Annotated in this window: 41 protein-coding genes and 11 pseudogenes (2 of these 52 cut by a window edge); 21 read left to right on the top strand and 31 right to left on the bottom strand. The window is 64.7% G+C overall.

Going from position 1 to position 57,671, the window contains the following annotated elements:
* The 3 genes from ACVBD7_RS26655 to ACVBD7_RS26645 all read right to left on the bottom strand — a co-directional run.
* Window positions 1–1,671, bottom strand: partial view of a glycosyltransferase gene (locus ACVBD7_RS26655; protein ID WP_458098526.1) — the 5' end (the start) only. Its footprint begins 2,049 nt before the window's first position; the window shows 1,671 of its 3,720 coding nt (coding positions 1–1,671); it begins with the start codon at window positions 1,669–1,671; its stop codon lies beyond the left edge, outside the window.
* 14 nt (window positions 1,672–1,685) lie between these two features.
* Window positions 1,686–3,566 (bottom strand): FkbM family methyltransferase, encoded by a 1,881-nt coding sequence (locus tag ACVBD7_RS26650; protein ID WP_458098525.1) that lies wholly within the window; start codon window positions 3,564–3,566, stop codon window positions 1,686–1,688.
* Between the two features lie 1,018 nt (window positions 3,567–4,584).
* Window positions 4,585–5,103, bottom strand: a complete 519-nt coding sequence (locus tag ACVBD7_RS26645; protein ID WP_458098524.1) for a hypothetical protein — start codon at window positions 5,101–5,103, stop codon at window positions 4,585–4,587.
* A 480-nt stretch (window positions 5,104–5,583) separates the two neighbouring features.
* Between ACVBD7_RS26645 and gmd the strand changes: the two genes are divergently transcribed.
* The 4 genes from gmd to ACVBD7_RS26625 all read left to right on the top strand — a co-directional run bounded on the left by gmd (window position 5,584) and on the right by ACVBD7_RS26625 (window position 12,696).
* A complete protein-coding gene (gmd, locus tag ACVBD7_RS26640; protein WP_458095435.1) occupies window positions 5,584–6,567 on the top strand; it encodes a GDP-mannose 4,6-dehydratase in 984 nt (327 codons plus the stop codon).
* 10 nt (window positions 6,568–6,577) lie between these two features.
* On the top strand, window positions 6,578–7,549 hold the full coding sequence (locus ACVBD7_RS26635) for a GDP-mannose 4,6-dehydratase (RefSeq protein WP_458098523.1): 972 nt from the start codon (window positions 6,578–6,580) through the stop codon (window positions 7,547–7,549).
* 130 nt (window positions 7,550–7,679) lie between these two features.
* Window positions 7,680–7,877, top strand: a complete 198-nt coding sequence (locus ACVBD7_RS26630; RefSeq protein ID WP_458098557.1) for a hypothetical protein — start codon at window positions 7,680–7,682, stop codon at window positions 7,875–7,877.
* 1,045 nt (window positions 7,878–8,922) lie between these two features.
* A complete protein-coding gene (locus ACVBD7_RS26625) occupies window positions 8,923–12,696 on the top strand; it encodes a methyltransferase domain-containing protein (protein WP_458098522.1) in 3,774 nt (1,257 codons plus the stop codon).
* Window positions 12,697–12,952: 256 nt separating this feature from the next.
* Here ACVBD7_RS26625 and ACVBD7_RS26620 read toward each other — a convergent pair whose 3' ends face one another.
* From ACVBD7_RS26620 to ACVBD7_RS26610, 3 genes are all read right to left on the bottom strand, one after another.
* Window positions 12,953–13,081 carry a hypothetical protein gene (locus ACVBD7_RS26620; protein WP_458098521.1) on the bottom strand — a complete coding sequence of 43 codons (129 nt, stop codon included), beginning with the start codon at window positions 13,079–13,081 and terminating at the stop codon, window positions 12,953–12,955.
* Window positions 13,082–13,237: 156 nt separating this feature from the next.
* On the bottom strand, window positions 13,238–13,390 hold the full coding sequence (locus tag ACVBD7_RS26615) for a hypothetical protein (protein ID WP_458098520.1): 153 nt from the start codon (window positions 13,388–13,390) through the stop codon (window positions 13,238–13,240).
* A gap of 452 nt (window positions 13,391–13,842) precedes the next feature.
* Window positions 13,843–14,880 carry an IS110 family RNA-guided transposase gene (locus tag ACVBD7_RS26610; protein WP_458098519.1) on the bottom strand — a complete coding sequence of 346 codons (1,038 nt, stop codon included), beginning with the start codon at window positions 14,878–14,880 and terminating at the stop codon, window positions 13,843–13,845.
* A 129-nt stretch (window positions 14,881–15,009) separates the two neighbouring features.
* Between ACVBD7_RS26610 and ACVBD7_RS26605 the strand changes: the two are divergent.
* A pseudogene (locus ACVBD7_RS26605) lies at window positions 15,010–15,828 on the top strand (IS5 family transposase); the annotation flags it as partial.
* A gap of 504 nt (window positions 15,829–16,332) precedes the next feature.
* Window positions 16,333–18,108 (top strand): DUF4214 domain-containing protein, encoded by a 1,776-nt coding sequence (locus tag ACVBD7_RS26600; protein ID WP_458098518.1) that lies wholly within the window; start codon window positions 16,333–16,335, stop codon window positions 18,106–18,108.
* A 63-nt stretch (window positions 18,109–18,171) separates the two neighbouring features.
* On the opposite strand, the gene ACVBD7_RS26595 is transcribed toward ACVBD7_RS26600, so the two are convergent.
* Window positions 18,172–18,375 (bottom strand): hypothetical protein, encoded by a 204-nt coding sequence (locus tag ACVBD7_RS26595; RefSeq protein WP_458098517.1) that lies wholly within the window; start codon window positions 18,373–18,375, stop codon window positions 18,172–18,174.
* Between the two features lie 210 nt (window positions 18,376–18,585).
* Between ACVBD7_RS26595 and ACVBD7_RS26590 the strand changes: the two are divergent.
* From ACVBD7_RS26590 to ACVBD7_RS26570, 5 genes and pseudogenes are all read left to right on the top strand, one after another.
* Window positions 18,586–19,493, top strand: a pseudogene (locus ACVBD7_RS26590) (IS5 family transposase).
* A gap of 181 nt (window positions 19,494–19,674) precedes the next feature.
* Window positions 19,675–21,234, top strand: coding sequence for an aldolase catalytic domain-containing protein (locus tag ACVBD7_RS26585; RefSeq protein ID WP_458098516.1), 1,560 nt, complete (start codon window positions 19,675–19,677; stop codon window positions 21,232–21,234).
* A gap of 26 nt (window positions 21,235–21,260) precedes the next feature.
* Window positions 21,261–21,947, top strand: coding sequence for an HAD family hydrolase (locus ACVBD7_RS26580; protein WP_458098515.1), 687 nt, complete (start codon window positions 21,261–21,263; stop codon window positions 21,945–21,947).
* 653 nt (window positions 21,948–22,600) lie between these two features.
* The gene (locus ACVBD7_RS26575) at window positions 22,601–23,308 is read left to right on the top strand and encodes an IS6 family transposase (RefSeq protein WP_458098508.1); all 708 of its coding nucleotides are present in this window, start codon (window positions 22,601–22,603) and stop codon (window positions 23,306–23,308) included.
* Window positions 23,309–23,734: 426 nt separating this feature from the next.
* A complete protein-coding gene (locus tag ACVBD7_RS26570) occupies window positions 23,735–25,174 on the top strand; it encodes a hypothetical protein (protein WP_458098514.1) in 1,440 nt (479 codons plus the stop codon).
* A 344-nt stretch (window positions 25,175–25,518) separates the two neighbouring features.
* Here ACVBD7_RS26570 and ACVBD7_RS26565 read toward each other — a convergent pair whose 3' ends face one another.
* Window positions 25,519–25,962 carry a CatB-related O-acetyltransferase gene (locus tag ACVBD7_RS26565; protein ID WP_458098513.1) on the bottom strand — a complete coding sequence of 148 codons (444 nt, stop codon included), beginning with the start codon at window positions 25,960–25,962 and terminating at the stop codon, window positions 25,519–25,521.
* Window positions 25,963–26,786: 824 nt separating this feature from the next.
* On the bottom strand, window positions 26,787–27,989 hold the full coding sequence (locus ACVBD7_RS26560; RefSeq protein WP_458098512.1) for a sialidase family protein: 1,203 nt from the start codon (window positions 27,987–27,989) through the stop codon (window positions 26,787–26,789).
* A gap of 334 nt (window positions 27,990–28,323) precedes the next feature.
* On the opposite strand from ACVBD7_RS26560, the gene ACVBD7_RS26555 reads away from it, so the two are divergent.
* Window positions 28,324–28,503: a hypothetical protein gene (locus ACVBD7_RS26555; RefSeq protein WP_458098511.1), complete on the top strand. Its 180-nt coding sequence runs from the start codon at window positions 28,324–28,326 to the stop codon at window positions 28,501–28,503.
* On the opposite strand, the gene ACVBD7_RS26550 is transcribed toward ACVBD7_RS26555, so the two are convergent.
* From ACVBD7_RS26550 to ACVBD7_RS26520, 7 genes and pseudogenes are all read right to left on the bottom strand, one after another.
* Window positions 28,500–28,775, bottom strand: coding sequence for a hypothetical protein (locus tag ACVBD7_RS26550; RefSeq protein WP_458098510.1), 276 nt, complete (start codon window positions 28,773–28,775; stop codon window positions 28,500–28,502). The two genes, ACVBD7_RS26555 and ACVBD7_RS26550, sit on opposite strands and share 4 nt — an antisense overlap.
* Window positions 28,776–28,847: 72 nt before the next feature.
* A pseudogene (locus ACVBD7_RS26545) lies at window positions 28,848–29,937 on the bottom strand (IS3 family transposase).
* Window positions 29,938–30,005: 68 nt separating this feature from the next.
* A complete protein-coding gene (locus ACVBD7_RS26540) occupies window positions 30,006–30,188 on the bottom strand; it encodes a transposase (protein WP_458098509.1) in 183 nt (60 codons plus the stop codon).
* A 71-nt stretch (window positions 30,189–30,259) separates the two neighbouring features.
* Window positions 30,260–30,386, bottom strand: a pseudogene (locus tag ACVBD7_RS26535) (CatB-related O-acetyltransferase); the annotation flags it as partial.
* Window positions 30,387–30,902: 516 nt separating this feature from the next.
* A pseudogene (locus ACVBD7_RS26530) lies at window positions 30,903–31,001 on the bottom strand (IS110 family transposase); the annotation flags it as partial.
* Between the two features lie 68 nt (window positions 31,002–31,069).
* Window positions 31,070–31,332 (bottom strand): annotated as a pseudogene (locus ACVBD7_RS26525) (IS5/IS1182 family transposase); the annotation flags it as partial.
* Between the two features lie 390 nt (window positions 31,333–31,722).
* Window positions 31,723–32,430 (bottom strand): IS6 family transposase, encoded by a 708-nt coding sequence (locus ACVBD7_RS26520; RefSeq protein WP_458098508.1) that lies wholly within the window; start codon window positions 32,428–32,430, stop codon window positions 31,723–31,725.
* Window positions 32,431–32,456: 26 nt separating this feature from the next.
* Here ACVBD7_RS26520 and ACVBD7_RS26515 point away from each other — a divergent pair.
* Window positions 32,457–32,990 (top strand): annotated as a pseudogene (locus tag ACVBD7_RS26515) (transposase); the annotation flags it as partial.
* Window positions 32,991–33,380: 390 nt separating this feature from the next.
* On the opposite strand, the gene ACVBD7_RS26510 reads toward ACVBD7_RS26515, so the two are convergent.
* Together ACVBD7_RS26510 and ACVBD7_RS26505 are read right to left on the bottom strand one after the other, a co-directional pair.
* Window positions 33,381–33,704, bottom strand: a complete 324-nt coding sequence (locus tag ACVBD7_RS26510; RefSeq protein ID WP_458098507.1) for a hypothetical protein — start codon at window positions 33,702–33,704, stop codon at window positions 33,381–33,383.
* Between the two features lie 110 nt (window positions 33,705–33,814).
* Window positions 33,815–34,768, bottom strand: a complete 954-nt coding sequence (locus ACVBD7_RS26505; RefSeq protein WP_458098506.1) for an IS5 family transposase — start codon at window positions 34,766–34,768, stop codon at window positions 33,815–33,817.
* A 281-nt stretch (window positions 34,769–35,049) separates the two neighbouring features.
* On the opposite strand from ACVBD7_RS26505, the gene ACVBD7_RS26500 reads away from it, so the two are divergent.
* The gene (locus tag ACVBD7_RS26500; RefSeq protein ID WP_458098505.1) at window positions 35,050–39,666 is read left to right on the top strand and encodes a calcium-binding protein; all 4,617 of its coding nucleotides are present in this window, start codon (window positions 35,050–35,052) and stop codon (window positions 39,664–39,666) included.
* Between the two features lie 266 nt (window positions 39,667–39,932).
* Here the strand turns inward: ACVBD7_RS26500 and ACVBD7_RS26495 are convergent, their stop codons facing one another.
* On the bottom strand, window positions 39,933–40,082 hold the full coding sequence (locus ACVBD7_RS26495; protein WP_458098504.1) for a hypothetical protein: 150 nt from the start codon (window positions 40,080–40,082) through the stop codon (window positions 39,933–39,935).
* A 57-nt stretch (window positions 40,083–40,139) separates the two neighbouring features.
* Window positions 40,140–40,850: pseudogene (locus tag ACVBD7_RS26490) on the bottom strand (IS6 family transposase).
* Here ACVBD7_RS26490 and ACVBD7_RS26485 point away from each other — a divergent pair.
* Entirely contained in the window at window positions 40,831–41,133 is a 303-nt protein-coding gene (locus tag ACVBD7_RS26485; RefSeq protein ID WP_458098556.1) for a thermonuclease family protein, read from the top strand. The pseudogene ACVBD7_RS26490 and the gene ACVBD7_RS26485 sit on opposite strands and share 20 nt — an antisense overlap.
* A gap of 37 nt (window positions 41,134–41,170) precedes the next feature.
* A pseudogene (locus ACVBD7_RS26480) lies at window positions 41,171–42,136 on the top strand (IS5 family transposase).
* Window positions 42,137–42,242: 106 nt separating this feature from the next.
* Here the strand turns inward: ACVBD7_RS26480 and ACVBD7_RS26475 are convergent.
* From ACVBD7_RS26475 to ACVBD7_RS26465, 3 genes are all read right to left on the bottom strand, one after another.
* Window positions 42,243–43,325: an Ldh family oxidoreductase gene (locus ACVBD7_RS26475; protein WP_458098503.1), complete on the bottom strand. Its 1,083-nt coding sequence runs from the start codon at window positions 43,323–43,325 to the stop codon at window positions 42,243–42,245.
* A gap of 172 nt (window positions 43,326–43,497) precedes the next feature.
* A complete protein-coding gene (locus ACVBD7_RS26470) occupies window positions 43,498–44,307 on the bottom strand; it encodes an enoyl-CoA hydratase-related protein (RefSeq protein WP_458098502.1) in 810 nt (269 codons plus the stop codon).
* Window positions 44,308–44,315: 8 nt separating this feature from the next.
* A complete protein-coding gene (locus tag ACVBD7_RS26465; protein ID WP_458098501.1) occupies window positions 44,316–45,488 on the bottom strand; it encodes an enolase C-terminal domain-like protein in 1,173 nt (390 codons plus the stop codon).
* A gap of 121 nt (window positions 45,489–45,609) precedes the next feature.
* On the opposite strand from ACVBD7_RS26465, the gene ACVBD7_RS26460 reads away from it, so the two are divergent.
* Window positions 45,610–46,605, top strand: a complete 996-nt coding sequence (locus ACVBD7_RS26460) for a tripartite tricarboxylate transporter substrate binding protein (protein ID WP_458098500.1) — start codon at window positions 45,610–45,612, stop codon at window positions 46,603–46,605.
* Window positions 46,606–46,614: 9 nt separating this feature from the next.
* The gene (locus ACVBD7_RS26455) at window positions 46,615–47,769 is read left to right on the top strand and encodes a mandelate racemase/muconate lactonizing enzyme family protein (RefSeq protein ID WP_458098499.1); all 1,155 of its coding nucleotides are present in this window, start codon (window positions 46,615–46,617) and stop codon (window positions 47,767–47,769) included.
* On the opposite strand, the gene ACVBD7_RS26450 is transcribed toward ACVBD7_RS26455, so the two are convergent.
* The 6 genes from ACVBD7_RS26450 to ACVBD7_RS26425 all read right to left on the bottom strand — a co-directional run bounded on the left by ACVBD7_RS26450 (window position 47,766) and on the right by ACVBD7_RS26425 (window position 53,981).
* Window positions 47,766–48,542 (bottom strand): FadR/GntR family transcriptional regulator, encoded by a 777-nt coding sequence (locus ACVBD7_RS26450; protein WP_458098498.1) that lies wholly within the window; start codon window positions 48,540–48,542, stop codon window positions 47,766–47,768. The two genes, ACVBD7_RS26455 and ACVBD7_RS26450, sit on opposite strands and share 4 nt — an antisense overlap.
* A gap of 52 nt (window positions 48,543–48,594) precedes the next feature.
* Window positions 48,595–49,596 (bottom strand): tripartite tricarboxylate transporter substrate binding protein, encoded by a 1,002-nt coding sequence (locus ACVBD7_RS26445; protein ID WP_458098497.1) that lies wholly within the window; start codon window positions 49,594–49,596, stop codon window positions 48,595–48,597.
* Window positions 49,597–49,641: 45 nt separating this feature from the next.
* Window positions 49,642–50,691 carry a malate/lactate/ureidoglycolate dehydrogenase gene (locus ACVBD7_RS26440; RefSeq protein WP_458098496.1) on the bottom strand — a complete coding sequence of 350 codons (1,050 nt, stop codon included), beginning with the start codon at window positions 50,689–50,691 and terminating at the stop codon, window positions 49,642–49,644.
* 41 nt (window positions 50,692–50,732) lie between these two features.
* A complete protein-coding gene (locus tag ACVBD7_RS26435; RefSeq protein WP_458098495.1) occupies window positions 50,733–51,686 on the bottom strand; it encodes a 2-hydroxyacid dehydrogenase in 954 nt (317 codons plus the stop codon).
* Window positions 51,687–51,774: 88 nt separating this feature from the next.
* The gene (locus ACVBD7_RS26430; RefSeq protein ID WP_458098494.1) at window positions 51,775–52,977 is read right to left on the bottom strand and encodes a mandelate racemase/muconate lactonizing enzyme family protein; all 1,203 of its coding nucleotides are present in this window, start codon (window positions 52,975–52,977) and stop codon (window positions 51,775–51,777) included.
* A gap of 11 nt (window positions 52,978–52,988) precedes the next feature.
* A complete protein-coding gene (locus ACVBD7_RS26425) occupies window positions 52,989–53,981 on the bottom strand; it encodes a Bug family tripartite tricarboxylate transporter substrate binding protein (protein ID WP_458098493.1) in 993 nt (330 codons plus the stop codon).
* A 137-nt stretch (window positions 53,982–54,118) separates the two neighbouring features.
* Between ACVBD7_RS26425 and ACVBD7_RS26420 the strand changes: the two genes are divergently transcribed.
* Window positions 54,119–54,796 (top strand): FadR/GntR family transcriptional regulator, encoded by a 678-nt coding sequence (locus tag ACVBD7_RS26420; RefSeq protein ID WP_458098492.1) that lies wholly within the window; start codon window positions 54,119–54,121, stop codon window positions 54,794–54,796.
* Window positions 54,797–55,025: 229 nt separating this feature from the next.
* Here ACVBD7_RS26420 and ACVBD7_RS26415 read toward each other — a convergent pair.
* Window positions 55,026–55,427 (bottom strand): annotated as a pseudogene (locus ACVBD7_RS26415) (transposase); the annotation flags it as partial.
* A 56-nt stretch (window positions 55,428–55,483) separates the two neighbouring features.
* Window positions 55,484–56,449, bottom strand: a pseudogene (locus ACVBD7_RS26410) (IS5 family transposase).
* Window positions 56,450–56,672: 223 nt separating this feature from the next.
* Between ACVBD7_RS26410 and ACVBD7_RS26405 the strand changes: the two are divergent.
* Window positions 56,673–56,930, top strand: coding sequence for a hypothetical protein (locus tag ACVBD7_RS26405; RefSeq protein WP_458098491.1), 258 nt, complete (start codon window positions 56,673–56,675; stop codon window positions 56,928–56,930).
* Between the two features lie 488 nt (window positions 56,931–57,418).
* Window positions 57,419–57,671: the start of an MFS transporter gene (locus ACVBD7_RS26400; protein ID WP_458098490.1), read on the top strand. It continues 962 nt past the right edge of the window; 253 of the gene's 1,215 nt are visible here — the first part of the coding sequence; it begins with the start codon at window positions 57,419–57,421; its stop codon lies off the right edge, out of view.

Genomic DNA, 57,671 nt, shown 5'->3' with positions numbered 1-57,671 from the left:
ATGCTCAGCGTCATAACGCAGAGCTGGATAGCTGTGGGAGCGAAGCAGCGCCGCACGGAAAGTGTCGGGATTTCCTTCCTCATGAGCTCTCCAATTCATATAATCTGAGAGAAAAGCATCGTGCATCACCACTAAACCCGGGATGCTCGGCAGCAGATTCTCTATTTGGAAACGATGAAAGTGTGAGTTCCCTACTTGATAAAGAACGCGATCAAATCGTTGAGACTGCTGTAGGAACTCATCCGGATTCAGAGTCGGAAAACTCGCATGCAGTCTAAGATCGTTTGTCTCCTCGGTGTTGACCAAGGTAATATCGTAGTGGCGGGCTAGGCTCGGCAGAAGGTCGCGGCTGTAATCAGCGATTCCGCTCTCTTGCGGTGGCAGCGGTGAGACGTAGGCCAAGCTTAGACGCGGACGGAGAACCTGAACGCTGCGCGCTTGTTTTCGTTCCTGCCGCGCCGCCAGGATCGCTTCTAAACCATCCCAAGCACTCGTCGCGCTCGACGCCCAGGTGAATTGACGAGCTTGCATTGGACCGTAGTGTGCCAACTCGTCGCGGAACTCCGAATCCTCAAGCACGCGCTGCATCGTAGCAGCGATTGAAGAGGGGTCCTCGGGATCGAAAGTTGCATCATCCCGCCCCAACACTTCTGGCAAGCTGGTTGTGTTGCTGGCGATGGTAGGGGCGCCACAGGCCATCGCCTCCGCCACCGGCAACCCGAAACCCTCATGTTTTGACGGGAAAACAAAAACACCACATGAGGAGTAAAGTCCGTTTAGATCATCCTCTGGTACGAACGGAATGATGACAAAGTTCTCTACTGGAACGTTCAGTTCTGCCGCTCTGTGCCGAAGAGCTATTGGGTCCATTTTGCCAACAATGACCAACTGATGCTTTTGGCGCATAGCTGTAGGCAGTCGCGCATAGGCCGCGATCAATCCCGCTTCATTCTTTCGAATGTCGCCAGCACCAAGGAAGAGAATGAAGTTATCTCGCAGCCCGTAACGTCGTAGCAGGACAGTGCGATTTGCGATAGAAAGATTTGCTGGATGGAAGCTCTCGCTAATCCCGGCTTGAATGTTGAAGATGCGCTCGGCCGGAAAGGAAAGGTGGTCGATCGCCTCGCGGCGGCTCGACTCCGAAATGGCAAGCAGACCCTCGCAAAGGAAGAATTCTTGGAGGCAACGGTAGTACCAGCGCGCGGTGACAGACCGTGTGTCAGCGCCCTCGAAATACTGCTTGTGCCGGATATGAGGAATGAGATCGTAGCATGTTCCCACTACTGGAAGACGTTCCAGTCCAGCTGGTTGCAGCGGCACGACATCGTCGCCCAGCCCCTCGAACATACTAGTGACATGCACCAAATCCGGTTTCAGCGATGCAAGGAACTGCGCGCGCAATGTCTCAGCAAAGTCTCGGATCGGGGTGTTGGGCGGAGCAGAAAAGCCGGGCGGTAGATGCCAGCAACGAATTTGGTCGCGCGGAAGTATTTCGGAAAAACGATAAGTTAGTTCCGCTGCAGTTTCGGGGAACGCGGCATTGAGCGCGACAATGACCTCGTGCCCGCGCGCCTCCCGCGCCATGGCGAGTGCCAATTCTCGAGAGTACCTGCCGATCCCGCGGGCGTGACTACTGCCCTGTGCACCCTGTAGGTCGATGACTAAACGCATGCTGACCGAGACCTTCAGTGAGTCGTGGAAGAGTTACGAGCGAGAGTTAACGCTTGACGATACAGGCGCGCTTCTTCGAGACTCATGTCAGGCGGTTCAGGCACCTGTAACGCCGCCTCAGGTTCCTGCACTTGCCTTTCATTCGGCTCAACTCCAAGTGGGGCAGCGAGCTGAGGGAGGATTGAAGGCTCCGCCCCGCCTTCTTCCACTACCGTATGGGGACCGAGCAGCTGGACCTTGCGCCCCTCATAAAAGCGGTAGCGTACTGCCAGCCAGTTCAATGGTGAGGGTACAAAGCGGTGAATAAGGCGTACACCGCTCCGCACTCCTGGTAGACTAAGGAGTGTGCGCACGCCGAGACGAAACGTCCTTCTCGCCAAATCTTTGCCGACCGGTTCCTTCACTACTGATGGCATGTGCCTAACTTGAAGTGCTCGCCGGGCACTACGAAGCGGACCGGTGACGCGCCACGACTTGCTTGTGAGGAGCTGCTGCCGAGCTCGTTGCATGCTCAGTAGAGAAGCGTTCGCGGCTGCCAGGTCACGGCTCCGGCACTCCCAGTCATGCAGGAGCCGATCGGTTAGAGGCTGGTCTGCATTGGAGGTTGAACCGAGAGTACGATCTACGAGCCGCTCCAGGTCATTCCAACGTGATAAGGCCTGTTCTAGCTGACTTTGCGTCTTTGATTTTGCCAGCTGCTCCTGCTCGATTGTGAGCCTCTGCTCCTCAATAACTGAGCGCTGCTGCGCAAGTCGTGTTTGTAAGTTCCGACGAGACCTTATTTCCCGCTGTAGCGAAGCACGCTCATCAAACACCTCTGTTTGCAACGCCGTCCTGGCGGCGACTTCGCGCGCCAATTCCACTTCATGACCGGCAATCTGGGCTTCTAAACCAGCAATCCGCGCCGCCCGTGCCTCAACTTCGGACTCCAATCTTTCCTGCGTCCCACGCATCCAGGCCAAAGCTTCCTCTGCCGATGCTCCATGCGTTCTAGCGTCGGACAAAGCCGTTTCGAGCGATGCATTCGCCGCTTCTAAATCGACAATCCGAGACGCTCGCGCTGCAGCTTCGGATTCCAGATGTTCTTGCGTTTCACGCATCCAGGCCAACGCTTCTTCGGCGGAACTCCCATGTGCTTGAGCGTCGGACAAGGCCGTCTCGAGCGATGCAATCGTCGATGCCAGATCGTCGATGTGCTTCGATGCGTTGACTAGTGCGGCAGTTTGGTAGTTGTCCAGCGCATTGGGCGGGATCGCCAGCCGCTCTTTCAACTCACGATGTTCTTCAGCAACGAAATACAAATTTACGCCATCGAAATATGCCTGCTCGTAATTGGCCTTCAGGAGAAGGTCGCGCCAGGGCGCATCACTTCTCTCCCTGCTGTTGGGCAGCGTAGCCTCGATAACGACAATCCAAGGGCGAAAGCGTTTGAAGTCGGCGCCTTCAAGTACGGCCTGCTCGTCGCCTTCAACGTCGATTTTAAGGAAATGGATCTGTTTTTCTTCAGAAGAGGAGAGTATCTCAGCTAACGACAGCGCTGGAACGATATTCTCTGTTACGGCGTAACCGCGCGATTTAGCGATCTCTGCATTCCGCTGAACTGTCGTGGATAACCCAGTCCCGGCTACATCGAGGAAGCGAACTACTCCGGCCTTCGCAGCAACCGCGATGTTGAGGTTTAGATCGCGCGGTCGTTCTGAAACGCACCGATCGAAATAAGCCTTAGCCGGCTCCACGTTGATGCCGCTCCATCCACGATCATAAAACATCTTCGTTACGGAAAGTTCGGTTGGGTCACATGAGCCGATATCGACATAGAAGCCCACACCTACGTGCTGCAGCGCCCGCCACAACACAACATCCTCTCCGTTTTGCGCGTAGGAAATAATGGGCATTGGCATCCTTCTAACGTTACCTAACGTAAATTCTCGATTGAAGGAAGGGGGAGTGGAGAGCGCCGACTTCGCAGGGGCATGGCATTTTGCTTGCGCATCTTAGCTCCGTGCGCCGGCCTGTGTGAGCAACAGTGCTCGGGCCTGGGTCCAAATGCTGCCACAAGTAGCAGCGTAGGCCGCTAGCTTGGTTGGGCTCGCCAAGGAAAGTAGCGTCCTCGTAGATGTGACATCCTATGTTGCCAGCGGGGCATCTATGCAAGGTGCTGATGCGGATGCAAATCCTAGCGGTTATAGGCATAGCGCCGAAGGCCTGTGCATACGCCCCGTGCCTGACATCCCGACGCGCGTTGAAGTCCGTACCGGCCGCGAGCATCGTTGTCACGACGCGTGGCAGAAGTTCCGGCTAGTCGAGGAGACTGTATGGCGAGGGATGACGTTCTCGGATGTAGCCCGTCTGAATTGTGCCTGCTCGGGGCTGTTGATCGGATGGTGGCGGCACACAAGTCTCAGCGGCGTAGCCACGACCTAATATGCCATTTGGAGAGGCGGTACCTGCTGCCATAGGTTCTCCACCTTCCCGAGAGGCGGAGCAGCCACGGTAGGCAGGACGCCGGCGGCACTTAGGGTGGCGATGCCGCGGAGGACGCCACGGCGGCTGGCACGGCTCATGTGCCAGTCCTCCCCGTCAAGTCGTCGGCGAGGGAGACGGCCAGCCACTCCTGCGGGACGTGGAAGCGGCTGCATAGGTCCATGCTCCCCTGTAGCGTCCACCACCTTGCGGCCTCTGCCTTGGCGCGTAGACCTTCAGCAGTGCGGGCGCGGATTGCGCAGGCTTGGACGATCAAAGCGGCGCCGGGGTCCGGGGCAGTATGTTCTGCGAAGATAACGGGGAAACCAGAAGCGTGCCGCGTTCTCAGGTCCGCGCAATGCTGTTCGAACGATCTCCTGGCCTCAGCTAACAGCGCGATCAGCTCTGCGTCCAGATTGACCGCCCGGCGGCCAGTCGGTGCGCGGCGGGTCATGCCACGAGCTCCCCGACCACCTCGGGCAGCAGCCCGCCCGCAATTAGGCGGCCGGTCATGGCGACCTGGGCCATCACTGCCTCTTCAAACTCGGCTCGGGTCAGCACCAGCCGCGCGAAGTCGATCGCCCTGTTGTCCCTCCACGCGTGAACGGCGCCTTGTCTCGCTTCGCAGCGGTAAAGGGAGAGATGCCCCGCCGCGAACGACAGCAGGTAAAGACCCTCGCAGTGGTAGGCCGAGACCGGCACCGCGATCAGGATGTCATTGCGCTGCACGCTGGGCGCCATCGCATCCCCGACCATCCGGAAGATCCGTGGCGTGTGGCCGCGGGGGTTCGGGTTGGGCTGCACGATCTCCGGGAGGCCAATGGCGGCTTCGGGCGGCAGGATCGGTAGGGGCGCGAGAGCCTTGGACGGCTTGCGCCGCGGCGGACGCCCGGGTGCGGGCTTATCAGGGAAGCGCGGGGGGATTGCCGGGGGCTGTTGGCCTGGCTCAAGGAACGGGCGCGGGTTCATGCGAACGCCCTCCCCAACAGGCCGCGCAGATTGACGGGGATGGGATCGCCGCTGCGGCGATAGGCTTGCCGCATCTGGCGACGGGTCGGGCGGTTCATCTGAACGGGGCGCACCCACTCCGGGGCCAGGGTGACGGGCTGAGCGGAGGCTTTGCCAGAGCTCCGCCGCAATGCCCGCACTGCCGCAAGTGGATCAGCGCACCATCTCAACCAAGACTGCCAAAGTAGCGCTAGCCGCGCCGAGAACGTGGCCTCCTACAGACGTTTGTCACGTCGCGGACGCCGTCCTCGTAGTTTACATAGTTATCCAGCACTGCTTGCTTCCTCATGCAGTCGACCGAGCCCACTAGACTGTGCAACATTAGCAGGTTGTCGAGGGCGCTGGGGAGGGCGGCCAGGCCCGTTTGGTCATCCCGCTCTAGCGACGGCGCAACAAGGCCGCTAAACGCACCCGGCCTGAACACCAGCGAAACTGGATCCAATGCCGCGCGCGCTCATCACCGGTGTGACCGGACAGGACGGGGCCTACCTGTCCCAACTCCTTCTCGAGAAGGGCTACGAGGTTTTCGGGCTGCTGCGCCGATCCTCCTCGGGCGACGTCATCGACGAGCGGCTGCGCTGGCTCGGCATCGCCGGCCGGGTGACGATGATGGACGGCAACCTCATCGACCTGTCCTCGCTCCTGCGCATCCTGCAGGAGGTCCAGCCGGACGAGGTGTACAACCTCGGCGCCCAGTCCTTCGTGAAGACCTCCTGGAACCAGCCGCTGCTGACCGGCCAGGTCACCGCGCTGGGTGCCGGCAACATGCTGGAGGCGGTGCGCCTCGCCGCGCCCAAGGCCCGCTTCTACCAGGCCTCGTCGAGCGAAATGTACGGCCTGATCCAGGAGCCCGTGCAGAGCGAGGCGACGCCCTTCTACCCGCGCTCTCCCTATGCGGTCGCCAAGCTCTACGCCCACTGGATGACGGTGAACTACCGCGAGAGCTTTGGCCTGCACGCCAGCAGCGGCATCCTGTTCAACCATGAGAGCCCGCTGCGCGGCATCGAGTTCGTGACCCGCAAGGTCACGGACGGCGCCGCCCGCATCAAGCTCGGCCTGGCTTCCGAGCTGCTGATGGGCAACATGGACGCCAAGCGCGACTGGGGCCATGCGCGGGACTACGTGAAGGCCATGTGGCTGATGCTGCAGCAGGAGGTGCCGGACGACTACGTCGTGGCCACCGGCCGCACCGTCACCGTGCGCGACATGGCCCGCATTGCCTTCGCCCATGTCGGGCTGGACTACGAGGAATTCGTGAAGGTGGATCCCGCCTTCATGCGCCCCGCCGAGGTGGACGTGCTGCTGGGCGACCCGGCCAAGGCGAAGGCCAAGCTCGGCTGGGCCGCCGAGACGAGCCTCGAGGACATGATCAAGGAGATGGTCGAGGCCGACCTCGCCCGTCACCGCGCGCGCCAGCTCCGCTAGGCCCGCCAACATGCGGCCGGCGCGCATCCTGCTGACGGGAGCCGGCGGTTTCGTCGGCTGCCATCTGCTGCCCGCGCTGCGCGCCGCCTTTCCGGATGCCGTCCTCGTCGCCGCGACGCGCAGTGCCGGGGAAGATCGGTCTGCCGGTGCGGACGAGGCGCTGGCCTTCGACCTCGACGACGCCGCCTCGATCCCGGATGCCGTCTCGGCAGCCCGACCCGATGCGGTGGTCCATCTGGCCGCCCGCGCCAATGTCGGTGCTTCCTTCCGCGACCCGATGGGGGCCTGGCGCACCAACCTCACGGGCACCGTGGCCCTGGCCGAGGCGGTGTTGCGGGTGGCGCCCGCCGCATCCTTCCTCCTCGCCTCCTCCGGCGAGGTCTACGGGCTTGCCTTCCGCAGCGGCCTGCCTGTGGCGGAGGACACCGCGCCCACCCCGGCCAACCCTTATGCCGCCAGCAAGGCGGCGGCCGATCTCGCGGTCGGGGAGATCGCGCTGCGGGGCCTGCGCGCCATTCGCCTCCGCCCCTTCACCCATACCGGCGCCGGCCAGACGGACGGCTTCGTCGTGGCCGCCTTCGCCCATCAGATCGCCCGTATCGAGGCCGGCCGGCAACCGCCTGTCCTGCGCACCGGCGCGCTGGACCGGTGGCGCGACTTCCTGGACGTGCGGGACGTCTGCGCAGCCTATGTCGCGGCCCTGGCCAGGGCGGAGACCTTGGCCCCGGGCATCGCCCTGAACATCTGCTCCGGCACCCCCCGCCGCATCGGCGACCTGCTGGACAGCCTTCTCCGCCTGGCCGGGGTCGAAGCGCGGGTGGAGCAGGAGGCGGCCCGGCTGCGCCCGACCGACGTGACCCAGGTGCTGGGCGACGGCACCCGCGCCCGCATGGCCCTGGGATGGGCGCCAAGGATCCACTGGGAGGAGACGCTGGCGAGCGTGCTCGCCGACTGGCGCGCCCGGGTCGCGGCCGGCGAGTAGTCAGATCGCCGGTGCCGGAGCGATTATGTCGATTGGCGCGCTCGGGGCGGTCATCCTCTCCGCCGCAGGAAGCGGGCCGCGCGACGTGGCGGGAGTGTTTGCTTGACGCTGGCAGGTTGGCGCGAGGTTTATGCGGGTCCTCACCGGGTTTGATCTTGGTGCTTCGACTACCTGGACCAGCGACCGTTTTGCCGATGTCACGGCGTTGGACGGCGCCCCCGTACCGCTGCTGGATGGTGCGCTTTCCTTTGCCTTTGCCAAGCTGAAGGCGTTGCTTCGTAAGGCCGCAGCCCGCGCCAGAAAGACCTTCTGGAGCACCATCGGCTGATTGCTGCAAACTTTCACCCCAGACGGGTTCAGGAACTACCTCGTCAAATCTGACGATGCGTTCGAGTGAGTCTTAAATGCTCTAGCCCGAATGACTATTCCACTCGTCCAGCGGTCAGGCTGATCGGTGCCGGTGGTAGGGCTGGGCCAGCGCTGGGCAAGTTTAGGTGGCTTTGGGCGGGTTCTGTGGCCTCGACCGACCCGTTGGCCGAACTGTCGCCTCACAATCGTGGAGCGCACGCCACACCGTTTCTAAGCTTAGCCCGAAGGTGCGGGCAACCTCTTCCATGCTGGCTCCAGCCTCGTAGACAGCCAGCATCTTGACGTTCCTGGCTGCATTGGCGCGCAGACGGACTGAGTAACCAAGGCGGCGCAGCATCTTAGCTGCTTCTTCAGGCGTCACGATCAATCCGGGCGGTGGTGGTAGGGATGCGTCATAAGGGCAACTCTAGCACGCCCAATCTTGGCCAGGGACCACGATCAGGAAGTCGTTGCGCTGCTCGTTGGGCGCCTCTGCGTCCCGGCCTCGGACGTTGATGGCTGTTCGGAATTGCGGGCTAGATCGTCCATTGCTGAGTGGCGTGCAACCCAGCCGCTAGAGCATTGGCGTATTCTGAAAACATTGAACCAAGTTTCCTGAGCCAGTATTCCCGCTTTCATGCTGAAGGGATTGCTCATGCTCAGTTTCCAAAGGGCGCTGATCGCAGTCGCAGCCTTTGCGATCACAACGGCGAACGCTCAGACTTACCCGCCCTGGCCACCGCACAATCGGTTCTGGCTTCTGAACAACACACCCGACAATGTAGTATTCGTTAGCGTCTCACGATCTACCAATAATCAATGGAGCATGAACTACCTCATTGGGATAGTAATGGAGCCTGGTGGTCGCACGATAATCAACCCATTATTTTCACAATGTTTGGTTGATGTTCGCGTGCAGTATAGTAGTCGCCGCCATGAAACAATCTTAAACAAAGATACTTGTCAGAACCACACCCTAGTCTTGGGAACGGCCGAGCCAGGGGAATCGCTCAGATATCTCCATAATGATCCCGCCCTCAGCGGTCCTCCTTTCCGAGAGTGATTTCGCGCAGCCTAATAGGCCCTCCTCGATCGCCTCATTCAGCGCAGCCTTCGGCCAGTATCCGGCGCGCCACCGCGACCCTGCGCGCTGTCCAGGGAAAGGGCGGCAGCCCGCACTGGCGCGACTGCAGCCAGGCCTGCCAAGCGCGCATCCTGTCGGCGTCACGGGCAAGGTCCAGCGTCTCCCCGAGGTCGCGGTAGGTGGCGCCAGCGGACCAGGACGGCGCGGTGTTGGCAGGTCCCTCGAGGGCATGTTAGGGACCGAACTTGGAAACACGGCCGCCATTATGTCCTCACTGACTCCGCCTTGCAGGTTTGCTCTTCCTGGCATCGTCACGGAGCTGTCTTCCAACGACGTAATGTTCGACGGCAGTGACGAACGCTATCTTCGGGTTGGCATGTCGGCGCTCAAGGTCATCGAGGCCTCGCTGCTTGGTGCGCCCGCACCGCGGGCCATCCTCGACCTGCCGTGCGGCAGCGGGCACGTCACACGCATGCTCCGCGAGCACTACCCAGACGCAGCTATCACCGTATGCGACTTCGACCCGTCCCAAGTAGATTTAACCGCTTCCACGTTCGGTGCGACGGGCGTGTGTGCTCCCCCTAACTTCCGTGACCTGCAGCTTGGCGGCTCCTTTGACCTGATCTGGGCCGGCTCTTTGCTGGCGCATCTTCCGGAGCATCAGATCCGGCAGTTTCTCGATTTCGCAGCACGGCACATGGGGCCAGATTCACGTCTCGTCGTGACGAGCCATGGTGAACATGTCACGACTCAAATGCGGTCGCGGAGCTATGGCCTGAGCGATCCTGCTGCATGCCGGCTGATCGCGCAGTATCTAGCGGACGGATATGGCTACCGCGGTGGTGACGGTGATGCCAATTACGGCATCTCACTCGCTGCCCGCGGCTGGTACGAGACGCTGCTTGCCCGCAGCGGCTTGCGCTTGCAATCCTATTACGAGCGCGGGTGGGATCGGCACCACGACGTGCTCGTGCTCCGCCGAGCGCCGGCCGGGCAGCTTCACGGCGCGGATGGCTTGTTTCTCGACCACCCCGACATCGCCTTGCCGCTTTCTCCCTCGGAGCAGGCGGCTCAGGATGCAGCAGGAGTGACCGGCTTCGACGCCGTTTGGTATGCCGAGGCTTTCCCTGACGTCGCCGCCGCGGTGAAGCAGGGGATCCATGCGTCCGTCCTTGCCCACTATCTCGCCTTCGGATGGAAAGAGGGTCGTCCCCCTTTTGATCCGGCCAGCAGTTATGCCCGCCGCACCACGCCCGTGCCGGGCGCGTGGTTCGATGGCGTCGTTGGCGGGGCTAATCGCATTAACGAGGCTTGGTCAGTCAGCCCTGACGAGCAAGCAGCGGATTCCGGCTGGTATTGGATGGCTCATCCTACCGTGCGCGCCCGCAGTAACCTTCTGGCGTCAGGCAATCCAGCCCAGGATGCGTATGACCGGCTCTCAGCCCTGCTACGCGAGCGCGGATGGACACTGCCAATCCCCCGCACAATTTCTATTGGCTGCGGCTTCGGCGGGTTGGAACGGGACCTCTCCGCCCGTGGCATGGTCAGCAAGGTGGACGGCTACGACATCGCTGCGGGTGCCGTGGCAGAGGCGGAGCGCCAGGCCCGCCAGCTCGGCTTGGTGCAGGTCCGCTATCATGTGGCCGACCTGGAGCAGATTGATCTGGCCCCCGGCTCGGTGGATGCGGTTATCGCCCATTCGTCCGTGCACCATGTCGAGCAGCTAGATGCGCTTTACGCCGCGGCGCGCCGGGCGCTCCGTCCGGGTGGAATCCTTCACCTGCATGAGTACGTCGGCCCCACGCGATTCCAGTGGACCGACGCGCAGCTTCGGCTTGCCAACGAATTCCTCGACAGCCTTCCTCCACGGCTGCGCCGCCTGCCGGGCGGCGAGCCCAAGGAGACGCTGCGGCGCCCGACGATCGAGGAGATGATCGCCGCCGATCCGAGCGAGGCGATCCGGTCCGAGGATCTGATCCCGGCTCTCGCTCCCCATTTCGATATCGTCGAGCTCCGTGCCCTCGGCGGCACCCTCGCGCATATCGCGCTCGGGGGCATCGCGCAGAACTTCGACCCGGCCTCCCCGGAGGACACGGCGATTCTTCATGCGCTGTTCGCCATGGAGGATGCCGCCATGGCGGCGGGCACCATCGGCAGCGACTTCGCCACCATCACCGCTTCGCCGAAGCCATTCGGAAAACGTCAGCAGGGATTGACCATGATCCGCTCCCTCCCAGGCCGCGCTGCCGCGCTGTTTCCCCCGGCCCGCCGGCTGTACGACAACGTCCGGCGCCTGAACGCCGCCATCGACACGCTCCAAGCCCAGCAGGAGCGCATGAGCGGCGAACTGGCCGCGCTTCGCGTCGAGCAGCCGTCCACCGCTGCGCCGCAGACGGTTGCACCGGTTCCTGCCGCTGCTCCGGCCAAGCCGGAGACTGACATGCAGCCCGATCGGGACGCGAAGCGCGACATGGGCGAGGAGGCGGCGGTAGGCTTCGATGAGGCCTGGTATCTCGAGACCTATCCGGACGTCGCCGCGGCGGTGCGGAGCGGTGCATTGCCGTCGGGCCTCAGTCACTGGACCGAGAGCGGCAAGGCGGAAGGGCGGATTCCGTCGCCGGGCTATACTGAGGGGGAACGCTTCGACGCCGAGTGGTACGCGGCCTCCTACCATGCGGCCGGGGACGACATCGCCGCCGGGCGGGCGCAGGACGCGGCGGAGCACTACGAGCGGATCGGCCGGTTCCGTGGCTACCTGCCCAACCGCTTCGCTCCGCGGCCGGACAATCCAGCCGGCATCCCGTCGCGCTTCGGAGGCACCTGGCTCGACCAGGGCAACGCGCTGGACCTCATCCAGGGGCGGCTGGACCTGGGCGAGATCGACGAGGCCCAGGCCACGCTGCTGCGCCACTGGGTGCAGCACGGCTACGTCATCCTGCGCGGCGCGATCAGCGAGGCGCAGGCGGCGGCCGCGGCCGAGGACCTGCGCCGCGCCTATGACGGCGAGATGCCCGATGTTCGCTTTGAGTGTCCCACGGTGGGCGGCTACCGGCCCGTGGCCTGGGACCCGGCGGTGCAGACGCAGCCGGCGAAGGCGCTCGACCTGCACTGGTGGTCGCCTGCCATCCGGAACCTGATCTTCGCTCCGCCGGTGCGGGAAGTGCTAGAACTGATCTTCGCCCGAAGGGTGATGGCCTCGCAGTCGCTGACCTTCCTCCGCGGCTCGGCCCAGGGCTACCATCAGGACACGCTCTACGTGCCCTATTCGCTGCCCACGCAGTTCGCCGCGTCCTGGATCGCCCTCGAGGACGTGACGCCCGGCGCGGGCGAGTTGACCTATCTGGAGGGCAGCCATCGCCTGCCCGACTTCCTCTATGGCGGGCGCTACAAGACGTTGTGGGATGCCCAGCGCATGTTGCGCAAGAACGAGTTGCGCGGGGAGATGGAGAACTACTCCGCCAATCTGGAGCGGCGCGGCCTAGAGGCGGGCATGACCCCCAGCACCTTCCTAGCCAAGCGCGGCGATGTCCTGATCTGGCATGCCGACCTTGCCCATGGTGGGCTGCCGATCTCGCCGCATACCACGCGGCGTAGCGTTGTGACGCATTACTGCCCGAAGGAGGTGGCCCCACTGGTGCTCGAGCGGGGACGGACGGCGACCCGCGTTCACGAGGACAAGGCCTGGTACCTGACTGGCTACTACGCCGAGGAGTGATGCCTAGACCGTCTCGGGGTAAGCCTTCCGCCAGACGCGGTAATAGCGTGGCTCTGCACGCTGCAGGTACCTGGGGTGAGCTTGCGAAGCCGCACGCCAGCCCAGGCCGGGCGCGCGGTCGATATGAAATGGCGGGCCACCTCGCCCAAAGGCCCCCGAAGAGGTCTGTCCAGGAGCGACAGAAGCCGCTCTATATCCTCGGCCGCTTCCAACAGGCGCGCCTAGCTCACCAGGCGCACAGCCCGTCGCCCCCCAATCAGTGGGGGAAATGGCGGCCGGCTCTGAAAGCATGTCCTCCCAGCAGAATCTGCACGCCGGCACCCTCCTCGTTCTCGGCGCTGCACTCGACGCCTGCAGCCTTCAACGCGGCCTCGATGAGGGTCACGCGTCGTCCCAGGTGTTCGGTTCATCTGACGGTGCCACGATGCCGCGGCGCCGGGCAATCCAGCGGTCCAGGTCCTCACGCGCCCAGGGGGGCGCGAGCCTGGGGAGGCTCTCTGGAGTGGCGTCGTGCATCCCTCACCTCGGATACGCCGCCAGTTCAGCAGAGCGGCTCCCACTCAATGGTCATCCGGCCGCCAAGCATCTGGGCAAGCCGGTCTGCCTTTCTCAACGAGATGCCGGCGTCGCCATACTTCTTCAGAAGGAACTGGTGTTTCAGCTCTCGGTCGAGAGACGAGAGAGTGATGTTCATTGCTTCCGCACGCCTGCGAATTGAATTGAGCAAGGGATTTCGGACGTTCACCAACGGGACCCTGGGCTTCGGGATCCGGTAGTGCCTGCAAGCGTGAGCTACATGGCATCTCTCGAGACCGATGGTGGCGCAGATCTCCTTAAACGATAGCCCTTCAGCCCTCATCGCTCGCAAGGTCTTCTTGTGTGGACGGCCCCTTCGACGCAAGGGCGATGTGACGTTCTGGCGGCGCGGTCGGGTCGGTCATGTGTCCGGCCTGTTGAGGCGGTCCTCATGACCGCTGGCCCTGATGCAGTCCGCGGTTCGGCTCCCAATCAGTTTGTCGCGCTCTTGGGCGCAAGACACTTACCGGGTTGTGCCGGGCCCCGGGCTCGACCGGTGCGCCATCACGTCGCCACCACCCTCGCTACCGCTCCGGTCGCGGCGATAGCCGGTGGGGATCTCTCACGGCCTCACGCCGCGGTGGCCTGAACCGTGGCCGAGGCTCGATAAGTCCCGCCCCTGGTCAGCAAGGCCCACACGATACGAGCGGTCTTGTTGGCCTGTGCCACGGCCACGAGCTTGGCCGGGCGGCGATCCAGCAGCGCCTTGAGCCAGCTGGCCTCGGTGGTTGACCGGGTTCTGGCATGACGGATCACCGCGGTAGCACCCAGTACGAGCAGACGGCGCAGGGTACGATCGCCCTGCTTGGAGATGCCGCCCTGCCGTTCCTTGCCGCCGCTTGAGTTTTGCCGGGGCACCAGCCCAATCCAGGCCGCGAGGTGTCGGCCAGAACGGAACTGCGCGGGATCGGTGATGCTCGCCACGATCGCAGAGGCAGTGATGGGTCCGATGCCCGGGATGGTAGCAAGCCGGCGGCTGACCTCGTTCTCCTTGTGCCATGCGAGAATATCGGCCTCGAGCGCCGCCACCCGGTGGCCCAGGGACTCCAGCTCCTCTGCCAATCCCCGCAGCGCCTGCCGGGCCAGTGGCGGCATCACCGTCTCGTCCTCGCCCAAGAGCACAGCGACGAGGTCCGCCACCCGGCCAATGCCCTGAGGGGCGATGATGCCCAGCTCAGCCATGTGCCCGCGGAGCGCATTCACCAGCATGGTCCTTTGCCGCACCAGCAGGTCCCGCGACCGGTGCAGCATCAGCACCGCCTGCTGCTCAGGCGTCTTTACCGGCACAAACCGCAGGGTCGGCTGGGTCACTGCCTCACAGATCGCCTCGGCGTCGGCCGCATCCGTCTTGCCGCGCTTGACGCAGGCTTTCACGTAAGATGCCGGCATCAGGCGAACCTCGTGACCCAGCGCGCGGATCTCGCGCGCCCAATGATGCGCCGTGCCACATGCCTCAATGCCAATCAGGCAGGGCGACAGGCCCTTGAGGAACGTCAGCACCTCGGCCCACTGCAGCTTGCGCCGCAGCACCGCCTTACCGGCCGCATTGACCCCGTGCGCCTGGAACACTCGCTTGGCAATGTCCAAGCCGATGGTGGTAACCTGCATGTAGACGGCCCCCTTGCTCGCTGACTTTGACAGCCGGGATCCTGGCACACTGATGCCGCTCAGGGGCCGTCCACCGCATCAGTTTGAGAAAGGCTTGGCAGGGCGGAACTGGGGTGGTTCAGGCTTGGCATGTGGACCCGAGAGACGCGTGGGCGGATGGCCGAGCTTGCCCGCAAGACCAAGCGCTACCCATCTGATCTGACGGATGAGGAGTGGACGCATATCAAGCCGCTGATGCCACCCGCCTCGCGACGGGGTCGCAGGCCATCGGTCGACCTGCGTGAGGTGCTGAACGCGATCCGCTATCTGGCGCGCTCAGGCGGCGGCTGGCGCATGCTGCCGATCCACTTCGGGCCGTGGCAGACGGTTTACTGGTGGTTCCGGCGCTTCGTCCGGCGGTTCCTGTTCCGCACGATCCACGACGTGGCCTTGATGCTGGACCGTGAGGCGGTGGGTCGCGAGGCGAGCCCCTCGGGCGGGGTGCTCGAAAGCCAGACGGTCAAGGCACCATTCGCTGAGATGCGGGGCTATGATGGAGGCAAGCGGATCGTCTGGCGCAAGCGCCACGTCGCCGTGGACACGGACGGACGGCTGCTGATGGTAAACCTCACGCCTGCTGACGTCTCGGACAGCGCTGGCGCGCAGACGATCCTGACCGCCATCCGTCGCGGCTGGCCGTGGCTGAGGCACCTCTTTGCGGATGCGGGCTACGACCGCACAAAGCTGATGGACAAGGCCGCTTCCCTCGACTTCGTCATCGAGATTGTCCGAAGGTCCGACCCGAAGGACGGGTTCAAGGTCCTCCCGCGCCGCTGGGTGGTGGAGCGCACATTCGGCTGGATGATCCGCTGGCGCCGCCTGGTCCGCGACTACGAGCGACGCCTCGACGTCTCCGAGGCCATGATCAACGTCGCCATGGGCGCCCTCCTGCTCCGCAGGGTCGCCCATCGCTGGATTCTCAAACAGTCAATTAGAGCACCTGAGTGTCATCAAGTATCGCACGATGGCATGCGAGACGAAGACTCAGGCTTGCGAGCTGGACCGGCCAATACCACGGCATGATTACCTGTTCGGCACGTAAGGCAGGTTGCCTTTGAGCGTCGACGCAAGCGGCCCGAATAGGATAGAGCAAGACTGAGCCTCAGGCTACACAAGTAGATAGGGCCTAGCGCAGATGTCAGAGTACGTTACAATAAAAAGATGTGCTAACTTTGATGCTCATCGATTTCGCCGACTAAGTACCTGCGGCCGGTCGACATCTGCGACTGAAAAAAGACGATGAGCTTAATAGCATGAGCCACTTAATAGTGTAACAAGAAGACCTGAACGTCAAAAAAGGGATCGACAACTCCGATGGCTACAACGCAAATCATAAGTTACAATACAGTTTGGCGCGCTGGCACTGTTCAATACCTTGGTGACACTACTGTGCAAGTTGCAGCTGGCGTCACATTGACCATTGAGCCCGGCGTTGTCGTTAATGGCGGCAAGATTGAGGCTTTCGGAAATCTAAACATCAATGGCAACGCCGAAAGCTTAGTGCGCTTAGAGAATGTCTCAGTCAATTTGAAGCAGGGCGGAGACTTGAATCTTAACTACACCCAAATGCTTGGCGGGCGATTGCTAAACCTGGGGGATACCTCGGGAGTATTCAGTGATATCACGATTACAAACAATGTATTTAGTGACGTGCTCGGAAGCATCTATATTGGTTCGGGGCGTAACGTCTCAAGCGCCGCACCATTCTCGATAGATCACAATCTCTTTGTGAATTCTGGCGGCTTATACGTTTCTGCGGTTCAGACTCCGATATCAATTACCAATAACACGTTCTTGAACCAGCGCGGCGACGGGTACGAATATTCGTCCGGCGAACGATACGCAGTTCAGAGTTCCTACGGGACCCCCAGTGTCACCGGCAACAACTTCTTAAGTGTGGACCGTGTTGCTCTCCAGCTGAGTCCCTACGCCTCATCCGGCGCATACATGAATGCGCAAGAAAATTGGTTTGGGACGACAAACCGGTCCACAATCAATTCAATGATCAGGGATAAGAATGATAATCTGAATTATAGCAGTGTTATCAACATAGATCCCGTACTTACGGCTTCGAATCCTAACGCGCCACGGGTCGCTACAGAAGGACCTGACAGCATTTTAGGATCGAACGACGCGGATCTTCTTTTCGGCTTAGGCGGAGCGGATACAATAAAGGGCGGTGCCGGCAATGATCAGATTTACGGTCACGCGGGCAACGACATCCTCTATGATGGGCAGGGTAGTGACCTAATAGTTGGCGGGATTGGCTGGGATGTCGGCTCCTCAGGTGATATTGGCCGTCATGGCGCGAGTTTCTCCTTCAATGCCGCAGAAAGCATCGTGGTACGCATGCAGAATGGTGATGTTGATCGCTACAAGCAAGTAGAGATCATCCAGTACGCGGATGGCCGGATGGTGTTTGATTTGTCCGATCCAGCAGCGCAGGTCGTTCGGCTCTATCAAGCGGGGCTTGGACGCCAAGCCGACCAGACTGGCCTGAATCACTGGATTTCAGGCATCGAGGACGGTGCGCCCTTGTCGAACCTGGCAAACGGCTTTCTGACAAGCCAGGAGTTTGCCAGCCGCTACGGAAGCAATCTCTCGACGCCTGACTTCGTGGAGCGCCTGTATGTGAATGCCCTAGGCCGCGCATCCGACGCACAGGGCAAGGCCAACTGGGTCGACTGGATCAACAAAGGGACGATCTCACGCGCCGACGCACTGGTTGGCTTCTCCGAAAGCGTCGAGAACCGAGCCAACACGGCCGGGATCGTTCAGAAGGGGATCTGGGACGTCTCTGAAGACGCAGCCTTCATCGCACGGCTCTATGATACGACCTTCGGCCGACTGCCCGACCTGGCAGGACTGCAGAACTGGCGACAGGGGTTAGACACTGGCGGCGCCACGGTCGCGGACGTGGTAAAAGGCTTCATCGGTAGCGCCGAGTTCGCCAACCGCTATGGGGCAGGCGTGAGCACGAGCGACTTTGTCGAGTTGCTGTACGTCAACTCGCTGGATCGCGCGTCCGATCCCGGCGGTAAGGCCAACTGGGTACGAGCGATTAATGCCGACGAAATCACCCGGGCGGACGCGGTGCTCGGCTTTTCCGAGAGCAACGAACACAAGGCGCTTACCGCGCCCAACATCATGAGCGAGAACCCGGATCAATATGGGATCGTTTTCGGGTAGAACTGAAGTTCAGTGCCCGGCAGGTTGGGATCCGCTCCGGACCTGCTGGGCAGTTCTCGTCACTCACCCGCCCTGACCACGCGCGGCGTCGAGCGCGAGCATCAGCGCCTCCGTAGCTGCCTCCACACCGTCAATCTGGACGCCGATCGCCTGTTTGAGGCTAGGCCTCCTCCGGGCCTTCACGGCGATAACGCCCGGGTATACGCAGCGGATCTTTCTGAAACTGCCCGTCGCACGCTGACGCCCGCCGAGCGCGACACCTTCCATGGGCTCGCCGCTCCTGTAGGGCGGGACGCCGCGGCACGGCGCGGTTACTCGCAGTTCAGCATGGACGGACCTTGGTGCATGGGTCGTTCGGTTGGGCATCCTCGGGTCGGCTGGCGTGAGGGCTGCCCCTCGATGGATAACGAGGCGCCCGCCATGCCGTACAAGGCCAATGCCGACCGCCGGCACCGTATCCCAAAGTAGCGGCACCGGGTGACGATCTGGCCTTCCTACGAGGCTGGTCTGCGTGCCCGCGGCAGCCTCACTGTATGGTTTACGGGAGAGGTCATCGAGGCGTGGGGCGCAGAGCCACGTACTGGCCGTGGTGGTCAGCCCCGCTACTCCGCCCTGGCATCACCACGGCGCTGACACTGCGGGCGGTGTTTCGCCTGGCGCTGCGGCAGACGGAAGGCCTCGTCGCCTCCATCATCGGCCTGCTCGGACTCGACCTCGCCGTACCCGATCACAGCACCATAAGCCGCCGGGCCGAGACGATGGAGGTGCCGCGTCCGCGCCCTGGGCGCGAGCCCGTGCACCTGCTGGTGGACAGCACGGGACTGAAGCTCTGCGGCCCCGGTGAGTGGCTCGTGGAAAAGCAATGCATGAGGACGCGGCGCGGGTGACGCAAGCTTCATCTCGCCACCGATGCCGAGACCGGGTGGATCGTCGCGTCGGCACTGTCCGACAAGGATACCGATGATGGCTCGCGGGTCGGGCCTTTGCTCGACCAGGTCGACGGGCCCGTGGCGTCCTTCACCGGCGATGGAGCGTATGACCGAGACGACCTCTACGCCGGGGTCGCTGCGCGGTATCCGACGGCCGGCGTCATCGTCCCGCCCCGATCAAGCGCGGTGAGGAGCGATACGGCCGAGACCGCGCCGACGCAGCTGGACCGACATATGCAGATTATTACCGAGCGCGGCCGCATGGGCTGGCAGCGGGCGTCAGGGTACAACTGGCGCGCCCTTGTGGAGGCCGACATCTCACGATGGAAGCGCGTCATCGGCGACGGCCTACGCTCGCAAACCGAGGGGCGGCAGGAAGCCGAGGTAGCCGCCGCCGTCGCCGTGCTGAACCGCATGCTCGAGTTCGGACGCCCGGAGTACGTCCGCCTCACATGAGCCCAGATCAGGATAGGGCGCAGTCCGCCCATACCCGCGAGCCATGCAACACGGTGGAGAACCGTTTGGAATGTGGCACCAAATGGCGCATCTGGACTTGAGACAGGAACTGTGCAAACGATTGTTCACTGGATGTGCCCAGACTGGGATGGATTGAGTTAGTTAGCGGAAGGCGAGCTTTATGGTTCAGGTCCTGGACTGCACCTTCCGCGATGGCGGCTACTACACATCCTGGGATTTCGACCCCAAGCTCGTCGATACCTATATGGACAGCGTGTCGCGCCTGCCGATCGACCATGTCGAGGTCGGCTACGTCAATGATAAGCTGTCCGGTTATTACGGCGAATACTTCTTTCTGACGGCGGACAAGCTGCGCGCCCTTCGTACCCGGCTGCGCCCCGACCAGAAGATGATGGTGATGATCGACGCCAAGGCGGTGGAGCCGGAGCGCGTGCCCGCGCTGTTCGGCCCACTCGCCGGCATTCTCGACATGGTGCGGATCGCCTGCGCGCCGGCACATCTGTCGCACGGCCTGTCGCTGGCGCGGGAGCTGAAGAAGCTCGGCCTGCAGGTGGGCTTCAACGTGATGTACCTGTCCACCTTCAAGGACAACCTGGATCACATCCGGCTCGCGATCGACAGCCAGGATTCCTATGACGCGCTCTCCCTGGTCGACTCCTATGGCGGCGTGACGCCGACCGAGGTGTCCCGCCTGTTCCGCGAGCTGCGGGAGCGGATGCCGGGCTTCGACATCGGCTTCCACGGCCATGACAACATGTGCCTGGCCTTCGCCAACACCCTCGCCGCCATCGAGGCGGGCGCGGATATCGTGGACGGCACCTTCACCGGCATGGGCCGCGGCGCCGGCAATGCGAAGACCGAGACCATCCTCATCCAGCTCGCGCGCGAGGGTCTGAACGCGCCGCTAGACCACCAGGCGCTGTCCGCCGTGGTCGCGCCCTTCGAGGTGATGCAGCGCGAGCAGGGCTGGGGCACGAACCTGCCCTACATGATCTCGGGCGCGAACAACCTGCCCCAGAAGGACGTGATGGATTGGCTGGCGAAGAACCGCTACTCTGTCATGTCGATCGTGCAGGCGCTGCAGCGCCAGGGCGGGCAGGACGTGGATCAGTCGGTCTATCCGGATGTGGCCACGCTCGGGATGAAGTCGGGTGACGTGCTGCTGGTCGGCGGCGGTCCCTCGGTAAGGCGCCATGCCGATGCTATCGCGCGGCTGGTCGCGCAGCACGATCCGGCAGTGGTCTTCTCCTCCTCGCGCCATCTCGATATCGCGTCCCAGATCGGCGGTCGTCAGCTTCTATGCCTGCCCGGGCATGACGCATTCCGCGCGCCGGCCGAGGCGATGGCCCGCGTGGCTGCTGCTGTGGTCCCCGCACCGCCGCGCGTGCCGGGCTGCGTGCCGGAGGGGCTGACCATTCCGGTGGTGCAGGCCAATCCCTTCGAGACGGACGAGGCGCATCTCGGCCCGGTTTCCGACAACTCGCCGCTGGCGCTGGCGCTGGGCACCGCGCTCGGCCTCGGTGCGCGCCGCTGCTTCCTGGTGGGCTTCGACGGCTACACCATGGCATCGGCGGCCGAGCAGGAGCTGTCGCGCGAGGTTCAGGCCGTGCTCGACAGCTTCGCGGCGCATCCGGGCGGGGCGGAGCTGTCCAGCCTTACCCCCACGCGCTACCGCGTGAAGCAGGGTTCGATCCACGGGCTGATCGCGGAAGTCGCCTGAGGTCCGAAACGCGTAGGACTCCCGCGATGAACCGGAAAGCAGTGGCCGCCGTCGTATTCGACTGCGACGGCGTCCTGCTCGTCTCCAACACGCTGAAAGTCCAGGTGTTCCGCGAGGCGCTGGCGGAGCACGGGTTCCATCCCGAGGACATCGCCCGGTTCTCCCGCTACCAGACCGCCAACTTCGGTACATCCCGCTACCGGCTCTTCGAGCACTTCCTGACCTGGGATGATCTAAAGACCCGGCCCGCGGGCGTGGACCGGGACGTGCTTGTGGGCACTTATGCGCGGCTTCTGCGCGGCCGCTACACGCGCTGCGCCTCCACCCCCGCCATGCGCGAGGTGCTGGACGGGCTGTCGGCGCGCGGTCTGCCGCTCTTCGTCGTTTCCGGTTCGGACGGCGCCGAGCTGCGCGAGGTGTTCGCCGAGCGCGGCTTGGCCGGGCGGTTCCGCGCCATCCATGGCTCGCCCGCGACCAAGGCGGAGAACCTGAAGCTGGTGGCGGGGGAGCTTGGGCGCGACCTGCCGCTGCGAGATGTTTGGTTCGTGGGCGATGCCGAGGCCGACTTCACGGCGGCCGAGGCAGTGGGCGCGCGCTTCGCCTATGCTGACCACTTCTCCACGGCCAAGTCGCGCATGCGCGCGCTCGCGGCCGAGCACGGCTTTCCCGTCATCCGCGACCTGCGCGGCCTGCCCGCCCTTCTCGACGCCTGAACGGATCTCCATGACAAATAGATGCGATACAATATGAGGGTGCCATTCAGGGAAAGATTGAGAGCGCTCGCCATGGCATGCTGCGGGGCTGGGTCTGGGATCCGTCTTCCCCCAAGGTGCGTCTGCCTGCCGAGATCCTGGTCGACGGGGCGCTGATTGGGACGATCGTTGCCGACCGCTTCCGCGGCGACCTGCACCGCGCCGGCATTGGGGACGGCGTGCACGCCTTCGAAATGCTGCTGCCCGCCTCGCTGACGGACGGGCAGCAGCACGTGTTCGCCTTGCGCGTCAGCCGGGGTGCCGAGGCTGCCGTGGTCGACCAGCGCTCCATCCGGACCGACCGCCAAATCCACGAGATCGTCGGCCGGCTGGAAGGGTTGCGGCGCGGTAGCCTCTTTGGCTGGGCACATGACCGCGCCCATCCGGGCGTGCGACTGGCCATTGAATTCCGAACGAGTGGTGAGACGCTGGCGAGGGTGACGGCGGAGAGGGCTCGAGGCGACCTACTCCGCTCCAACATCGGGGACGGCGCGCACGGTTTCGAGTTGCCCCTTGCTACCCTTGTTGGTGAAGTGAAGGACAACCTTCTTCTGACTGTCGTCGCGGCTTTGTCAGGTTGGCGGGTCCGACGGGGCGGTGGCAGTCTCCATTGCATGACACCCCCCAGCCCTTACCGAGGCTTCCGCTATTCGGCCGAGGTGATCCAGCACGCGGTGTGGTTGTACCACTGCTTCAGCCTGAGCCTGCGTGATGTCGAACTGATCCTGGCCGCACGCGGGATCGTGGTCAGCTACGGAAACATCCGCGAGTGGGGCCTGCGCTTCGGCCGGCTGTTTGCCAATGCACTGAAGCGACGTCGGCCAGGGCCGGGCGACAAGTGGTACATGGATGAGGTGTTCGTCCGCATCCGCGGCAAGCAGCACCTCCTCTGGCGGGCGGTCGATCAGGACGGTGTCGTGCTCGACATCCTGGTGCAGAGCCGACGGAGCGCAAAGGCGGCCAAGCGGTTCTTCCGCAAGCTACTAAAGGGCTTGCAATATGTCCCTCGGGCCATCGTGACGAACAAACTGAAGAGCTATGCCGCGGCAAAGCGCGACATCCTGCCCGGGGTGGAGCACCGGCAGAGCCGGTACCTCAACAACCGGGCCGAAGTGTCGCACCAGCCAACCCGGCGGCGGGAACGACAGATGCAGCGGTTCAAGTCGGCGCGACATGCACAGCGCTTCCTCGCCAACCACAGCCGCATCCACAACCACTTCCAACTCCGCCGCCATCGCCTGCATGCTACCGAATACCGCGTCGCCCGTGACGCCGCATTCCGCACCTGGCGCAAGGTGACCGGAACAGCATCTCCCGCCTGAAGGCTTTGTCGGTTAGATGCTCTCTGGCCCCGACTTCGCCAACCTGACAACGCCGTTACCAGGCCTGCGAAGCTCTCCGGCTGGTTGCCGGCGCAGAGGCTGAAGTAGCGTGCGTGAAGGTCTGTCGACCGCGTCGCATGGAGAGCAGCATGGCGCCGGGCGGCTCTGTCCTACTCGGCCGCTTGTGGTGCTCGTGCGGAAGTCCGGGTACCAGTGTAGAAACAGCGTAACCGAGAACATCGGCGCATGTCTCCGAAAGGGCGCGCCAACGGACGAGGCGATCTGACGGTGCTACGGACTGGTCTGCACACCCAAATCCGGGCGCCACGCTCGCCAGCCTTCCGTAGGTCCGTGTTGGAAAAGAATGGCTAGCGCAGTGGACTTGCCGATCCTGATCAGGCCTGCGCCATGTTCGAGGAGAGCGTCGTGAAACGTCAGATCGCCCCCGTCACCCCCGCCCGGAATAGCGGCCCAATCAGCTATCTTGGCCTTGATCCGGCTTGGTTCGGCAAAGGGGTTGATGTTGTGAAAATCGCCGACTCGACTGAAGTGATCTATCAGTCTGATGAGATCAGCCCGGAGCACTCGAACGTCCTGCGTCGTGCCGATACCGTCATGAACACCAGAGATGTGGTACGGCTTGGTATGGCGTTCCTGACGGACGAACAAATTCTGTGGCGCTCACCGCTAGACGACGCGGAAGTGCCGTTCATCGGATGCATCGCCTTTGGCAACAACCGGTCCCTGTTCTTCTTCGGTGGGGAGAACCCTTGCACCATGGTAGTGGAGCGGTCGCGGCCGAACTGTTTATATTACCACCGGCAACACCTTGCCTTGGCAGGCCCGAGAATGAAGCCGAGGAACTGCACCAGCGCTGCCCGAAAGAGCGTGCGCGCCATCCTGCGTTTCATGCGCGCTAACCGGGAGGACATTCTTTCCTACTTCTATAGGGCAGAGGCCGGCACGCTACAGCGTATGATCGTCATCGGCGACCATCGCCCGGCCCACTTCTTTTCGCAGTCCCTTAACACACTCGTGCGGGATGTTGCTGGCCGGCTGAACGGCTTCGCAGCCATGGGCGGCCAGGCAATCGTGCTCAAGGATTGCTGTTTCATTGATCCGGTCCTGCCCTGCCCAAAACTGGCAGAAATTCCTCGTTTCGCCCTGCAGAGCACCGAGCTGGCATCCAACGCGCTAAAGCAGGGCTTCTTCTGCAAGCATTATGTTCGAATGGGCTCGGACCGGGATTTTTCTGTCGTGTGCGATTTTCTGGGGACTAAGGGTCCCCGCACCCGGCATGCCGAACACTTTCTTGCCTGGATTGTCTTAGACCTTGAGAAGAAGCGCTTCGCTAACCAAGTTCGTGCTCTCGGAGCGGTTGTGCGCGAGATGAGTGAGATTGCCGGGCGACGCGGCCTCCCCCTCAAGATTTACTGGGACGGGTGGACGATCAGCCAGGGCGAGCCCTCAGAGAAAGATCGAACGATCCTGGCCCACGCTGCCGAGACTCTCCTCGCAATAAGAAGCGAAGCGGGCGTGACATTCGAGGAAGAGGAGCTGTTCCGAAAGGATCTCGTCGAGAAGGTGGCTCTCGCCCGGGAAGCAGACGTCGCGATCAACAGTTATGGCACCGCATTTCTGATTTCCAGTATCATCGCCGGGGTTCCGTCCGTCGCCTACGGGTTGAAAAAAATGTTACAGAAGGTGGGTTACATCAGCGACGCGCAATCGATCGTTATCACGGAGCCCGCCGTCTCTATCTTAAACGAAGAGAGTGCTCAGCCCGATCACTGGGTCTTCGAGGTGCGGGAAAGCGAGCTCGTTTTCGCCCTTCATCAGCTGTTGGCGCCACAGCCAATGAGCTGACCATCGCTTTGAAACTGGTCTGTCGATCCCGCCCGCGCGCCTCCGCCGCCGTGACGATTTCCCGTGCGAGGTGCCCTGAATGATCAGAATGCAGTTCTGTGCGGCGCGAGGCGCCCCGCACAGCGTCGAAAAAAAGGGGTAGGGAATGCCTGGAGCACGAGCCCTGCGCACGCTTGCCGATTTCGTTCGGCACGTCCTCCACCTAAACCGGTTTTTGACCGAGGTGCTGTCGAGCGTCGTCACCTTCGGCGTGGGCAGACCATCACCAATTTCATGATCTACACGGGCTACACGGGCCGCTTGCAGATCCCGCGGTCAGTGCTGCTCAGCCGTTACGCGCGGGATTACTGTGGCAGGGCGCCCTGTCCCGCTACGAAGAGGGACGGACTGATAGTGCTCGGCGCGTAGTTGTTTATAATCCCTCGCCCGACGGCATCTTGCACCTCTTCTAAGAAGCTTTCGGGTTGGGTGACGCCGAGGTGTCCTATGTCTGTAAAGGCGTAATTCCACCATTCGACCGCCAGAAAACGCTCGATCAGGTCAGTCGGAAAACGGGGTCGCAGCATTCTCGCCGGGGTACCGCCGACGATTGAGTAGGGCGGAACGTCCTTCGTGACGACCGCCCCGGACGCAATGACGCTGCCGTGGCCGACGCTGATGCCCTGTGCTAACAGAACGTCTTGCCCGATCCAAACGTCGTGGCCGATCGCGGGGGCGCGCCGTACTCGGCCTGAGAAAACTTGCGCCGGCCGGTAATCTGGCGAATTCGCGCCAGCGAAGTCCACCATGTGGGGGTGCCACCGAAAGCTCTCGTAGGAAAATGGGGAGGTAGACGCCCGCCCCACAGGGTGCGCCGCTCCCATCACGCGAAGGCCCGTAGCTATGGAGCAGTACCTCCCTATGGTCATCCCGATAGGGAGGGAGGAGTGAGAATACGAAAACGCCCCCATCTTTCGAGGTATCTGCGATCCCTCAAACAGACCCACATACGGCTCCAGTTCACAGTCACCGTGGAATATGAGCCGCGTGCCCAGCTTCGGCCGAGCTAGGCCTCGGAAGTTGAAGTGGAGGTGGTTGTCCCGCGCCCAGTTTCGAAACTCTTTGGTAACCACAAGGCTAGGCACAGTGAAAAAGCCTTTCGACCTGGGAATGTCGGGAGCATTTCTAGTGCTGTTCGGATGCCCTTTGCATCCTCTACGCACCTGTGATGTCGTTCCAGCTTCTGAAGTCTAAGCCTCCAACTTCTAGCGCCAGGCTACAGGCGGTCCGAGGCGGTGGCGAAGGAGATCACCTTTCGCGCATAGATCTCGTCAGAGCAGGGCAGGTAGCTCCTGGAAGTGAGTGGGGTCCAACTGCTCCGCCTCGTCGGTGTACCAGCCTTCGGCCTCGGACGGTCCAGCAGTCTCGATCGCCTCGGCATAGTCGATAACATACGAGGCCGACCAGAGACCAATGCGGGCGCGCTCCCACTCACAGTTACCTAGCAAGTAGTAGCTGACGTCCTATTTGGCCTCGCTGATCGGGAGCGACGTACTGTTGCGCATTTTCGATCCTGAATCAAGGAGAGGTCGACAGAGTGCCTCTCGCTTTGTCGAGGCACGAGAAAGCCTGATTAGGCAGCCATCCCTTCTAGTTGGAGCACCTCTCCCTTACCTGCGGCGAGGTCTTCCTCGCGGATGACGGCGATCGGAAGGGCGTTGAGGAACTGCTCGCGGTCTTTCGGATTCCTCGTCGTGCCTCGGCCATGATCAAAGGCGACATAAAGCAGTCCGTTATACTGCCCGCGCAAATCAGCTCCGAACTCGACCGAGGCGTATGACGACGCGCTCGCAAAGAACACCTTCGCTTTTCTCTCTGGCCAAGTGCGTGTTTCGTCTTCAGACAGCCTCACCGACATGTCGTTGCGACCGCGCGCTTTTGGTCCGTTTCCTGCGTACACTATCCGCCCGCTCGGGCTTCGGGCTGCGTCGTACCTAGATGAGATGGTGCGGAATGGCAAACGATCCGGGTCGCTCCAGTTGCCGTCGCCGCGTTCGTCCTTACTGATGAACTGCCCCGTCTTCGTGCGGAAGAACGCCATGAACCCGCGCCTTCCGAGCGGAAGGATGCTCGTCTCCTGAAAGGTGGTCGTCCCCATCCGCGGCTCAAATGGCGGGATTATGGAAATGTACTCGGGAAGCACCATCTCACCGTCGAAGCGGAGGCGGTAGACACGAGCGCCTTGCCAGGGAGCGACCGGCTTAAGGCCGTTCACTGGCTCGTTCACCGTTATGTAGACGCGGTAGTCAATGATGCGCGGACGCCCAACGAAGCCGATCCCGAGGAAGCAGAAAGGCCCGACCTTCCACCCTCGATCAGCAAGCGGATTGTCCAACACGCAAGCCCAGGCTGCCCGTCCTCCAGCGCCCGAGGTTGGCATGGTGATAAGCAGCCGTCCATCGGGCATGGCGCAGACATGCGGATCGAGAACGCCCACCTTCGTCCCCGCTCGGGGCACACAAGCGAAGGCGTAGACCCAGGGGCCGAGAGTTCCATCCGACAGCAAGTCGCTGTACTGCAGTCGGACAAAGCACCCATGGCCTTCGCCACCGACGCCCACGCTCAAGTGATTTTGCCCATAGTTCGCGCGCCACATACGCTGCCCAACCCGGGCAATGCTTTGGATCTGCTGCGACACGTAGGTGCCATAGTGCGTATCAGCGGAAAGCAAGGGCGATTCGGTCCCGCCCCCACGCGGTGTGTTGTTTAGGGGGCGATCTGCAAGGACCGGCGGCTCGGAGAAGGTGTTCGCTTCTGGCCATTCATAGTCGGTCAACGCGTAAAACGCTCCTCACCGTCTTGCCCGACAGAATGGCGAGACATTTACCTCTTCTCCCCTGGTCAGCGCAAATGTTGGTTGGGTGATGTTCATGTCTGTGAAGAAGGTTGACAAAAGGGCGCGAAGCACCATCCGGCGCATACGCCAAGCCTCCTTTACGTCCGCAAGCGCCAAAGATACATCCACCCACGCGCCTCCCGGCGCCGCGGCGTGGCCACCAACCCCACAACCAGGAGCATCACCCATGCCCCACTTGGAAGGCACTGACGGCTGCCGCGCCGGAGACGGCATGACCGGCGCCCCGCACAGCATCGACGGGGAGGGGTAGGGGATGCCTGAAGCCCGCTCCCTGAACAGCATCGTGGCGCCCCTCCGCGGCTTCGCGCGCCACTTCAACGCCCTGCCCCACCTCGACCCGCGCAGCGCCATTCTGGCCTATGCCATGTGGGCCGCGCGGTCCGCCGCATCGCTGCTCGCCCCCGGCGACCTGATGGCCCGAGCCATCGCTTAATCCTGGCTGCACGGCGTCGGCGTTCCTGAGGATGTCTGGGGCACCTTCATGCTGGTGGACGCGGCGGCCCTGATCTGGTCGGCCGTGACGCGGTACCTCGCCGTGCGCGTGGCTGTTGCCTTCGTCTCCGGAACCTTCTGGTTCATGTGGGCGGCGGCCAAGTGCTCGGCGCCGCCATGCAGGGGATCGTCACGGCCAACGGCCTCTGTCGCTATCAGGCGCTCCGGCTCACCCGCCCGGCCCGCGAGCCCGGCGAAGATGCGGTTGAACACGCCAAAACGGCTCCAACGCGAGGACTGGTTGTACAGGGTGACAAGCCCCCAGGAGGTGCTCCGGGTCGGATGTTAATGGCGCACCGGCAGAGATTGGGCTGAGGCAGAGGCGCTTTGGCCGTGTGGTGGCATGCCGAGGTGCGCCCGAACGACCTCTGGCGCGGGCGGCCGGTAGTGGAGCGAGGAGTGTGGGCGAACGGTGTTGTAGTAGCGCCGCCATTGTTCGATGAGGATTTTGGCCTCGGCAAGTGTGTTGAACACCTCGGCGTTGAGCAGCTCGTCGCGCAGCTTGCCGTTGAAGCTCTCGACATAGCCGTTCTCCCAGGGGCTGCCGGGCTCGATGAACGCCGTCCTGGCACCCACCCCGCTGATCCAGCTCTTCACGGCGGTAGCGGCGAATTCCGGCCCGTTGTCCGAACGAACATGGCCAGGCACTCGCGGGTGAACTCGTCGACGACGTTCAGCATCCGGAACTTGCGCCCGTCGCGGGTGCGGTCCTCCACGAAGTCATAGGCCCAGACTTGGTTCGGCCGCTCCGGCCGCAGCCGCACGCAGGATCCATCGTTGAGCCATAGCCGTCTGCGTTTGGGCTGCCGGGCGGGTACCTTCAGCCCCTCGCGCCGCCAGATACGCTCCACGCGTTTGTGGTTGCAGGACCAGCCCTCGGCTCGCAGCAGGGCCGTGATCCGCCGGTAACCGTACCTGCCGTACTGTTTGGCCAGGTCGATGATGCTCTCAGTGAGCGCCGCTTCGTCGTCCGGCGCGCAGGGCACCTTGCGCTGCGTCGAGCGGTGCTGCCCTAGCACCTCGCAGGCCCTTCGCTCGGACACGCCGAGCTGTTCCCTCACATGCCCCACCGCCGCACGACGACGCGCAGGGCTCAGTATTTTCCCGAGGCCGCTTCCTTCAGGATCACCTTGTCCAGCGTCAGGTCCGACACCGCTTTCCGCAGACGTGCGTTCTCACGCTCCAGTTCCCTCAGCAGTCGGACTTGGTCCAGCTTCAGGCCGCCAAACTCGGCGCGCCAGCGGTAGTAGGTCTGGTCCGTCACCCCGATCGCCCGCACCGCCTCCGCCACCGGCTTGCCCGGAGCGGTCAGAACTTCAACCTGCCGCAGCTTGGCGACAATCTCCTCGGGCCTATGCGTCCTTTTCCGACCCATCCTCAGCCTCCTCAAAAACAGCCGACGGTTCACATAACCGCCGGACCGCTTCTATGGGGGCACGTCACCTACACGACCGGGATGTCGCGCCAGCGCAGTCCGTTGCGGATGACGTGGAAAATGCCGCTGACCACACACTGGTCATCGACCCGCGGCACCCCGTGCGAGAGCGGGAAGAGGGGCGTGATCCGCCGGATTTGCACCTTCGTCAGCCAGAACAGGTCAGCCGTGCCAGCACCTCCGGCCAACATGGAATCAGCCAATCCGCTCGGCGGCTAGCCCCAATTGACGGGTCCTGACCCTAGCTGCAGCATTTTTTTAAGATGGATTCTGGAAATCGTTTCTTCAGTAACTTGGCTGAAACGCCCCCCACGATCGAAATCGGGCGCTACGTCTTTGGACACGATGGCACCTGCCGCAGCCACCGCGCCATCCCCGATCGTAATGCCCTGGCGCAGCATCGCCTTTCCGCAAATCAAACTATGTTGCGCGCTCTTACTGGGAAATAGACCGCCTGCGCTAAATGCGACCGCCACCCTGTCAGTAAAAGTCACGAGAAAGCCTTCCTACTTAACGGGCCAATCGATGCAACGCCAGGCCTGCATGTCAGCCTTCGGAGCGGAACGTGGGATACCCCATGTCGGGGCGAACAATCTATGTTCAGAAACCCCGTGACACTGCTGGGCCAGGGTGCTTACGATTTGGCATGTCACCAGAAGTCGCCGAACGCGCTAAGGCGCTCGAATCGCTCGTAAATGTATCTATTGACGGAGTTAAGCCGCGGCAACAGCGAGCCAAGCTAGAGGAGACCGCCAAGCTGCTCCTGGGTGGCTGGACATGGCTGGTGCTCGAGAACTTCGGCGAAGCTCCCTGGGTCGTCATCACTGGACTGAGGGATGTCGGCTAAGAGGGATCTACTATGTCTCCCCTCCTCTCTCCGGAGCCCTGAGCAACCGTGTTGCGGATCAAGCGGCGCGCCATGGCTGATGGGTCCTGACGATAGCGTTGAGGATGCCGAGAAGCTTCCGGATGCAAGCGACGAGGGCGACCTTCTTGGGCCGGCCGCGGCGTTGTTGCGGAAATCAGGTTGAGGGCGCCCTGATCCTGCGAGCCGCTTCGAGCAGGTGAGCGCGACGGTGTCGGGCATACCGAGGCGGTTGAAGGTGTGAGGATCGCGCAGCGGATCTGAACTTCGGCGACTTGACGGGCGGGGTCACGGGCCAGGACGCGTTCGCCCAGGCGCTTGAGGCGTGACATGGCTGTCTCGGCGAGGCTGCGTCGGTGGTAACCGCTCCACCGCTTCCAGAGGCGTCGGCCGAGGTGCCGGGTAACGCGCAGGGTCTCGTTGCGCTCATCCGCACCGGCAATTCGAGTCTTCCATGGCTTGCCGTTGCGCCCGGGTGGCACGAGCAGGGCGGCATGGCGGGCTGTTGAGGCTGCGTAGACCGCGCCGTCGCAGAATGGTGCTGCGGCTGCCGCTACTTCGTGGTGCTCGACCGGAGAGTGGCAAGGCGCGCTGCGCGGGCTCGGTCACGACAGGCCCGGAGCAGGCGGTAGGGGAGGGGGCGTCCCCGCTGACCGGCGAGATGGTGGGAAATCGCGCCCTGAGTTACGCCAAGACGGGCAGCGACGGCTGTGAGCGTCAGGGCTGATCCTGTCCTGGAGTAGGCGGTTAGCCACCAGCGAAGTTGGCGCCGATCGACGGTGGGCGCCTTTCGTCCAAAATTATTAGGCGTTGTCAGGTTGGCGAAGTCGGGGCCAGAGAGCATCTAACCGACAAAGCCTTCAGGCGGGAGATGCTGTTCCGGTCACCTTGCGCCAGGTGCGGAATGCGGCGTCACGGGCGACGCGGTATTCGGTAGCATGCAGGCGATGGCGGCGGAGTTGGAAGTGGTTGTGGATGCGGCTGTGGTTGGCGAGGAAGCGCTGTGCATGTCGCGCCGACTTGAACCGCTGCATCTGTCGTTCCCGCCGCCGGGTTGGCTGGTGCGACACTTCGGCCCGGTTGTTGAGGTACCGGCTCTGCCGGTGCTCCACCCCGGGCAGGATGTCGCGCTTTGCCGCGGCATAGCTCTTCAGTTTGTTCGTCACGATGGCCCGAGGGACATATTGCAAGCCCTTTAGTAGCTTGCGGAAGAACCGCTTGGCCGCCTTTGCGCTCCGTCGGCTCTGCACCAGGATGTCGAGCACGACACCGTCCTGATCGACCGCCCGCCAGAGGAGGTGCTGCTTGCCGCGGATGCGGACGAACACCTCATCCATGTACCACTTGTCGCCCGGCCCTGGCCGACGTCGCTTCAGTGCATTGGCAAACAGCCGGCCGAAGCGCAGGCCCCACTCGCGGATGTTTCCGTAGCTGACCACGATCCCGCGTGCGGCCAGGATCAGTTCGACATCACGCAGGCTCAGGCTGAAGCAGTGGTACAACCACACCGCGTGCTGGATCACCTCGGCCGAATAGCGGAAGCCTCGGTAAGGGCTGGGGGGTGTCATGCAATGGAGACTGCCACCGCCCCGTCGGACCCGCCAACCTGACAAAGCCGCTCGTCTATGAGCAGGGGATCGAGCCCCATGTCAGCGTGTTCGACAAGTCACGCCGCCGGGACGGCACCTTCCAGCGCAGCGACTTCACCTTCGACCACGAAGGCGACGCCTACTTCTGCCCCGCCGGGAAGATGCTGGCCACCAACGGCAGGCTGGTGAACGACGAGACGACGCTGCTCTACCTGGCGAGCACCCACGACTGCCAGACCTGTGAGCTGAAGGCGAAGTGCTGCCCCAACACGCCCGCCCGCAAGATCCCACGATCGAAGTTCGAGGGCGCCCGCGACATGGCGCGCGAGATCATGGACAGCAGGGATGGCCGCATATCCAAGCGCCAGCGCAAGAAGGTCGAGATGCTGTTCGCGCACCTCAAGCGCATCCTGAAGCTCGACCGGCTCCGACTACGAGGGCCCAACGGTGCCCGTGACGAGTTCCACCTGGCAGCCACCGCCCAGAACCTCAGGAAGCTGGCGAAGCTCATCCCGATGTCAGCACCAGCGCCCGCCTGAAAGGGCCGGGGCCGCCCCACCTGCCCATAGATCCCAATCCGGGGAAGCCGGGCCCTCGTCGATACCGGCCGACTTCTTCAACAGAATAGGCCCATTCCGGCAGTTCATTCCAACCGAACAACATCCGAAAGCGGCCGTTCCGCTCGGCACCCATCTTGGCCGTTTACGTGTTCTGGTAGTTTTCTTGAGAATAGAAGTCCCCGTGCAGCCGAAATCGGCCCGTTCCGATCAGCAGCTATCCTGGAAACCGGATGAGCTGAATGGCGCAGGTGGCGGGCATAGGAGGCGGGCTCGATCGCGATCCAGCGTTGAAAGCTGTCCAGGAGCATCCCCACCGGTACGAGGTTGCCGCTCCCATCGGGAGCGAACAGCCTTGTTCTCTGGTCCGACCTACACGACGCGGTCGCCTTGATTGCACGGCAAGCCAAACCGTCCGGTGACGGAGCGGCTGCTCGATGTAGTGGCATTCTTGAACCGGACCAGCAGCACCACGAGAAGGACGGAGTGGATGCCAAGCATGTCCTTGAGGGAGGGGGGCGGGGTGGGACCGCGATCGGCGAGCGGGACGGCATTCCCCAGGTAGTTCCGGCCGCCCAACACGGAGAAGGTGCCGGCGAACCACAGCTCCTCAACCAGTACGCCGCGCTGCAGATCGGATTCCAGAACATCGAGTGCCGCGGTTGCGTAGTATAGCCATTCGCGGATAGCTGCCAAGCATCGCCTTGAGGGAAGAGAACTGCGCGGGATTCCTCTTCGAGAGCGGTACAAAAGGGCGCTGTTGCGTAATCCGGCCTGATGTCACGCTTCTCGCTTGTGCTTCCTAATCAGGCGCGAGCGACGGTGTCGGGCATACCAAGGGCGTTGAAGGTATTGAGGATAGCGCAACGGATCTGGACTTCGGCGACCTGACGGGCCGGATCGCGGGCTGACAGCCGTTCACCGAGGCGCTTGAGGCGTGACATGGCGGTCTCGGCCAGACTGCGGCGGTGATAGCCGCTCCATCGTTTCCAGAGCCGCCGCCCGAGGTGCTTGATGGCGCGGAGCGTCTCGTTGCGATCGGTCGCTCCGGTGGTTCGCCCCTTCCATGGCCTGCCGTTGCGCCGCGGTGGCACGACCAGGTCGGCCTGACGAGAGGCAGAGGCCTCGTAGACGCCGCGGGTGTCGTAGGCGCCGTCGCCGCTGATCACCCCGATCCGCTCGGCCTTCGGCACCTGGGCCAGCAGCCCTGGCACGATCTCGCCGTCGCCGTGCCGATGGTCGGTCATCTCGACGGCACGCACCTCGTGGCTGTCGGCGTCGATGACGAGGTGCACCTTGCGCCAGACCCGGCGCTTGTCGGCCCCGTGCTTCCTCACCTTCCACTCGCCCTCGCCGAGTACCTTCAGCCCCGTGCTGTCGATGACGAGGTGCAGCGGCCCGCCTCGGGCGCGATAGGGGATGGTGACCGTGAGGCTCTTCTGCCGCCGCGAGAGGGTGCTGTAGTGCGGCACCTTCCAGTCCAACCCAGCCAGCCGGATCAGGCTCGCCGCCATGCCCTGCGCCGCCCGCAGCGGCAGCTGGTACAGCACCTTCAGCGTCAGCACCGTCTGGATCGCCGCATCCGTGAAGACCAGCGGCCGACCCCGCCTACCCGTCCCCTCGGCGGCGTGCCAAGCCAGCTCGGGCGAGATCCACACCGTCAGGTCGCCGCGCGAGATCAGACCCTTGTCGTACTCGCGCCAGTTCCGCGTCCGGTAGCGCGTCTTCGGGCATCCGCCCTGAGAATGTGCCTTGCTCATGCAGGGCTACCAGCAAGGATTACGCAACAACGCCGTACAAAAGAGTCCTTTGAATATGTTCCGTTGCCGCCCCAACGAAGGCATCGGCAAGCCCGCAGCCCTGGTGTGTAAGGCTATTTTTGTTAGAGAATGTGATCGCGAGACGTTGATCAATGCTTACATTAGGGTAACGTTGGCATATCCGAATCCTGCGTGAGTGCAGGGCTGGTGGAGGCGCAAGATGCCTCTTCAAGCTTCGCCCGCACATCTGCAGCCACACTTCCGGTAAGGACTGTTTGTTGATGTTAATTGGCCTTCTTGTGACGGGCACGGACAGTTCGGACACGCTGACGGGCGGGGGTGGTGCGGACACGTTGCGGGGGCTGGAGGGCTCTGACTGGCTACGGGGCGAGGCGGGCGACGACCTGCTCGAGGGCGGCGGCGGCGACGACAATCTGGACGGCGGCTTCGGGGCAGACACGCTGCTGGGCGGCGAGGGCAACGACTACCTGAGGGACGATGCCGGGGAGAACGTCCTCTCCGGCGGGGCCGGCGATGACTTGGTGCAGTCCTACTCGCCCTATGCCAAGCTGGCGATTGCCGAAGGCGGTGATGGCAACGACACGATCGGGGCCATGGCCAGCCAGCTGGATGGCCGCATCATCGTGGATGCCGGTGCCGGCGACGACGACGTCTACCTCTACGTGGCTGACCGCGCGGAGGTGACGCTCGGGGCCGGGCGGGATACGCTGTCGATGGATGCGCTGCGCATCCGCGACATCGTGGTGCACGACTTCCAGGCCGGGGTGGACGGTGACCGGCTCGATCTGTCGCCCTTGCTGCAACCCGCCTACATCCCCGGCTACGACGGTGCGAACCCCTTTGGCCTCGGTCATCTGCGGCTCGTCCAGTCCGGCGACGACACCCTAATCCAGTTCAGCCGCAACAGCGGCGCTGACCAGCTCGATGCCAGCTACACCACTATCGTCACCCTCCAGCACGTCACCGCCAGCACCCTCACCTCCGACAACTTCCGGCCGGCCTTCTCCCCGGATGGCAGCCCGATGCCCGGCGAACTGCAGGAGGGCACGGACAGTTCGGACACGCTGACGGGCGGAGGTGGTGCGGACACGCTGCGGGGGCTGGAGGGCTCTGACTGGCTACGGGGCGAGGCGGGCGACGACCTGCTCGAGGGCGGCGGCGGCGGCGACAATCTGGACGGCGGCTTCGGGGCAGACACGCTGCTGGGCGGCGAGGGCAACGACTACCTGAGGGACGATGCCGGGGAGAACGTCCTCTCCGGCGGGGCCGGCGATGACTTGGTGCAGTCCTACTCGCCCTATGCCAAGCTGGCGATTGCCGAAGGCGGTGATGGCAACGACACGATCGGGGCCATGGCCAGCCAGCTGGATGGCCGCATCATCGTGGATGCCGGTGCCGGCGACGACGACGTCTACCTCTACGTGGCTGACCGCGCGGAGGTGACGCTCGGGGCCGGGCGGGATACGCTGTCGATGGATGCGCTGCGCATCCGCGACATCGTGGTGCACGACTTCCAGGCCGGGGTGGACGGTGACCGGCTCGATCTGTCGCCCTTGCTGCAACCCGCCTACATCCCCGGCTACGACGGTGCGAACCCCTTTGGCCTCGGTCATCTGCGGCTCGTCCAGTCCGGCGACGACACCCTAATCCAGTTCAGCCGCAACAGCGGCGCTGACCAGCTCGATGCCAGCTACACCACTATCGTCACCCTCCAGCACGTCACCGCCAGCACCCTCACCTCCGACAACTTCCGGCCGGCCTTCTCCCCGGATGGCAGCCCGATGCCCGGCGAACTGCAGGAGGGCACGGACAGTTCGGACACGCTGACGGGCGGAGGTGGTGCGGACACGCTGCGGGGGCTGGAGGGCTCTGACTGGCTACGGGGCGAGGCGGGCGACGACCTGCTCGAGGGCGGCGGCGGCGGCGACAATCTGGACGGCGGCTTCGGGGCAGACACGCTGCTGGGCGGCGAGGGCAACGACTACCTGAGGGACGATGCCGGGGAGAACGTCCTCTCCGGCGGGGCCGGCGATGACTTGGTGCAGTCCTACTCGCCCTATGCCAAGCTGGCGATTGCCGAAGGCGGTGATGGCAACGACACGATCGGGGCCATGGCCAGCCAGCTGGATGGCCGCATCATCGTGGATGCCGGTGCCGGCGACGACGACGTCTACCTCTACGTGGCTGACCGCGCGGAGGTGACGCTCGGGGCCGGGCGGGATACGCTGTCGATGGATGCGCTGCGCATCCGCGACATCGTGGTGCACGACTTCCAGGCCGGGGTGGACGGTGACCGGCTCGATCTGTCGCCCTTGCTGCAACCCGCCTACATCCCCGGCTACGACGGTGCGAACCCCTTTGGCCTCGGTCATCTGCGGCTCGTCCAGTCCGGCGACGACACCCTAATCCAGTTCAGCCGCAACAGCGGCGCTGACCAGCTCGATGCCAGCTACACCACTATCGTCACCCTCCAGCACGTCACCGCCAGCACCCTCACCTCCGACAACTTCCGGCCGATGTTCGGGACGCCTGGCGATGACCACCTCATCGGATCAGACCAAGCTGAGGTGCTCGACGGAGTGGGTGGTGATGACCTCGCCAATGGTGGCGGCGGAGACGACACCGTCCTAGGAGGTGCGGGCAACGACACGCTAATCGGGGGTGACGGTCAGGATAGCTTGGTCGGCGGAGTGGGCGTCGACGCCGTCGACTACAGCGAGAGCACCGATCCAGTATCCGTGAACCTCGATACTGGCTTGGCTGTCGACGAGCATGGTGCTCTGGACCACCTTTCCGAATTGGAGAACATCATCGGCGGTGGCGCGGGCGACGTTCTCTCCGGAGACAGTGGCGCGAACCTCGTGATGGGTGGTGGTGGGAACGACAACATCTCTGGTGGCCTCGGGAACGACGATCTGGATGGAGGTGACGGGGACGATATGCTCTACGCCGGCTCCGGTGATGATGTCGTGTATGGTGGGGCCGGAGCCGATTTCATCATCGGTGGGGACGGTGAGGGCAACGATCTCTATGACGGAGGCGGGGGAAGCGATACGGTCAAGTACACTAGCTCCGGAGCGCCAATCGTCGTCGACCTTGCGAATGGCTTCGCATCCGGCAAGGACATTGGTGACGACACCTTACGTGGCGTCGAGCACATCATCGGTGGTCGTGGATCTGACGTCATTCGCGGCAGTGGCGTAGCAAATACTCTTCATGGTGATAGTGGTGACGACCACCTTCTCGGACTCGGGTATGATGATACGCTCGACGGTGGCACGGGCGCGGACCTGCTGATCGGCGGCACGGGCAACGACACCTACTACGTCGATGACGCGGGCGACGTGGTGGTGGAGAGGTCCGGCGAAGGCACCGACCGGGTCTACGTGTCGGCGGACTGGACGGTGTCGGCCAACGTGAACCGGGTCGATCTCACGACTGCAGTGACGCTGACGGGCAACGCCCAGGACAACCTTGTCTACGGCAGCACCGGCGCCGACCACATGCTCGGGCTGGGCGGCGACGATAAGTTCTACGGCGGGGCCGGCAGCGACACACTGGAGGGCGGCACGGGCAAGGACATGCTCGACGGTGGCACGGGCGCGGACCTGCTGATCGGCGGCACGGGCAACGACACCTACTACGTCGATGACGCGGGCGACGTGGTGGTGGAGAGGTCCGGCGAAGGCACCGACCGGGTCTACGTGTCGGCGGACTGGACGGTGTCGGCCAACGTGAACCGGGTCGATCTCACGACTGCAGTGACGCTGACGGGCAACGCCCAGGACAACCTTGTCTACGGCAGCACCGGCGCCGACCACATGCTCGGGCTGGGCGGCGACGATAAGTTCTACGGCGGGGTCGGCAGCGACACACTGGAGGGCGGCACGGGCAAGGACATGCTCGACGGTGGCACGGGCGCGGACCTGCTGATCGGCGGCACGGGCAACGACACCTACTACGTCGATGACGCGGGCGACGTGGTGGTGGAGAGGTCCGGCGAAGGCACCGACCGGGTCTACGTGTCGGCGGACTGGACGGTGTCGGCCAACGTGAACCGGGTCGATCTCACGACTGCAGTGACGCTGACGGGCAACGCCCAGGACAACCTTGTCTACGGCAGCACCGGCGCCGACCACATGCTCGGGCTGGGCGGCGACGATAAGTTCTACGGCGGGGCCGGCAGCGACACACTGGAGGGCGGCACGGGCAAGGACATGCTCGACGGTGGCACGGGCGCGGACCTGCTGATCGGCGGCACGGGCAACGACACCTACTACGTCGATGACGCGGGCGACGTGGTGGTGGAGAGGTCCGGCGAAGGCACCGACCGGGTCTACGTGTCGGCGGACTGGACGGTGTCGGCCAACGTGAACCGGGTCGATCTCACGACTGCAGTGACGCTGACGGGCAACGCCCAGGACAACCTTGTCTACGGCAGCACCGGCGCCGACCACATGCTCGGGCTGGGCGGCGACGATAAGTTCTACGGCGGGGCCGGCAGCGACACACTGGAGGGCGGCACGGGCAAGGACATGCTCGACGGTGGCACGGGCGCGGATACCTTCCGCTATGCGGCCGCGTCCGAGGGCGGGGACACGATCAGCGAATTCGTGTCGGGTGAGGATGCGATCGAGATCCTCGTGATGGGCTTCGAAGGTAGGCTGACCTCGGGCGTGCTCACAGCTGCGCAGTTCACTAGCAACACCACGGGCCGGGCCAACTCGGCGATGGGGGTGGGGCAGTTCGTCTACGAGACGGACGCGGGCAAGCTGTGGTGGGACGTGGACGGGGTGGGTGGGCAGGGAGGTACGGTGATCGTCACCCTCACCGGCCACCCGGCCCTGGTCGCCTCCGACATCCACCTCGTGGGGTAGGCGAGCGCAGAGCCGACAGGGTCAGCCCTGTCGGCTCTGCCAAGATCTGGCCGACCTCAGCGGAACTGACGCGGTGTTGAGCCGGCCGAAGGGGCGGACGACTTTGCAGCGATGTCCGGCTGGCTACCCGGACAAGCGGGACGGCCCCGCTGCATGTCCGCTTCTTCGAGTTCCTTTCCAGAAGCGGCAGTTTCGCTTTCGGCCAGTCGCGGACACAGCGGCGTCCAGTTTGCCCAATCGACAGCCGACCGGCTTGGGATCGCCGGTTAGATCCCGAGCCGCCCCACCACCCGCGCCACAGTCGTGTGTGTCCAGGTGACGCCGCCCCGTGGGGTCGCCACCCCACGCGCCGTCAGCGCGCGCGCAAGTCCCTGATGCGTGGTGAACCCCTCCACCCAAAGCATTTCCAGCGGCATTGGCAAGTTGTTTGACGAGAAGGCAAGTTCGGCCGCGTGACTGAGGGCGCGGCAGGATCATAGCGACGTTTGGACGCAGGTTTCCTGCCGCCACGTCCGGAAGGCCTTGGTGCGGGCGCGCCGGTACTCGCCGGCTGTCATCAGCTGCCGGCGAGGACGAAAGTGGCCGTAGATCATGCCGTGCGCCGAGAGGAACCGCTGGGCCTGCTCGGCCGACTTGAACCGCTGCATATGCCGCTCTCGCCGTCGGGTGGGCCGATGCGAGTTCTCTGCCCGGTTGTTCAGGTAACGGCTGCTCCGGTGTCGGACATCGGGCAGGAGTTCGCGCAGGGCCACGCCGTAGCTCTTCAGCCCGTCAGTGACCAGCCGGCGCGGCTCGTCCTTGAGGCCCGCGAGAAGGCGCCTGAAGAACCGCTTGGCTGCGCTCCCGTTCCGCCGATCTTGAACGAGGATGTCCAGCACCACGCCGTGCTGGTCCACCGCTCGCCAGAGATAGTGAAGCTGACCTTTGATGCGCAAGAACACCTCATCGAGGTGCCAGGTGTCGCCCGGCTTCGGCCGGCGCCGCCGCAGCTTGGCTGCAAACTCCGAACCAAACTTTCGGCACCAGCCCCGGATGCTCTCGTGCGTAACGGTGATCCCCCGCTACGCCAGAACCAGCTCCACATCCCGTAGGCTCAGGCTGAACACATGGTAGAGCCAGACCGCATGGCTGATGATCTCTGCTGGAAACCGGTATCCAGGGTAGGTGGCACGGTCTGAGGTCATCCCGTCAGACTGCCCCGGACTGGTCGTTCCGACCACCGCCCATCAACTTGCCAATGCCCTGGTCGCGCTCCTAAGCCTCACCCTGCCCTCCTGGGCGGCCGAGCTCACCGGCCGGGTCGTCGGCCTCTCGGACGGCGACACAATCACCATCCTGACCGCGGAACGCCGCCAGGTGCGGATCCGGCTCGGCGAAATCGACACGCCAGAAAGCCGCCGGCCCTACGGCGCTCGGGCACTGTGGTGCACGGATCGGTCTGGCCATCTGGGTAGGTTAGGATCCTGAGGGGTCGACGGCCGGTCATCCTCCAGGAGAGCGCAGCTTGCCCTTCAAGGCCGATGTCGACCGTCGCCAGCACATTCCGAAGCAGCGTTTCCGGGCGACGAACTGGGCGGAGTACGACGCCGCCCTGCGCGGGCGTGGCAGTCTGACCGTGTGGTTCACGGAGGCGGCGATCGCGGCCTGGAAAGCCGAGCCCCGGACCACGCGCGGCGGACAGCCGCGGTATTCGGCGCTGGCCATCTCCACGGCCCTGACGCTTCGGGCCGTGTTCCGCCTGGCCTTGCGTCAGACCGAAGGCCTGATCGGCTCCATCATCGCCCTGCTCGGTCTCGACCTGGCTGTGCCGGACCACACGACCCTGAGCCGCCGGGCCGACACGTTGGAGGTGCCGCAGCGCCAATCCGGCACCCGTCCCATACACCTGATCGTCGACAGCACGGGGCTGCAGTTATGTGGCCCCGGCGGGTGGCTGGTCGAGAGGCACGGGAGCAGGGCACGCCGGTCATGGCGCAAGCTGCACATCGGTGTGGACGCTGACACCGGGCGGATCGTCGCGTCCACCCTGACGACGAACGACATCGATGACGCCTCGCAGGTCGGTCCCTTGCTCGACCAGGTCGCTGACCCAATCGCCTCGTTCACTGCCGACGGCGCTTACGACCAGGACGGCGTCTAGGCTGAGGTGGCGGCGCGGTGTCCCGATGCGGCTGTCATCGTTCCACCAAGGTCCAGTGCTGTGCCAAGCGCCACGGCCGAGACGGCGCCGACCCAGCGGGACCAACATCTTCGGACCATCGCGGAGCGGGGGCGCATGAGCTGGCAGAAGGCGTCCGGCTACAACTGGCGCGCCCTGGTCGAGGCGGACATCAGCAGGTTCAAGCGCGTCATCGGCGGCGCGCTGCGGTCGCGCACCGACAGGCGCCGCGCGACCGAGGTGGCCGTCGCTGTCAGTGTGCTGAACCGCATGCTTGAGCTTGGACGCCCGGAGTATGTCCGGCTCGCGTGATCCCGTCCCTGCCGCTCGCCGACTGCGCCTCCAAGCTGGTTCGTGCAACACAGTCGATTTTCGTGAGACTTTCCTGTGTTTCTCCGGGTACCGTCGCGTCGCGAACTCAGGCCGCATGTCTCCGGATATTGTCCATCTCGACGCAAAGGCGCGAAGCCCAATCCTGGATCGCCACGAAGGTGGCCGTGGAATAGGGCAAGCCCTCGGCCAGATTTCTGTCGCGGTTGGCCAAGGCGCGCTGGCCGGGTAGGCGCACGGGCGGGCCACCCTCCCGCGGGCGGCTCTCGCGGCAGCGACGGGAGAGGGCGGTGGTCTCGCGCAGGAAGGCCCCACGGCCAGCAAAGGCGGCAGGGTCAATCGCCTGCAGGAACACGCCCTGCCCGCCCCGCGGGGCACCGGTGCTGCGTCCGTGGCCGGACATACCGAGGCTCAACGCCTCCACCATGAGGCTGAAACCGAAGCCCTTGTACCCGAATTCGTGGCCGCCCAGCAGCGCGATAGTACCCGGCGGATCCGCCGACAGCACATCGGGATTGTCGCTTGGTCTTCCTTGACCGTCCAGAAGCCACGCACCGGGCGTTCGCTCGCTGCGTGCGGCATAGCCCGCAATTGTGCCGTTAGAAACTACGGAGGTGCTGACATCCACCAGAATCGGTCCGTCCAGCGTCGGGATGCCGTAAGCGATGGGGTTGGACGTCAGGACAGGATCCGCCCCGCCAAAAGGGGCAACGGAAGCGATACCAGGATCGGTCGTGGCGAGGGTGACGAAGAGTCCTGCATCGGTCATCGAGCGCAGATAAACTTGCAATGCGCCAATATGCGAGCAGTCAGCGATGGTGGCGGTGACAACCGGGTGCTCCGAGGCGCGTACCAGAACCTGCCGGATCGCCTGGCGCATCACCCAGGCGCCCGGCAGGCGGTGTGCGCGCCATGCGAAGGTGGCGCCAGCATCGACGGTTACCTCAACCTCACCGGCCTTAGCCATGGCCCCGCGTTCCAACCGATCCAGGTAGTTTGGCAACATGGAGAGTCCATGGGTGCGGTGGCCGAGCAGGTCTGCTTCCAGCAGCACCGCCGCCACATCCTCCGCCATGTCGGCCGAGAGACCTGCTGCCTCCAGTAGCCGGCGCGCCTCGCGTGCGAGCCCCAAAGGATCCAGCAGAGGGTCGCCCTCGTCCGGTGCTGTCATACCCGCTCACCTCCCATGCCAGTGCGCCACCTGTGCGGCACGTCTTTCGCGTTCGACCGGATGCCGGCGAAGGCACATCCAAACTTCGCAATCAGGGCGCGCTTCAGGCTCCGCAGCAGGATGCCGATCTCTTCTGGAGGCCTGCCCGAGACCTTTGTACCGGGCAGGGGCATCAGCCCGGGCCGGGCGCTCCAACCTGCCAGGATGGGCGACGCTTCTGCCGGTAGGCTTGCAGCCCCTCCCTTCCCTCCTCGCTCGATCGTTGGGTCCAGGATTCCTCAGCTAGGGCGCGGCTTTCTTCGTCGGTCAGAAGAAGCTGATTGGCGCGCAGGAGGGAATGCTTCGCCACCGCCATGGCTTGCGGGGCGGCGGCCAGTATCTCCAGCAGTACAGTGTCCAACCGCTTCTCTATGTCGGGAGCCGAAACTACCTCGTGGATCAGCCCGATCCACATCGCCGTCGCGGCATCGAAGCGTTCTCCGGTCAGGGCGTAGCGGCGCGCCTGGCGCAACCCGAGCGCCTGGACGAGGTGGGTTGAAATCGGCGTGGGGGCGACGCCGACGCGCACTTCGGTGAGCCCGAACACTGCCTCAGGGACGGCCAGGGCGATATCGACGCAGCAAAGAAGCCCACAGCCCCCGCCGAAGCACGCGCCCTGTACTAAGGCAACGCAGGGCAAGGGAAACTCGCTCAGGCGCCGGAATGCGGTGACGCTAGCTAGCGAGGCCTGCCTCGCCGCTTCGGCCGGGCCGCGCGCCACCTCCTCCATCCAGCCAATATCCGCGCCGCACTGGAAGTGTTGGCCCGCCCCGCGAATGACGAGTGCACGGAGACCCGGCCGATCCGCCAGTTCGTCCAGTAGGGCGGAGAAGCGCCCCAACAGCGCGCCGTCGTAGGCGTTGCCGATCTGTGGCCGGTTCAGTGTTATTGTGGCGATGCCGCGCGCGTCTACGGCCAGCAGCACGCTATCCCCGTCGGTCATGCGGCTGCTCACCAGTCGACCACAGTGCCGTCCTCCAGCAGGGCGTTCTGCGTGTGCAGCACCTCCTGCTCGAAGGGGTGCTTCGCGGCCTCCTTCTCATCAACCTCCACGCCGAAGCCGGGCAGCTCCGGCACGGGCCAGAAACCGCCCTCCCGCTCTACAGGCTGGCGCACCACGTCGTGGTACCAGGGCACTGAGCCGGGCATGGCCTCCTGGATCACGAAGTTCGGTGTCGCCACGGCATAATGCAGCGCAGCAATCCCAGCGAGGGGGCCGTTCGGGTTGTGCGGGGCGATGCCCACCTGAGCCACCTCGGCAAAGGCGGCGATCTTCTGCGCCTCCAGTAGGCCGCCGCAGTGGTTCAGGTCGGGCTGGAGGATGTGCGCAGCCCGGTGCTGCAGCAATTCCGCAAACTCGCGCACCCCGACCAGACGCTCACCGGTGGCGATCGGGCTCCGGGACTGGGCGACGATCTGAACTAATCCCTCAGTGTCGCCGGGCTGAATAGGCTCCTCGCAGAACATAGGGGCCAGCGGTTCCAGAGCACGGATGAAGCCGAGCGAGGCGGAGACGGTGGCCGGGCGGCCATGGAAGTCTACCATCACCTCCGTATCCTCGCCGACGGCGTCGCGCAGGGCGCGGCCCAGCCGCTCCACATGACGGAGGGCGGCGGGCGAGGCGGTCGCGCCGGCATAGGGGATAAAGACGACCTTCAGCGCGTCGTAGCCGGCCTCCAGAACCGCCTGGGCACGTTCCGTCAGCCGCCCCGTGTCGAAGGTCTCATAGACCGCGCTCATGTCGCCGAGTCCAAGATGGGTATAGAGGCGCACCTTGTCCCGCACGCGCCCGCCGAGCAGCCGCCAGACCGGTACGCCGAGCGCCTTGCCCGTGATGTCCCACAGGGCGTGCTCAATCCCGCTGATGGCTGTCATCCCGATGATGCCAAGGCGATAGTAGCTCTGCTTCTGCATGACGCGGCAGGCCTGGGCAATGTCGCGCGGGTCGCGCCCGATCAGCAACGGTGCCAGATCCTCCACAGCACCGGTGACGGCGCGGGTCTTCCAGTTCAGCGTCGCCTCGCCCCAGCCATTGAGACCATCCTGGTCGGTGAGGACCTTCACAAAAACCCAGTTCCGCATTTGGGCATTCACGACGATGGACTCGATGCCGGTGATCTTCATGGGCTGACAGTCCTCTCCGCGCAGGCCGATTCATATGATGACCATTTGACTTTGAAGGAAAGGGGTCTTTAGCTAGCCGCGGCCCGGCCAGGAAGAAGAGCGGGGCAGGAGGACCACAGGAATGGCCAAAGAAGGCACAAGCCGGGCGCGCCGCGCCCTCCTGGCACTCGCCGCGCCGCTTCTCGCCCTGGTGCCGGCAATCGCCGCCGCCCAGCAGCCCTCACCTGCAAGCCGGCCGGTGCGGATGCTTGTCGGGTTCCCGCCAGGCGGCTCCACAGACATCTTCGCCCGCGCACTCTCGGACGAACTGACGCGAATGTGGTCGACCCCGGTCGTGGTGGAGAACCGTGGCGGCGCTAATGGCATCATCGCCACCGAGGCGCTCGTGAAAAGCGAGCCGAACGGGGAGACGCTGATGTTCACCATCTCCTCCCACGTCACCAACCGCGCGCTCTATCCGAACCTGCCTTACAACCCGCTGCGCGACGTGACGCCAATCGCCCTCGTCGCCCGTTCCCCATTCATCGTCGTGGCCAACCCGCGCTTCCCCGCGCGAAACTTGCAGGACCTGATCCGTCTGGCAAAGGAGAAACCCGGAGGAATAGACTACGCCTCTCCCGGCCCAGGCTCCGCCCAGCAACTGGCCATGGAACTGCTGACCAGCACCGCGGGCATTCGCCTCAGCCACGTGGCCTACCGCGGCGGCGCGCCGGCAATGACGGACCTCATGGCGGGCGTCATCCCACTCTCGCTCCTTACGACGACGCAGGTATTGCAACAGGTGAAGGAAGGCGCGCTGCGTCCGATCGGCGTCACCACTGCGCAGCGCTCGACCATGCTGCCCGATGTCCCGACCATGGCCGAACAGGGCTTGCATGGCTACGAAGCCGACGTGTGGTTCGGCGTGATCGGCCCGGCCAACATGCCGCCGCCGATGGTTCAGCGCATGGCGGCTGACATCTCACGCGCCCTCTCAAACCCGGCCGTGCGCGAGCGCTTCACCTCGCAGGATGCCGTCGTGCTCAACAGCCCGCCGGAAGAATTTGCCCGTCTGATGCGCGATGAGGACCGGAAGTGGTCCGAACTCATCCGCGCCGCCAATATCCGCGCGGAATAGGAAGAGCCCATGCCGAAGATCGCTTCCGTCGAGGTCTGCGTCGCCCGCGTCCCGCTCGACAAACCCATTAACTTCTCCACGCGCCAGGTCACGGCGCGCGAGTACTGCCTCGTGCGTGTGCGGGCCGAAGACGGCACGGCGGGCCTAGGCTATTGCTACGCTGTGAACAAGGCTGGGCGGCTGCTCTTCGACGCGGTGGTGGACGGGCTCTCGCACAAGGTGGTCGGCCAGGATTCCCACCGGGTGGAAGGCATCTGGCAGGACATGTACCAGGAGACGCTGCTGCTCGGCCGCGTCGGCGGCGTGATGCGCGCGCTCAGCGCCATCGACATCGCGATCTGGGACCTGAACGCCCGCCTCGCCGGCCTGCCGCTCTACCGCTATCTCGGCGCCTCCGTGCTCGACCGCGTTCCTTCCTACGGTAGCGGCGGCTATTACTGGCCCGGCAAAGGCGACCAGGAGCTGGGCGATGAACTGCGCGCCTTCGTGGAGGCCGGTCACCGCGCAGTGAAGATCAAGGTCGGCGCTCGCGGCCGCAGCCCGGCGCAGGAAGCGGCGCGGCTGAAGGCCGCGCGCGATGCCATCGGCCCGGACATCGAGCTGATGCTGGACGCCAACAACGCTTGGCCTGACCTACCCACCGCATTGCAGTACATCCGCCGCTTTGAGCCAATGGATCCCTACTGGATCGAGGAACCCTTCCTTCCCGACGATATCGACAACCATGCCGCCCTAGCCCGGGCAACGCCGATCCCTGTGGCGACCGGCGAAATCGAGGCCGGTCGCTGGCGGTTCAAGGAGCTTCTGGAAAAGCGCGCCGCCGCCATCCTGCAGACGGACGCGACCGTTTGCGGCGGGATCACGGAATGGCGCCGCATCACCGCCATGGCCTCCTGCTTCGGTGTCGCCACTTCGCCCCATGCGTGGCACGACGTGCACGTCCAACTGGGCGCCAGCGCCCCGAGCGTAAGCTACGTGGAGTTCATGCCCGATGACCACGTGGTGAACTTTCGCCGACTGATCGACACGCAGCTGGTACTGGAGAAGGGCGACCTGCTGCTGCCGAAGGGCCCTGGCCTCGGCTTTGACTTCGACCCCGAGGCGATCGCTCGGTATGGCGCGAAGGATATCGGCGGCGAGGGGCTCTGGCATATCCTGCGCTAAGGGGGACTCCCGGCGGCGGAGGTGATTCGCGACATGCCGGCTTTTAGGTGATCCCGCATCGCGACCCGCGCCGCTTCGGCATCGCGGGCCGCGATCGCATCGAGGATCTGGCGGTGCTCCTCCAGCACGACGGACATTCGCCCGACCTCGCGTGTGCGCCCATGCGACACGCTGATGCTGTCCGTAAGGTACTGCTGCAGGAAGACCTGGAATTCTACGAAAAGCGGATTACCTGCCGCCTCCGTGACGGCGCGGTGGAACTGCAAATCCGCCGCCATGGCGGGCTCGTCATGTCCGACCTTCTGGGCAAATTCCTCGAACGCCTCCTGAATCCCGCGCAGCTCTTCCCCGCCTGCCCGCGAAGCGGCCAGGGCCGCGGCCTCTGCCTCGAACCCGAGGCGGAGTTCCAGCACGCGCAGCACGGAAAGATCGGTTGCCGCCCCGGCAGAGATGCGGAACGGGCGCAGGTTCCGGGAGACATACGCGCCCGATCCCTGCCGGACCTCGACGATTCCGTCCGAGCGCAAGCGAGCCAGCGCCTCCCGCACCACGGTCGGGCTGACTCCATAGGTGCCGGAAAGGGCAGCGATTGTCGGAAGCTGATCGCCTAGGGTTAGGCCCTTTTCGGCGATGTGGCTCAGAATCGCCTCGGCCATACGGTCGGTCAGCTTCGGCGCGGCCGCTAACCCGGACTGCGGCGCCACGCCGGCGGAGGCCCGGCGCCGGGCCGGGGCATCGCCATCACCGGAAGCTGCCGTGCGTCGTTGTGTCACGACGGGAGATTACAGGCCGCCCAAGCTACCCGTCGAGAGCGGCCCAGTGGCATCAAGCCTCCCGCCAGGGTTTCTGCGCCCAGAGCTTCCAGAATTCCGCCTCCCGCCCCAGGGTGAAGGCGCGGTATTCATTTCCCAGAATAGCCCGGATGGGCATGCCTAGCCGATCCGCCTCCGCCAGGAAGGCCGGGTCTGCCAGGAGGGTGCGGTAGGCCTCCACCAGTCGGCCAAGGATCTCGGCGGGCAGGCCGGGCGGGCCGCATATGCCCCGCTGGGCGCCGCCGCCGGAAAGGGCCACCCCGGCCTCCTGCAGGGTGGGCACCCCCGCCGCCTTGTGCCAGCGGGCGGTACCAGCCTGGGCAAGGCAGCGGGAGCGGCCGTCGGTCAGCCCTTCATAGCCCTCGCTCATGTTGTAAGAGCCGAAGTCGAGATGACCGCCGAGCAGGGCGGTCTGCATGGGTGCAGAGCTATTGAACGGCACGTGCACGAGCCGCGTGCCCGGCATTTTCTGGGCGATGTCGAGCACAAGAAGATGGTCATCCGAGCCAACGCCGGTGGTGCCGTAGGACAGGCCTTCCGGCTTGCTGAGTGCGGCCTGCAGCAACTCCGCCAAGCTGTGGTAGGGCGAGGCGGGGCGAACCCAGATCCCGCCCGGGTCGTCCACCACGTTGGCGATGAAACTGAACTCGCCTGCCCTGTACCTAGTCGCCCGCTCGATGGGGATGGTGACGAGTGTGGGGGAGGTGACCACCGTCAGCAGATAGCCGTCCGGCCGGGCGTTGAAGACAAACTCGTTTCCTGTCTGGCCGGAGGCGCCGGGACGGTTGGAGATGATGAAGTTGGAGCCGGGCAGGAGCTTCTGCACAAAGGGCAGCGTGGCGCGCGCGATAAGGTCACTGCCGCCACCGGGTGTGAACGGCACCAGCACCTCGATCGGCCGTTCCGCGGGCCATGCGCGCTGCGCGAGGGCCGGCGCTGCGAGCACCGCGCCGAGAGCGGCCGCCCCTAGGCCTCGCCGCGTGATGGCCCCTGATGGTGACCTTCGATCGTCCATGGCTTCCTCCCTGTTCGTCCGCTTTGGGCGCGACCTTGCTGCTTCCTAGGCGGCCTCCAGCACGACCCCTACGCTTGCGGCCGCCTTGCCGATCTCGCGCCAGGTGGTGGCGTCCACGGGGATGCCTTCCTGCAGGCGCTTGCGGCGGATGGCGCGCTCGGGGTCGCCCGCAGTCATCACTGGCCTGTCCGGATCGATGGCGGCGGCTGTCTTCATGTGCGCGACCACCGATTCTACCTCCCGCGCGAACCAGGGCAGGTCCACCACTTTGCCGGGATTGATCATGATGGCGGTCAGGCCGTTGATGATGGCGGGGTCGGCCGCGTCGGCCCGCTGCGCGGCACCACCACCGGCCAGCGCGCCGCCCAGAAGCTCGCAGATGAGGGAAAGGCCCGAGCCCTTGTGCTCGCCAAAGGGAAGCAACGCGCCGCGCGGCCCATCCCCGTACAGCACGTCCGGGTCGGTGGATGGCTCGCCCTCATGGGTAATTATGGAGCCGGGCGCGACGTGCCGGCCCTCGTTGCGCGCCACGCGCACCTTGTTGAGCGCGATCCGGCTAGTGGCGAAGTCCAGCACCACGGGCGTGTCGCCATGCGGCACGGCGATGCAGATCGGGTTCGTGCCGGTGCGCGGCTCCCGCCCGCCATGGGGCGCAACGCGCGGCGCGCCGGAGATGCCGTTGACGAAGGCGAGCATGATAAGCCCGGCAGCCGCCGCCTGCTCCCCGTAGGAGCCGACGCGGCCGACATGGTGGACATTACGCAGCCCCAACAGGGCGAGGCCGTTCGCCTTCGCGGCGCCGATGGCCCAGTCCGTCGCCTCCCGCGCAATAACTTGGCCGAATCCCATGCCGCCCTCGACCACCGCGATGGTAGAATCGCATCGCAGGAACTCGGCATGGCGGTTGGGGTTCAAGCGGCCGGCGGCGATATTACGGACATAGGCGGGCAGCACGCCCACGCCGTGGCTGTCATGCCCGCGCAGGTTGGATTCGATCAGATGGTCGCCGACGATCGTCGCCTCCCCCGGCTGGCAGCCCGCGCCGCGCAGCACGCGGTCCACCTCGGCGCGCAGCCGTTCCGTCTCGATCAGCATGTGTCTCGCTCCTCCCCTTCCCTGTCCTCGTCATTCCGCCGCTACCAGGCGGGGTGCACCACGTTCTCCAGCGGCCTCCCCTCAGCCAGCCGCCGGATGTTTTCCGCGATGAAGGCGTAGCGCCGCACCATCAGGCCCTCGGTCCAGCCGGAGATGTGTGGCGTGGCCCGCAGGTTCGGCAGCTCATGGAAGGGAAAGCGGGATGGCGGGCATTCCGGCTCGCCCGGAGTCGGGTAGCGGTACCAGACATCCAGCGCGGCCCGCGCGATGCGGCGGTCGCGCAAGGCGTCGTAGAGCGCCTCCTCCTCCGCCACCTCAGCCCGGGCCACGTTCACCAGCAGGGCGGAAGGCTTCATCGCCGCCAGTTCCGCCGCCCCGATCAGGCCGCGCGTGCTCTCGTCCAGCGGGCAGCACAGCACCAGCACGTCGGTGTCGGGCAGCACCTCCGGGAGGCGGGCGACGGGCAGGCTGCGATCCGCCGCCACATCCGCCTGCCCGCGGCGGGTCACGGCGGTGATCCGCATGCCAAGAGCCCGCGCCCGCACGGCGATCTCCCTTCCGATATGGCCGAAGCCCACCAGCGTCATGGTCCGGCCATGGGCCTCGCCGTGGAGGGGACGGTTCGGATGGATCGCAGCCCAGCTCCTGGCGTCCAGCCGGGGCGGCAGGGCACCAAGTTCCAGCACGTGCTCGAGCACGGTGAAAAGCGTGTATTCCGCGATTGGGATCTCGTGCTCGAACACGTTGCAGGCGGCGCAGTCCCGGGGAAGCGCCTCCAGCGCGATGCCGTCCATCCCGGCGCCGGGAACCTGAAGCAGCCGGGCGTCGAGCCGCCCCGCCTCCTGCTCCGTCAGGCGGTTGGTTACGAGCACATCCGCGCGGATCGGTCCCTCCGCCGGCGGGCGCTCCAGCGGCAGGATCTCGTGATGGGGCCCGAGCAGGGCACGGAGCCGGGGTGCCTGCGCGGCATGCGCTCCGAGGAGTTGGATCAGCATCGGGCCACCACCTTTCCTCCGCCATCCGGCCCGCCCTCTCGAAGGCTCGAGTGCTCCGGCGCTCCATGACAAGCCTCTCGGGCACGGCTCACGGCGCTGCGCTCTCGCGGACCACGGCATCGGGCCGTGACCTCACGGTTTCCTGCAGCTTCGTGCCGAGCCCCGGCGCCGTCGGCGCCTGCACCATGCCGTTCCGCAGCACCGGCAGATCGGTGACCAGATCGCGGTACCAAGTGGCCAGTGTTGCGCGAACCACTTCCTGGAAGATCGCGGTGGGCGCGTGCAGCGCGAGGTGCAGCCCCGCCATCAGCGTGATGGGGCCGGTGCAATCATGCGGGGCGAGCGGCTTCGCATAGACCTCGGCCAGGGCCGCGATCTTTCGGCCCTCCGTCAGCCCGCCGCACCAGGCGAGGTCGATCATCACCATGTCCAGCGCGTCCGCCGCCAGCAGGTCGCGGAAGGGCATTGCGCCGCCGAGCGTCTCGCTGCCGCAGATTGGTGTGCGGGTCTGGCGGCGCAGGTCGGCCAGGACGTGGACATCGTCCATCTTGGCGATGGGGTCCTCCGCCCAGAAGACGCCAACATCCTCCAGCGCCCGGCAGATGCGGATGGCGGCGTGGCTGGACCAGAGGCTGTGCAGCTCCGCCATCACCTCGATCCGTTCACCGACCGCACGGCGGATCTTGCGGAAGGGCTCGATGCCAGCCCTCAAATCCTCCAGCGTGATCAGGTGCCCACCCGAGGCCTCGGCATAGATGTCCAGCGGCCAGATCTTCATGGCCGTATAGCCCTCGGAGAGCAGGCTCTCCGCCAGCCTGCCCGCATCCTTCATGAAGGCGACCTGGTCGTCATAGGGCCCTGCCGCGTCCTCCTGCCCGGAGATGGCGCGGCGGCCGCCGCTGGTATTGTAGGCGTAGCCCGCGCAGGTGTTGTAGGCGCGGATTTCCGTGCGCACGGCGCCGCCCAGTGCCTCGTGTACGGGGATGCCGTGGCGCTGGCCGGCAAGGTCCCACAGAGCGATGTCCACGGCGCTGGCGGCGCGCACCTCGGCACTCGCGCTGTGGAAGCCGAGATAGGGCGTCATCAGATGGCGGGAGACCTGCTCGATGCGGCGGGTATCCTTGCCGATCAGCCACGGCACCACCTGCTCATGCAGGACCGCTTCCACGGCCGGGGCGCCACGGAAGGATTCGCCGAGGCCGGTCAGCCCCTCCTCCGTCTCGATCTCCACCCAGATGAGGTTGGGGCGCTCGGCGATGCGGATGGTGCGAAGGCGCGTCACCTTGGACAACGGCTGGTCTCCTACTCGGCGCTGATACGGTTGGTGCGGATCACCTCGCCCCAGCGAGCCGCCTCGCGGCGCAGCTGATCGGCCATGCGGGCGGGCGGGCCGCCCAGCGGAACCACCGCGGCCTCCTGCAGCCGCCGGCGGATAGCCGGGTCCTCGAGCGTCTTGTTGAAGGCGGCATTCAGGGCGTCGAGCGTCGCCTCCGGTGTGCCGGCGGGCGCAAGGAAGCCGAACCAGCTGTCGATCTCCAGCCCATGAGCCAGCTCGGGCAGGCCGGATTCACGGAAGGTCGGCACGTCCGGCAGCTCGGGGATGCGCTCGTTGGAGACGGCGGCAACGGCGCGCACCGTGCCGGCGCGGATCTGCGGCAGGATGGAGGGCAGGTTGTCGAAGAAGACATCGATCCGTCCGCCGACCAGGTCGGTGATCGCCGGACCACTGCCGCGATACGGGACGTGGATCCAGTTGATGCCGAGCAGTCCGCGCAGCAGCTCCGGCGCCAGCTGGTTGGACGCACCGACACCGGAAGAGCCGAAGGTGACCGTGCCGGGCCTTGACCGGACGAGCGCGATCACCTCCGCAAGGTTCTTGGCTGGCAAGGCATTGCTGACGGACATCACGTTGCGCACGGCCCCCGTCAGGATCACCGGCGCGAAGCTGCGCTGCAGGTCGTAGCCAGTGTTGGCGTAGAGGAAGGGGTTCGCGGCGCAGGTGCCGATGGTGCACTGGATGAGTGTCGTGCCGTCCGGCTGGGCTCGCGCCACCTCGGCCGTGCCGATATTGCCTGCCGCCCCCGCCTTGTTCTCCACCACTGCGCCGGCAGGCAGGTAGGGCGTCGCGCCAACGGCGAGGATGCGCGCGACGATATCGCTCGTCCCGCCGGGCACGAAGGGCACCACGATCCGCACGGGTCGGTTCGGGATCTGGGCCGTCGCTGGTGACGTCCAGACGGCATAGACAGCGAGCAGGGTGGCCACGGCACCACCCAGCCCCATGCGGCGTCTCATGGCGCGTCCTCCCTATTGTCTTGCTCCGCCCAAGTTTACCAGTCCCGCCGACTTGTCAATTCTGATTGCAATCCAGGCGCTTTACAGGACAGCTTTTACAACTTGCTGTTTGGCCAGGCGTCGTAGAGGAACAAGGCATGGATCAAGCCGCGCGACGGCCGCTCGCCGAGGAGGTTTATGATCGCCTTCAGGACCTGCTGGGCTCGGAGAGCTTCCCGCGCGACTCCCGCCTTCCGGCTGAGATGGACCTGGCGCGCCGCTTTGCGGTTTCCCGCCCCGTGTTGCGCCAAGCCCTCGCCCGCCTTCGGGCGGAAGGCCACGTGGTCTCCCGGAAAGGATCTGGCAGCTATGTCCGGACCCCGACGCGGCCTACCGCGCCCTGCTTTGGTCCGCTGCACAGCATTCCCGACATGCGCAGCTTCCTGGAATTCCGCTGCAGCCTGGAAAGCGAGGTTGCCGCGCACGCCGCGCGCCGGGCTGATCCTGCCGCCGTCGCCACCATCAGGCAGGCCCTTTTGCGCCTGAAAGAGGATCCAGCATCCCTGGAGGCCGACGTCGATTTTCACCATGCCATTGCGCGAGCGGCGGGTAATCGGTTCTTCCTGACGACGCTGGCGGCGTTCAGGGAGCAGATGATCTCCGGCATCCGCCTGACGCGCGAACTCGCTGGCCGGCCAGAGGGTGACCGCCGCCCCGAAATTGCGCGCGAGCATGCCAGCATCCTCGAAGCCATCGCGGCGGCGGATGAGCAGGCCGCGCGACAGGCCATGGCAGATCACTTGCATGGCGGCATTCGACGTCTGTTTGGAGCCTGACGAAGGATGCAGCGCGGCCTCTTGCTCAATGCAGAGATCTGATGCCGTCCGCATCGGCGAACATCTCAAAGCAAACCTCGTTCATCGGCTCGCTTCTACCGACCAGGCCGTGAGCGGGTTCAATACTACGCTGAGGGTCGATGGAACTGCAGCTGGCGCATTAAGTGCAGGTAAGTCGTGTAGCCGAACGGCGCCGTAGTAGACATCGGCGTTGAAGCTCCTATAGCGGTCAAGGAGCTGCTGGAGCTGTCTGGGACGGGCATGGCGGCCGGCAGAGGTACCCGAGGATTTTGCGGGCGACGTAGCGCTTGAGGCATCGGATGATCTCGGACTTCGTCTTGCCCTCGGCGGTGCGCCGCCTGACATAGTCAAGGGTGGGCTGGTGGGCCCGCATGCGGACGATGACGACGCGATAGAGGGCGGCGTTGGCCTGCCGGTCACCCCCGCGGTTGAGCCGGTGTCGGTTGGTCTTGGCGTTCGAGGCCGGGACGGGACAGGCGCCGCAGAGTTTGGCCAGCGCAGCTTCGGAGTGGATGCGCTCGGGGTTGTCGCCGACGAGGATGAGCATCTCGGCCGCGGTGCCCGTTCCCATGCCGTGGGCCTGTAGCAGCTCGGGTGCAAGGCTCTGGGTCGACTGTGTTGCACGAACCAGCTTGGAGGCGCAGTCGACGAGCGGCAGGGACGGGATCACGCGAGCCGGACATACTCCGGGCGTCCAAGCTCAAGCATGCGGTTCAGCACACTGACAGCGACGGCCACCTCGGTCGCGCGGCGCCTGTCGGTGCGCGACCGCAGCGCGCCGCCGATGACGCGCTTGAACCTGCTGATGTCCGCCTCGACCAGGGCGCGCCAGTTGTAGCCGGACGCCTTCTGCCAGCTCATGCGCCCCCGCTCCGCGATGGTCCGAAGATGTTGGTCCCGCTGGGTCGGCGCCGTCTCGGCCGTGGCGCTTGGCACAGCACTGGACCTTGGTGGAACGATGACAGCCGCATCGGGACACCGCGCCGCCACCTCAGCCTAGACGCCGTCCTGGTCGTAAGCGCCGTCGGCAGTGAACGAGGCGATTGGGTCAGCGACCTGGTCGAGCAAGGGACCGACCTGCGAGGCGTCATCGATGTCGTTCGTCGTCAGGGTGGACGCGACGATCCGCCCGGTGTCAGCGTCCACACCGATGTGCAGCTTGCGCCATGACCGGCGTGCCCTGCTCCCGTGCCTCTCGACCAGCCACCCGCCGGGGCCACATAACTGCAGCCCCGTGCTGTCGACGATCAGGTGTATGGGACGGGTGCCGGATTGGCGCTGCGGCACCTCCAACGTGTCGGCCCGGCGGCTCAGGGTCGTGTGGTCCGGCACAGCCAGGTCGAGACCGAGCAGGGCGATGATGGAGCCGATCAGGCCTTCGGTCTGACGCAAGGCCAGGCGGAACACGGCCCGAAGCGTCAGGGCCGTGGAGATGGCCAGCGCCGAATACCGCGGCTGTCCGCCGCGCGTGGTCCGGGGCTCGGCTTTCCAGGCCGCGATCGCCGCCTCCGTGAACCACACGGTCAGACTGCCACGCCCGCGCAGGGCGGCGTCGTACTCCGCCCAGTTCGTCGCCCGGAAACGCTGCTTCGGAATGTGCTGGCGACGGTCGACATCGGCCTTGAAGGGCAAGCTGCGCTCTCCTGGAGGATGACCGGCCGTCGACCCCTCAGGATCCTAACCTACCCAGATGGCCAGACCGATCCGTGCACCACAGTGTTTGGCAGCTCTAGCCTCGGTCACGAGGCCAGCCTCCGCCTTCACCCTGAGTAAGGGTTCGGGGCCATGGTCGTGCCGCAACTCGCACCGCGTCCCCCGGGTTAAACCCGTGAACACGAACCTCGAGGAACGCCCCATGAGCGACCAGAACGAACGCTCGCTGGTGCCAGGCAACCGCCTGCCGTCGTCGCCCGACGTGACCGAGGGCGGGCCGCCGCCGGCGCCGACCACGCACGGCCACGGCTCGCCCAAGCCGGCTGCATCCACCGCCGCCGATGATGACACTCCGAACGACGACACCTCCACCGCCACGGCCGGCAAAGCGGAGAAGGACCACGCCGCCGCGGCCGGCGCCGAGAAGACCCAGTCCGGCCGCGGCCACCGCAAAGACTGAACGCGGCCGGGGCGGATCCCGGCGGGCAAACTGCCAACGGGTTCCGCCACGCCGCCGCTGTGGGGTCGGCCCCGGACGGCGCGCCGGTTGAAAGTTCGCGCCGAATCTTGCCCTGAGGAAAGCGGCGTGATGTGCCGACCTCCCGCCGACAGCCGGCGGTGGGGGCTGACGACGAAGGTGTCCGACGACGGCCAGCATCGGCCGTCGGCTCGGCGATTTGAGCGGCCCTGCACCGCCTGGGCGGCAATTTCCGCATGTCGGAAGCTGACAACGCCATGCGAATGGCCGGACGACCGCTGAGCCAACGGGCAAAGATGAGCATTCGAGGCGGAGGGCGCCGCGCTTCGCAGCGTGCGCTGCGGGGCAGCGCCGCCTCACTGTCTCAGGGCGCATTTTTAAGGAGGGATAGTCCGGGCTGGAACAGGCGGCGCTGCAAGCCGGTCAGCCTCTTCTATGTGCTACATGTCTCCGGCTGCACAGGCGCGGACATGAACCAAGATCAGCTGCTCGACTCCCGGACCGCCTGGGCTCGCCTCTGCGTCATCGTAGCGCTCTCGACAGTCGGCGGAGTGGGCATGTGGTCCGCCATCGTGACGCTGCCCTACCTGCAGGCGGAGTTCGGCGTTTCCCGTGGGGCCGCATCCTTCGCCTACACGCTCACCATGCTGGGGTCCGGCGTTGGCGGCATCCTGATGGGGAAGCTCTCCGACCGGCTGGGCCCGATGAGGCCGCTGCTGGGTG

Source organism: Roseomonas sp. WA12 (assembly GCF_054165765.1).
The sequence above is the reverse complement of the archived record's forward strand: the minus strand, read 5'-3'. Positions and strand labels throughout refer to the sequence as shown.

Excerpts from the sequence above, each read along its gene's own strand:
- ACVBD7_RS26650 (WP_458098525.1), bottom strand. The coding sequence starts at position 3,566 with ATGCCCATTATTTCCTACGCGCAAAACGGAGAGGATGTTGTGTTGTGG.
- ACVBD7_RS26645 (WP_458098524.1), bottom strand. The coding sequence starts at position 5,103 with ATGAACCCGCGCCCGTTCCTTGAGCCAGGCCAACAGCCCCCGGCAATC.
- gmd (WP_458095435.1), top strand. The coding sequence starts at position 5,584 with ATGCCGCGCGCGCTCATCACCGGTGTGACCGGACAGGACGGGGCCTAC.
- ACVBD7_RS26635 (WP_458098523.1), top strand. The coding sequence starts at position 6,578 with ATGCGGCCGGCGCGCATCCTGCTGACGGGAGCCGGCGGTTTCGTCGGC.
- ACVBD7_RS26630 (WP_458098557.1), top strand. The coding sequence starts at position 7,680 with ATGCGGGTCCTCACCGGGTTTGATCTTGGTGCTTCGACTACCTGGACC.
- ACVBD7_RS26625 (WP_458098522.1), top strand. The coding sequence starts at position 8,923 with ATGATCCCGCCCTCAGCGGTCCTCCTTTCCGAGAGTGATTTCGCGCAG.
- ACVBD7_RS26615 (WP_458098520.1), bottom strand. The coding sequence starts at position 13,390 with ATGAACATCACTCTCTCGTCTCTCGACCGAGAGCTGAAACACCAGTTC.
- ACVBD7_RS26610 (WP_458098519.1), bottom strand. The coding sequence starts at position 14,880 with ATGCAGGTTACCACCATCGGCTTGGACATTGCCAAGCGAGTGTTCCAG.
- ACVBD7_RS26595 (WP_458098517.1), bottom strand. The coding sequence starts at position 18,375 with ATGGAAGGTGTCGCGCTCGGCGGGCGTCAGCGTGCGACGGGCAGTTTC.
- ACVBD7_RS26585 (WP_458098516.1), top strand. The coding sequence starts at position 19,675 with ATGGTTCAGGTCCTGGACTGCACCTTCCGCGATGGCGGCTACTACACA.
- ACVBD7_RS26580 (WP_458098515.1), top strand. The coding sequence starts at position 21,261 with ATGAACCGGAAAGCAGTGGCCGCCGTCGTATTCGACTGCGACGGCGTC.
- ACVBD7_RS26575 (WP_458098508.1), top strand. The coding sequence starts at position 22,601 with ATGACACCCCCCAGCCCTTACCGAGGCTTCCGCTATTCGGCCGAGGTG.
- ACVBD7_RS26565 (WP_458098513.1), bottom strand. The coding sequence starts at position 25,962 with ATGGTGGACTTCGCTGGCGCGAATTCGCCAGATTACCGGCCGGCGCAA.
- ACVBD7_RS26555 (WP_458098511.1), top strand. The coding sequence starts at position 28,324 with ATGCCTGAAGCCCGCTCCCTGAACAGCATCGTGGCGCCCCTCCGCGGC.
- ACVBD7_RS26540 (WP_458098509.1), bottom strand. The coding sequence starts at position 30,188 with ATGTTGGCCGGAGGTGCTGGCACGGCTGACCTGTTCTGGCTGACGAAG.
- ACVBD7_RS26520 (WP_458098508.1), bottom strand. The coding sequence starts at position 32,430 with ATGACACCCCCCAGCCCTTACCGAGGCTTCCGCTATTCGGCCGAGGTG.
- ACVBD7_RS26505 (WP_458098506.1), bottom strand. The coding sequence starts at position 34,768 with ATGAGCAAGGCACATTCTCAGGGCGGATGCCCGAAGACGCGCTACCGG.
- ACVBD7_RS26500 (WP_458098505.1), top strand. The coding sequence starts at position 35,050 with ATGTTAATTGGCCTTCTTGTGACGGGCACGGACAGTTCGGACACGCTG.
- ACVBD7_RS26495 (WP_458098504.1), bottom strand. The coding sequence starts at position 40,082 with ATGCCGCTGGAAATGCTTTGGGTGGAGGGGTTCACCACGCATCAGGGA.
- ACVBD7_RS26475 (WP_458098503.1), bottom strand. The coding sequence starts at position 43,325 with ATGACAGCACCGGACGAGGGCGACCCTCTGCTGGATCCTTTGGGGCTC.
- ACVBD7_RS26470 (WP_458098502.1), bottom strand. The coding sequence starts at position 44,307 with ATGACCGACGGGGATAGCGTGCTGCTGGCCGTAGACGCGCGCGGCATC.
- ACVBD7_RS26465 (WP_458098501.1), bottom strand. The coding sequence starts at position 45,488 with ATGAAGATCACCGGCATCGAGTCCATCGTCGTGAATGCCCAAATGCGG.
- ACVBD7_RS26460 (WP_458098500.1), top strand. The coding sequence starts at position 45,610 with ATGGCCAAAGAAGGCACAAGCCGGGCGCGCCGCGCCCTCCTGGCACTC.
- ACVBD7_RS26455 (WP_458098499.1), top strand. The coding sequence starts at position 46,615 with ATGCCGAAGATCGCTTCCGTCGAGGTCTGCGTCGCCCGCGTCCCGCTC.
- ACVBD7_RS26445 (WP_458098497.1), bottom strand. The coding sequence starts at position 49,596 with ATGGACGATCGAAGGTCACCATCAGGGGCCATCACGCGGCGAGGCCTA.
- ACVBD7_RS26440 (WP_458098496.1), bottom strand. The coding sequence starts at position 50,691 with ATGCTGATCGAGACGGAACGGCTGCGCGCCGAGGTGGACCGCGTGCTG.
- ACVBD7_RS26435 (WP_458098495.1), bottom strand. The coding sequence starts at position 51,686 with ATGCTGATCCAACTCCTCGGAGCGCATGCCGCGCAGGCACCCCGGCTC.
- ACVBD7_RS26425 (WP_458098493.1), bottom strand. The coding sequence starts at position 53,981 with ATGAGACGCCGCATGGGGCTGGGTGGTGCCGTGGCCACCCTGCTCGCT.
- ACVBD7_RS26420 (WP_458098492.1), top strand. The coding sequence starts at position 54,119 with ATGGATCAAGCCGCGCGACGGCCGCTCGCCGAGGAGGTTTATGATCGC.
- ACVBD7_RS26405 (WP_458098491.1), top strand. The coding sequence starts at position 56,673 with ATGAGCGACCAGAACGAACGCTCGCTGGTGCCAGGCAACCGCCTGCCG.